The organism is Stutzerimonas degradans (assembly GCF_024448505.1).
In the GTDB taxonomy this organism is placed as follows: Bacteria; Pseudomonadota; Gammaproteobacteria; order Pseudomonadales; family Pseudomonadaceae; genus Stutzerimonas; species Stutzerimonas degradans.
The window spans coordinates 114,364-170,264 of sequence record NZ_JAMOHV010000006.1; the positions used below are offsets into that span (position 1 = coordinate 114,364).

The window sequence follows — 55,901 nt, forward strand, 5'->3', positions numbered from 1 at the left end:
GCGGGCTGCTGGTCGCTGGCCTATCTGGCGCTGGCGGTGCTGCTGTGGCAATGCCGTGATGTCCCTGTCGACCGTCCGCGGGCAACGGCTGATCAGTAATCGTCGAGGAACTCTCACGCAGCGCGCTTGACGTACAAGCAGTCGACGGCGAATCCGCCGTCATCCATTCGCGGAGACATCGCATGGCCAACCTGCGCACGCTGCTGTTGAATCAGGACACCCAGGGCGGCGAGCTTTTCGAGTCGCCGCGCGAACGCCTGCTCTTCTACCGCGCCGAAATCCATTTCGAATCCTCGCTGCTGGCCGAGCGCACCAGCGCCTATCTGGCCTCGCAATCGTTTCTGATGATCGCCTTCGCCTCGGCGATGGCCAACAGCAACCCGGACTGGGGCAACCTGTTCCGCCTGGTGGTGCCGGCGGTGCTGGCGCTGCTCGGGCTGCTGACGTCGCTGCATGCGATGCCTGGTATCCGCTCGAACTTCGAAGTCATCGAGCGCTGGCACCAGAAACAGGCCGAGCTGCTGCAGCTGGAGGGACGCGTCGGCATCCTGCCGAACAACGAATCGGCGCTGTTCGGCGAAGGCACCAGCCCCGCGGGCGGCAAACGCTACAAGCGGACGTTGCTCTTCTCGCTGCGCACGCCGATCATTTTCTCGCTGGTCTGGGGCCTGTTCGGCGTACTCTGCCTGACGCTAAGTCTGCTGGACTGAAGGCGGTCGCCGGCGGCTGGCCCGTCAAGCGGCGGAGAGCCGCACAATCGAGGAGAAACCGCATGCCCGAGTCCGACCGCCCGCGCTACCGCATCAGCGCGGATCGCCAGGCCGCTCACCGGCGGGTACGCTACATCGAGACCAATCAACCGGACGACGGCAGCTGCACGCTGTGCCAGCTGGACACCGCCAACCCGTCGCCAGCCGAAGAGAACCGCGCAATGTCCAACGAGATCGAGCAAGACGACGAGGCCTTCGCCGAGGCCACACTGATTCAGGCCATCGAGAACCAGCTGGAGGCCGGCGAGCCGGCCGCCGCCCAGGCAACCCTGAACAAGCTGACGCTGGTCGGCTACGAACGCGAGGAAAGCGTGCAGATGATGGCGCTGGCCCTGGCCCATGAAATCCGCCGCATGCTCGCCGAGGATCGTCCCTTCGACGGCGCTGCCTACGAAGCCCTGTTGCGCAACCTGCCGGAACTGCCAGAGCAGGCGTAGCGGGCACCGGCCGGCAATCGCGCCGAACCCGAACCTGGATCAAGGCAGGCTCGCGACCAGCAACTACACTCAGCGAGCAAGGGCCGAATGGCCCACCATTCGAGGAGCGAGCATGTCGTACACCCCTGAGTTGGTCGCCGAACTGGAAGTCCTTCGACAGTTCAATCTGGAAAATCTGCAGGAAGGCCTCAAGGTCCATCACGAGGCCAGCCCGTCCACCATCGCCGCGTTCGCCCGGCTGCATGCCAAGGGCCTGATCACTCAGGTCGACGGCGGTTATCTCACCAGCCTGGGGCGCGACGCCGCCGAACAGGCGCAAACCCTGCTGACCATACTCTGCGAGACCGCCAGCGCCTGAGCCGCGCCACCAGCAGCGATCCGGGCGGCACCGCCGGCGCTGACGCCCGCTTGAGGTCTGGCCATGTGCCAGCCTCAAGCCACGCAGCGAGCGGCCGATGAACAGAAGTCGTCCCACCTGCACACCGCAATGACCCGCACCCCACCCATCCAGCCGATTCTCGAAGAAGGCATCGACCGCAAGGTGCTTGCTACCCTGCGCGCGCGGTTTCTGACGCTGAGCGCGGCACGTCTGGAGCGTGCGATGCAGGGGATGTCGACGCGCCAGCAGCAGGCGCTCAAGCTGCTGCCCCTGCTGTTTCACGTCAACCATCCGCTGCTGCCCGGCTATGTCGCGGCGAGCACGCCGGCGGGACTGTCGAGCTTCGAGCCGGATGCCGAATTGCTCGCCGAAGCACAGCGCCTGACCCGCTCGTTCACTTACAAACCATTGCGCGGCCGCCCGGACCAGCCGATCTGGGGGCTGTACCTGATGGGCAGCCTCGGTACCGTGGCGCAGGAGGAGCACAGCGACCTCGACGTATGGGTCTGCCACGACCCGGCTCTCGACGCCCGCCAGCTCGACGAACTGCGCCGCAAATGCGACCTGCTGACGGCCTGGGCCGCCAGCCTGGGTAGCGAAGCGCATTTTTTCCTGGTCGACCCGCAGCGTTTCGTTCAGGGCCAGCGCGAAACGCAGCTCACCTCCGACGACTGCGGCACCACTCAGCACTACCTGTTGCTTGATGAGTTCTATCGCACGGCGATCTGGCTCGGCGGTCGCACGCCGGTCTGGTGGCTGGTGCCGGCCTACGAGGAACACCGTTACCACAGCTATGTGGAAACGCTGCTGGAGCGGCGTTTCGTCCGCGCCGAGGACGTGCTCGATCTCGGCCATCTGCAGCAGATACCGCCCGGCGAGTTCGTCGGCGCCGGGCTCTGGCAGCTGTACAAGGCCATCGAGGCACCCTACAAGTCGTTGTTCAAACTGCTGCTGGTGGAGGTCTACGCCAGCCAGCATCCGCAGGTGCACTGCCTGGCGCTGGCGTTCAAGCAGGCGGTGTACGCCGGCCAGCTGAAGATCGAGGAGCTCGACCCCTACATCTGCGCCTATCGCGCCATCGAGCAGTACCTGCGCGACCGCGACGCGCCCGAACGCCTCGAACTGGCCCGGCGCTGCCTGTACCTGAAGGTCAACCGTCCGCTCAGCCGCCCGCCGCGCAACCGCAACAAGAGCTGGCAACGCGTGCTGCTCGAGCAGCTGGTACGCGACTGGCAGTGGGACGAGCGCCTGCTCGCCCGGCTCGACGACCGCAGCCGGTGGAAGGTGCGCCAGGTCATGCAGGAACGCCAGGCGCTGGCCAACGAGCTGGCGCTCGGCTACCGCTTCCTTAGCGATTTCACCCGTCTGCAGCAGGTCGCCAGCTCGGTCAGCCGCCGCGACCTGAGCGTGCTCGGCCGTCGCCTGTTCGCCACCATCGAGCGCAAGGTCGGCAAGGTCGAGGTGCTCAATATCGGTATCTCGCCGAACATGGCCGAAGACAGCCTGACGCTGGTGCACGGCGAGGACGCCGCCGGTGATCTGTGCTGGTCGCTGTTCACCGGCAGCCTGAACGCCCAGGAATGGGCGAACTTCGCGCCGCTCAAGCGCACGCGCGAACTGATCCCGTTGCTCGCCTGGTGCCACCGCAACGGCGTGATCGATGCCGGCACTCGCGTCTCGCTGTTCGCCGGCGACAGTGGCCTGAGCGAGCCGGAGCTGTTCAATCTGCTCAGCGAGCTGCGCCAGACATTGCCGCTGCCCCTACCGCCGGTCGATGCACAGACGCTGCTCGCCACCGCGCAGCCGCGCACGGTGCTGCTGCTGGTCAACGTCGGCCTCGATCCGCTCGATCAGCGCTCCCTGTTGCAGATGCCCGAGGATGGCGCGCACAGCGACCCGCTGGGCTATGCCGCAGCGCGGGAGAATCTGGTGCTGAGCATCGATCAGGTGCAGCTGAGCAGCTGGAACGAGCTGATCGTCAGCCGCTACGAAGGCCCGCATGCGCTGCCCGACTGCCTGCGCGATCACCTGCAGAACCTGCCGGCCGATGCCGTCGACGGACTGCCACAGCTGCAGGTGCGCTGCTTCTCGCGCAATCGCGGGCAGGCCATCGCCCGGCGTGTCGAAGAGCTGCTGCTGGAGGCCCGCCTGCAGCTCGCCAGCGTGCACAGTCGCTACCTGCTGCAGGTGCGCCAGCAGTTCCATCTGCTCGAACGCCGGCCCGACAGCGTCCGCGCCACCAGCCTGAACGACCGCACCGCGCTGCTCGCCCACCTGGGCGAGGCGCATCACGTCTATCGCCCGCTGCGGCTCGATCGGCATGCGCTCAAGGGCGACGACCTGCGCCTGATCCTCCCGCTGGCGCGCCCCGACTGCCTGCAGCTGTTCTACCGCGTGCGCGGCGAGACGGCCGAGCTGAGCATTCTCGACGAGTGCAACGCACTGTGGTGCCAGCGCCTGCCGTGTCGCGACGAACAGCAATTGCTGATGCCGCTGCTGCGCTTTCTGAGGTCGGTGGAATATCGGCGCAACGCACGCGTGTCGCTGCACGGGGATGACGGCGAGGCGGCTTTCGACATTCAGCTCTACCGTCTGCACGGCGACCCGGGCGAACCCTCGGCCAGCGTGGAGCGGCGCCCGTTACCGCAGGGCGGGACGAGCGATGCCTGCTACGAAGTGCAGGCCATTGTCGAACCGGGCGAAACGCGCTCGCAGGTGACGCTGTACTGCAACCACCGGGAGTTTTCCGAACTGGAGTACGGCGCCCGGCTGTGTATCGCAGTCGCCGAACACATTCTGTCGCAGCGCCGCGATGGCGAGCGCTACCCCTGCTACATCACCGATCTGGATCTCTCGGGTATGCATGGCAGCGGTCGCAGCCAGACGGTGCAGCTGCTGCGCTACAAGGCGCGGCTCGAAGCCGCGCTGAACGCCGCGCTGGCGCAGCTCTGAGCGCGCCGCGCGGCCGCCGGCATCACAGGCCGGTGTCGCCCGCCGCTTCCGGCTGATATTCCACTTCCAGCAGCGTGAGCTTGATGACCTTGCCGCCCGGGGTCGGCCAGTCGATGTGCTGGCCGACGCTCATGCCCAGCAGCGCGGTGCCTACCGGTGCCAGCACCGACACGGTGCCCGGCTTGCCGGCATCCTGCGGATAGACCAGGGTCAGGTGGTAGTCCTTGCCGCTGCCTTCCTCGCGGCAATGTACGCGCGAATTCATGGTCACGACGCCAGCGGGCATCTCGCTGCGCGAGACGACCTTCGCCCGCGACAACTCCTGCTCCAGCGCCTCGGCAGCCGGGCCGTACTCGTCCAGGCTGTCGAGCAGCCGTTCGAGCCGCTGCAGATCGAGTTGGGTAAGGATGATCGACGGTGCACTGGTCATGGGTTCTGGCTCGCTCCTGTGAAATCCAAACGCAAAAAAAGCAAAACCCCGCCCGAAGGCGGGGTTTTGTGACCTGCGGCGACCGTATCACAGCCGCTCGAATTAGCAAAGAGAGCCGCGCGGGGCCCGCTCAGAGGTCCTCGAAGGCCAGCGCTTCGCCGCCCTGCTCCTGGGTGACGCGCGCCAGCAGTTCACCCAGGCGCTCCTCGCTGTTGTCGCAGATCCACAGCTCGGCGTCCTCGTCGTAATCGAAGTGGAAACCGCCGGAGCGTGCCGCGACCCATAGCTGGCGCAGCGCCGGCTGGCGGCTGAGGATCAGCTGGCTGCCGTTGGCGAACCGCACGGTCAGCACGCCGCCGGAATTCTCCAGATCGACATCCAGGGCGCTGTCGTCGAACACGTCCTCCACCTCTTCCTGGGCGGCGTCGACAAGATCGTGGTAGCGGGCTTCGCTCAGGCTCATGCGGGGGTCCTCAAGGTGACGCGCGACCGGCGGTCGCATCGAGGACGCGAGCTTAGCAGGCCCGTCGCAACCCAGGCGAGCCGGCGCCGCCGCCGCGGCTGCTCGATAGGCAATCCGCCGGGTGCTGGGTATACTCCGGCCATTCGATTTTTCAAGGATTGTCCCCCATGAAGCGTCTGCTGCTTCCCCTTGTCGCGCTCGCCGTTCTCGCCTCCGTTCTCGGCGGCTGCGGCCAGAAAGGCCCGTTGTATCTGCCGGACGACGAGGCCACCGCCAAAGAACGTTCCAAAGACCGTTTCGAACTCTAAAGGAGGCTGATCATGGAGGCCTTCTCGTACCGCGACGGTCAACTCTTCGCGGAGGGCGTGGCGCTGTCCGCGCTCGCGCAGCGCTTCGGCACACCGACCTACGTCTATTCCCGCGCGCACATCGAAGCCCAGTACCGGGCCTATGCCGATGCGCTGGATGGCATGCCGCATCTGGTCTGCTTCGCCGTCAAAGCCAATTCGAACCTGGGCGTACTGAACGTACTGGCGCGCCTGGGCGCGGGCTTCGACATCGTTTCGCGCGGTGAACTGGAGCGCGTGCTGGCCGCTGGCGGCCAGCCGGACCGTATCGTCTTCTCCGGCGTCGGCAAGACTCGCGACGACATGCGCCGCGCGCTGGAAGTCGGCGTGCACTGCTTCAACGTCGAATCCACCGACGAGCTGGAGCGCCTGCAGCAGGTCGCCGCCGAGCTGGACGTCAAGGCGCCGGTGTCGCTGCGGGTCAACCCGGACGTCGACGCCGGCACCCATCCGTACATTTCCACCGGGCTGAAAGAGAACAAGTTCGGCATTGCCATTGCCGATGCCGAAGCGGTCTATGCCCGCGCCGCCGAGCTGCCGAATCTGCAAGTGGTCGGTGTCGATTGCCATATCGGTTCGCAGCTGACCAGCCTGCCGCCGTTCCTCGACGCGCTGGACCGCCTGCTGGGGCTTATCGACCGCCTGGCCGCGCGCGGCATCCACATCCGTCACCTGGACCTGGGCGGCGGCCTCGGCGTGCGCTACCGCGACGAGCAGCCACCGTTGGCCGGCGACTACATCCAGGCCGTGCGCCAGCGCATCGAAGGCCGCGGACTGGCACTGGTATTCGAACCGGGTCGCTCGATCGTCGCCAACGCCGGCGTACTGCTGACCCGCGTGGAATATCTCAAGCACACCGCGCACAAGGATTTCGCCATCGTCGACGCGGCGATGAACGACCTGATCCGCCCGGCGCTGTACCAGGCCTGGATGAACGTCGTCGCGGTGCAGCCGCGCGAAGGCGAAGGCCGCCGCTACGACATCGTCGGGCCGATCTGCGAGACCGGTGACTTCCTCGCCAAGGACCGCACCCTGGAGCTGGCCGAGGGCGACCTGCTGGCTGTCTGCTCGGCCGGCGCCTACGGTTTCGTCATGAGTTCCAACTACAACACCCGCGGCCGCGCCGCCGAGGTGCTGGTGGATGGCGACGAGGCCTTCGAAGTACGCCGTCGCGAAAGCGTGCAGGAACTCTACGCCGGCGAAAGCCTGCTGCCCCGTTGAGGCCAACCCGATGCTTTTGCGCTTTACCAAGATGCACGGGCTGGGCAACGACTTCATGGTCATCGACCTGATCAGCCAGCACGCGCACATCCAGCCCAAGCACGCCAAGCAGTGGGGCGACCGCCACACCGGCATCGGCTTCGATCAGCTGCTGATCGTCGAGCCGCCGCAGAATCCGGACGTCGACTTCCGCTACCGCATCTTCAATGCCGACGGTTCGGAAGTGGAACAATGCGGTAACGGCGCGCGCTGCTTCGCCCGCTTCGTGGTCGACAAGCGCCTGACCGTCAAACGCAAGATCAAGGTCGAAACCAAGGGCGGCATCATCGAACTGGACATCCGCCCCGACGGGCAGATTCGCGTCGACATGGGGCCGCCCCGCCTGAAGCCGGCGGACATCCCCTTCCAGGCCGACGCCGAGGCACTGAGCTATCCATTGGATGTTGCCGGCCGCCGCGTCGAGCTCGCCGCCGTGTCGATGGGCAATCCCCATGCAGTGCTGCGCGTCGACAGCGTCGACACTGCGCCGGTGCACGAACTGGGACCGCAGATCGAACACCACCCGCGCTTCCCGCAGCGGGTCAACGTCGGCTTCCTGCAGGTGGTCGACCGTGGCCATGCGCGCCTGCGCGTGTGGGAACGCGGAGCCGGCGAGACTCAGGCCTGCGGCACCGGCGCCTGTGCCGCGGCAGTCGCGGCGATCCGCCAGGGCTGGATGGATTCGCCGGTGCAGATCGACCTCCCCGGCGGCCGTCTGTCCATTGAATGGGCAGGTCCGGGCCAGCCGGTTATGATGACCGGCCCCACCGTTCGCGTTTTCGAAGGACAGGTTCGCCTATGACCGAGCAGACCCCGGCCACCGCGCCGCTGCCCGACGCCGAAGCCGTCGCCGCCTACCTGCGTGCTCATCCGGAATTCTTTGTCGATCACGACGAGTTGCTCACCGAACTGCGCCTGCCACACCAGCCCGGCGCGGCCGTGTCGCTGGTCGAGCGCCAGGTCAAGCTGCTGCGCGAGCGCAACATCGAGATGCGCCACCGGCTGTCGCAACTGATGGATGTCGCCCGCGACAACGACCGGCTGTTCGACAAGACCCGCCGACTGGTGCTCGACCTGCTCGACGCCAGCAGCCTGGAAGAGGTGGTCAGTGCGGTCGAGGACAGCCTGCGCCATGAATTCCAGGTGCCCTACGTCAGCCTGATCCTGTTCAGCGATGCCGTGCTGCCGGTGGGGCGCAGCGTCAGCCCGGCCGAAGCCCAGCAGAGCATCGGCGGCCTGCTCGCCGGCGGCAAGACCATCTGCGGTGCGCTGCGCGCCCACGAACTGGCCTTCCTGTTCGGCGAGGAGCACAGCGCCAGTGTCGGCTCGGCGGCGGTAGTCATGCTCGATCAGCAACTCGGCGCGCTGGCGATCGGCAGTCCCGATCCGCAGCACTACAAGAGTTCGCTCGGCACGCTGTTCCTCGGTTACATCGCCGAGGTGCTGGCGCGAGTGTTGCCGCGCTTCGCCGTGCCGCTGCGTTCGGTGCGCTGAGCCTCCGGCATTTCGCGGCAGGCTGTCCGGTCGGCGCAGTGTCCGCCATCGTTGGGAGGCCCCGTGCAAACCGATCTCGATCGCTATTTGCAGCACCTGCACAGCGAGCGACAGATGTCGCCGCATACCCTGGACGGCTACCGCCGCGATCTGGCCAGAGTGCTCGCCTTCTGCGAGCGCCAGTCGGTGCAGCAGTGGGCGGCGCTGCGCGGCCAGCAGGTGCGCCAGCTGATTGCCGAACTGCATCGCCAGGGACTGTCCAGCCGCAGCCTGGCGCGTCTGCTGTCGTCGCTGCGCGGATTGTATCGCTACCTCAATCAGGAAGGGCTCTGCGCGCATGATCCGGCCAGCGGCGTCAGCGCGCCCAAGGGCGAGAAGCGCCTGCCGCGGTTGCTCGACACCGACCGCGCGATGCAGCTGCTCGACGGCGCCGTCGAGGATGACTTCCTCGCCCGTCGCGACCAGGCCATGCTCGAGCTGTTCTATTCCTCCGGGCTGCGCTTGTCCGAGCTGGTCGGTCTGAATCTCGACCAGCTCGACCTGGCCGCCGGGCTGGTGCGAGTCATCGGCAAAGGCAACAAGGAGCGCGAGCTGCCGGTCGGACGTCAGGCGCGCGAGGCGCTGCGCGCCTGGCTGCCGCTGCGCGCGCTGGCCAATCCGGCCGACGGCGCGGTGTTCATCGGCCAGCAGGGCCGCCGCCTCGGCCAGCGCGCGGTGCACAAGCGGGTGCAGGCCGCCGGCGCCCGCGAGCTGGGCCAGCACCTGCATCCGCACATGCTCCGCCACAGCTTCGCCAGCCATCTGCTGGAGTCGTCACAGGACCTGCGCTCGGTGCAGGAACTGCTCGGCCACGCCGATATCGGCACCACGCAGATCTACACCCACCTGGACTTCCAGCACTTGGCCAAGGTCTACGATCAGGCGCATCCACGGGCCAGACGCAAGCAGGACAGTGAATCTTGAACCTTCGCCTGATCACCTTCGACCTCGACGACACCCTCTGGCAGGCCAAGCCAATCATCCAGGGCGCGGAGCGGGCGCTGCGCGACTGGCTGACGGCCAACGCGCCGCTGCTCGGCGATTTTCCCATCGAGGCGCTGGGCGCGATCCGCCGCATGCTGATCGAGCGCGAACCCGCGCTGCGCCACCGCATCAGCGAGCTGCGCCGGCGGATTCTGTTCCATGCGCTGACGGACGCGGGCTATGACCAGACGCAGGCGCAGCAGCTCACCGACGCGGGCTTCCGGGTGTTTCTCGACGCCCGCCATGCGATCGAACTGGCGCCGGAGGTACTGCCAACGCTGGAATGGCTGGCCAATCACTACATCCTCGGCGTGCTCACCAACGGCAATGCCGACGTGCGACGGCTGGGGCTGGCCGACTACTTCCAGTTCGCCCTGTGCGCCGAGGACCTGGGCATCGGCAAGCCCGACCCGCGGCCGTTCCGCGAGGCGTTACGGCTGGCCGGTGTGAGCGCGGCGCAAGCCGTGCACATCGGCGACCACCACGAGGACGACATCTTCGGTGCCCAGCAGGCCGGTTTCCGTGCCATCTGGTACAACCCGCAGCGCCTGCCGTGGCAACAGGCACGCCGCCCCGAGGCCGAAATCCACAGCCTCACGGAGCTGCCCGGCGTGCTGCGGCACTGGTCGCAGTGACGCGCTGGGGCCGCTGAAACGAAAGAGCCCGCACGATGGCGGGCTCTTCGCTTGGCGCGCGGACTCAGATGGGCCGGCTGCCGTACTTGCTGTCGGGCTTCTTGGGCGGATCGGCCACCACGTTCGGCTCGACTTCCTGCACCTTGCCGCCACGCGCGAGGAATTCTTCCATCGCCCGGGCCAGCGCATCGCGCTCCTTCTGCTTGGCTTCCAGGCTGGGCAGCTCATCCGGCTCGGCGGCCTTGGCCTTGGCCTTCTTCGGCGTCGGCGTGGCGCGCTCGCTGTCGGTGCCCTCGTCGTCCAGAGCCTCGTCGCCGTCGTCGGCCGCGCTCAGCTCTTCCTCCCCGTCTTCCTCGTCAGTCACGTCCAGATCGTCTTGTTCGAGTTCTTCGTCGCTCATGTTCAACCTCATGGCTCGCCAAAGCGGTAGTTATAGCCCAGCGATGCACAACCTCTGGCATCGCCAAAAAAAATTCAACTCTGCATGCCATGCAGGGTCGCCAGCAGTTGCCTGGCGCCGCCCTGCTCGCGGTGCTCGCCGAGATAGATACCCTGCCAGGTGCCGAGCGCCAGGCGCCCGGCGGTAACCGGAACGCTCAACTGGCAGCCCAGCAGGCTGGCCTTGAAGTGCGCCGGCAGATCGTCCGGCCCCTCGTAATCGTGTTCGTAGCCCTGCTCGCCCTGCGGTGCCAGGCGATCGAAGAAACGCTCGAAATCGCGTCGGACCGCGCCATCGGCGTTCTCGTTGACGGTCAGCGACGCCGAGGTATGCCGCAGCCACAGGTGTAACAGACCGACCTCGCAGCGCCGCAGTTCCGGCAACGCGGCCTGCAGCTCGTCGGTGATCAGATGAAATCCGCGCGGACGCGGGCGCAGCGTGATCAGGGTCTGTTGCCACATGCTGGAAACCCGGCTCGGAGGCGAATCGGGCGCATTCTAGCGCGGTCGCGGAAAAAGCAAAGGGCGCCAAAAGGCGCCCTTGCCAACCGCTGCGTGATGGTTGCGCGATCGCCGCGCGGGATGTCGCTAGAGGTTGTAGCCGCGTTCGTTGTGCAGGCTGAGGTCCAGGCCCACGGTTTCCTCTTCGTCGTTCACCCGCAGGCCCATCACCGCGTCGATCACCTTGAGGATCACGAAGGTGACGATGGCGGTGTAGACCACGGTGAACAGCACGCCCTTGAACTGGATCCACACCTGCAGCGCGATGTTCTCCACCTCGCCGAAGCCACCGAGCGCCGGCGCCGCAAACACGCCGGTGAGCAGCGCGCCGACGATACCGCCGACGCCGTGCACGCCGAAGGCGTCCAGCGAGTCGTCGTAGCCGAGCTTGCGCTTGAGGCTGGTGGCGCAGAAGAAGCAGATCACGCCCGAGGCCAGACCGATGATCAATGCGCCCATCGGACCAACGGTGCCCGCCGCCGGGGTGATGGCGACCAGACCGGCCACCACGCCCGAGGCGATGCCCAGTGCGCTCGGTTTACCGTGGGTGATCCACTCGGCGAACATCCAGCTCAACGCCGCCGCGGCCGTGGCGATCTGCGTCACCAGCATGGCCATGCCGGCGGTACCGTTGGCAGCGGCCGCCGAGCCGGCATTGAAGCCGAACCAGCCGATCCACAGCATGGCCGCACCCATCAGCGTCAGACCGAGGTTATGCGGGGCCATCGGCGTGACTGGGAAGCCCTTGCGCTTGCCCAGCACCAGGCAGGCCACCAGACCGGCGATACCGGCGTTGATGTGCACCACGGTGCCGCCGGCGAAGTCCAGCACGCCCCAGTCCCACATCAGGCCGCCGTCGCCGCCCCAGACCATGTGCGCGATCGGCGCGTAGACCAGGGTGAACCAGACGGTCATGAAGATCAGCATCGCCGAGAACTTCATGCGCTCGGCAAAGGCACCGACGATCAGCGCCGGGGTGATGATGGCGAAGGTCATCTGGAAGGTGATGAACACGCTTTCGGGGAAGGCGCCGACCAGGCTGTCGACCGTCAGGCCGCTGAGGAAGGCGCGCTCCAGGCCGCCGACGAAGGAGCTGAAGTTGATCACTCCCGCCTCCATGCCGGTGGTGTCGAAGGCCAGGCTATAGCCGTAGACCATCCACAGGACGCTCATCAGGCCGGTGATGGCGAAGCACTGCATCATCACCGAGAGGATGTTCTTCGAGCGGACCATGCCGCCGTAGAACAGTGCCAGGCCAGGGATCGTCATGAACAGCACCAGCGCGGTGGCGGTGAGCATCCATGCCGTATCGCCTGAATCCAGCGTCGCGTCCTGTGCCAGCGCGAGGCCGGGGCTTAGCAGGGACAATAGGGCTCCTAGCCCTGCGAATTTGCGCAGAGTCATGGTGTTACTCCTGGGGCGTGGGGGTTCGTTGGGGTGCGTTAGATCGCGTCGGTATCGGTTTCGCCGGTACGGATGCGAATGGCCTGTTCCAGGTTTACGACGAAGATCTTGCCGTCGCCGATCTTGCCGGTGTTGGCCGCCTTGGTAATGGCCTCGATCACACGATCGAGCTGATCGTCGGCGATGGCCACGTCGATCTTCACCTTCGGCAGGAAGTCGACGACGTATTCGGCACCGCGATACAGCTCGGTGTGCCCCTTCTGACGACCGAAGCCCTTGACCTCGGTGACGGTGATGCCCTGGACGCCGATTTCGGACAGCGACTCGCGCACGTCGTCCAGCTTGAACGGCTTGATGATGGCAGTGACTAGTTTCATGAAACTTCTCCCGTTTAGGTGGACTTGCCCCAGAAGTACGAACCCGCAGCAAGTCTAAGCTGGTGTCCGGCTCTTGTAACGCCCGGACTGCTTGCCAGGCGCAGGTCCGACTGCGTGCCCGTCCGTTGTGCGATCCAACCGGGCGCCGCACTGGTGCATGCGTCGAGAGGGTCAAAGCAGAATCGATGCCAGTTTGCCGAAACGCCCGCCCGACAAGGCGCCAGGCGCTCCGGGCAGGCGCCGACGAGGAAAAGCCAGCGCAGCGATGCACCACAATGGCGCACGCGAGCCTGTATACCTGCGCAAATCCTGTGCAACCACGGGCACGGTCTGCACAAAAACGCGCGTGCTACACTGCCGGCCGTTCAAATGCAGGTACCTGTCATGCTGCCACCCAAAGCCTTCCTCGATGCCCTCGGTTCCCAGGCGTCGCGCCTGTTCAACGGCGACACCCCGCTGCCGCGCCCCGAGTTCGAAGCCCAGCTCAAAGCCGTGGTGCAGGGCGCGCTGAACAAGCTCGACGTGGTCAGCCGCGACGAATTCGACAGCCAGATGGTGGTGCTCGCCCGCACCCGCGCGCGCCTGGAGGCGCTGGAAGCCAAGGTCGCCGAACTGGAAGAAAAGCTCACACCGCCCGCGTCCTGATCGACCGGGCCGCGACACGATCAAGGAGTGATCGAATGTCCCTGGCCATCGTCCACAGCCGCGCACAGAGCGGCGTTGAAGCGCCACCGGTGACCGTCGAGGCGCATCTGGCCAACGGCCTGCCCTCGCTGGCGCTGGTCGGCCTACCGGAAACCGCGGTGAAGGAAAGCAAGGATCGCGTGCGCAGCGCCATCCTCACCTCCGGTTTCGACTTCCCCGCCCGCCGCATCACCCTCAACCTCGCCCCCGCCGACCTGCCCAAGGACGGCGGCCGCTTCGACCTAGCCATCGCCCTGGGCATTCTCGCGGCGAGCGGTCAGCTACCGGCCGAGCGCCTGGACGGACTCGAATGCCTGGGCGAGCTGGCGCTTTCCGGGGCGCTGCGGCCGGTACAGGGCGTGTTGCCCGCCGCGCTTGCCGCTCGCGCCGCCGGCCGCGCGCTGCTGGTGCCGCGCGCCAATGCCGAAGAAGCCAGCCTGGCGTCCGGCCTGACCGTGTATGCCGCCGACCACCTGCTGGAAGTCGCCGCGCATTTCAGCGGCACCACGCCACTGACGTCCTATGTCGCCGAAGGCCTGCTGCGCCAGGTGCTGCCCTACCCCGACCTGGCCGACGTGCAAGGCCAACTCGCCGCCAAGCGCGGCCTGCTGGTCGCCGCGGCGGGGGCGCACAACCTGCTGTTCTCCGGTCCGCCCGGCACCGGCAAGACGCTGCTGGCCAGCCGCCTGCCCGGTCTGCTGCCGCCACTGGACGAGCAGGAAGCGCTGGAAGTCGCGGCGATCCAGTCGGTGGCCAGCCACGGTCCGCTGGCGCACTGGCCGCAACGGCCGTTCCGCCAGCCGCACCACAGCGCGTCCGGTCCGGCGCTGGTCGGTGGCGGCAGCCGGCCGCAGCCGGGCGAGATCACCCTGGCGCACCAGGGCGTGCTGTTTCTCGACGAGCTACCGGAGTTTGATCGCAAGGTGCTGGAGGTGCTGCGCGAGCCGCTGGAATCGGGCCAGATCGTGATCGCCCGGGCACGCGACAAGGTGCGCTTCCCGGCGCGCTTCCAGCTGGTGGCGGCGATGAACCCCTGCCCCTGCGGCTATCTCGGCGATCCCGGCGGGCGCTGCCGCTGCACCCCGGAGCAGATCCAGCGCTACCGCGGCAAACTCTCCGGCCCGCTGCTCGACCGTATCGACCTGCACCTGACAGTCGCGCGCGAAACCACCTCGCTGAACGCACCCGCGCAGCATGGCCAGAGCAGCGCGGAAGTGGCCGCACAGGTGGCGGACGCGCGTCAGTTGCAGTTGCGCCGTCAGGGCTGCGCCAATGCCTTTCTCGATCTAGCCGGCCTGCGCCAGCACTGCCGGCTGGACGGCGCCGACCAGCAATGGCTGGAACACGCCTGCGAACGCCTCGGCCTGTCGCTACGCGCTGCGCACCGCCTGCTCAAGGTGTCGCGCACGCTGGCCGACCTGGACGCGGCGGCAGATATATCCCGCCAGCACCTCGCCGAAGCGCTGCAGTACCGCCCCGCCGCCCAGGCCTGACTGCCGCGGGGCGCCGGCAAGCGCGCCGAGCACACCGGGGCCGTTTCGTTGTCTATGTTAGATTGGTGCGCTTTCGCCACAGGCGGCCACTCCCCAGACCCACGAAGGAGCGCAGCATGGAGGCAAGAAAGTCTTCCGCTACAACCATCAATCCGCCGGTCTTCTACAGCTCGGCATTCATCATCCTGGCGCTGGTGATCTACAGCGTCGCCCTGCCGCAACACGCGCAGTCGCTGTTCAGCACAACCCAGGCGTGGATCGTCGCCCACCTCAGCTGGCTGTACATCCTCGCCGTCGCGCTGATCCTGCTGATGGTGGTGCTGCTGGCGCTCAGCCGCTACGGCGACATCAAGCTCGGCCCCGACCACAGCGAGCCTGACTATTCGCGTACCACCTGGTTCGCCATGCTGTTTTCCGCCGGCATGGGCATCGGCCTGATGTTCTTCGGCGTTGCCGAGCCGGTGATGCACTTCCTCTCGCCACCGATCGGCGAAGGCGGCAGCGTGCTCGCCGCGCGCGAGGCGATGAAGATCACCTTCTTCCACTGGGGCCTGCATGCCTGGTCGATCTACGCCATCGTGGCGATGATCCTGGCCTACTTCGCCTATCGCCACGGTCTGCCGCTGGCGCTGCGCTCGGCGCTGTATCCGCTGATCGGCGAGCGTATCCACGGGCCCATCGGGCATGCGGTGGATACCTTCGCGATCATCAGCACCGTGCTTGGCGTGGCCACCTCGCTGGGACTGGGCGTCACCCAGATCAACACCGGCCTGAACCACCTCTACGGCCTGCCGATCTCGCTGCCGGTGCAGATCGGCCTGATCCTGGCGACGAGCGCCTTGGCCACGCTCTCGGTGGTCAGCGGGCTGGACAAGGGCGTACGCCGGCTGTCCGAGCTGAACCTGTCGCTGGCGGTGCTGCTGATGGTGCTGGTGATGATCGTCGGGCCGACGGTGTTCATCCTGCAGACGTTCGTGCAGAACACCGGCAGCTACCTGGCGGACATCGTCAACAAGACCTTCAACCTGTATGCCTACGAGCCGAACGACTGGATCGGTGGCTGGACGCTGTTCTACTGGGGCTGGTGGCTGGCCTGGTCACCCTTCGTCGGCCTGTTCATCGCGCGCATCTCGCGCGGCCGGACGATCCGCGAGTTCGTGGCCGGCGTGCTGCTGGTGCCGACCGCCTTCACCCTGCTGTGGATGACAGTGTTCGGCGACACGGCGATCCACATGATCCTCTGGGAAAACGTCAGCAGCCTCGGCGAAGCCATCGAGCGCGACAGCTCGCTGGCGCTGTTCGCCTTCCTCGAGCACTTTCCCTTCTCCGCGCTGCTGTCGCTGCTGGCGATCGTCATGGTGGTGGTGTTCTTCGTCACCTCGGCGGATTCCGGCGCCATGGTGGTCGACATGCTGGCCTCCGGTGGCAATGACAACACCCCGGCGCGCCAGCGCATCTTCTGGACCATGCTGATGGCCGGCGTGGCCATTGCGCTGCTGCTGGCCGACGGCCTCACCGCGCTGCAGACGGCCACCATCGCCAGCGCCCTACCCTTCACCCTCGCGCTGCTCTGCTCGATGTGGGGTCTGCTCAAGGCGCTGCGTATCGATGCGACCAAGCAGGGCCTGCGTTACCAGGCGATCACCACCTCGCCCGCCACGCCACGCGCCTACAGCGACTGGCAGCGCCGCCTGCGCAATCTGACGATGTTCCCGCGGCGCCGCCATGTGGTGCGCTTCATTGCCGAAGTGGTGCGTCCGGCCTGTGAGGCGGTTGCCGAGGAAATTCGTAAGCAGGGCTACGGCGCCACGGTCAGCGAGGGCGAGGACCAGCGCATCCGCATCGAAATCGTCCACGAGGGCGAGCCCGACTTCCTCTACGAGGTGCGGCCACGCGCCTACGTGATGCCCAGCTTCGTGCCGCGTAGCGAGGACGACGAGCCCGGCGAGCGCAAGTACTTCCGCGCCGAGGTGCACCTCAAGGAAGGCGGCCAGGACTACGACGTGATGGGCTGGAGCCGCGAGGGCGTGATCGGCGACATCCTCGACCAGTACGAGAAACACATGCACTTCCTGCACATGGTGCGCTGATGCATGGCGCCGGGGTGGCTCAGTGCGCCAGCCCGGCGCGGCGCTCGCCGCGCATGAAGACCGCCAGTTCGGCCAGCGGCAACGGCCGGCTGACCAGATAACCCTGGATCTGGTGCGCACCGAAGCGCTTGAGCTGCTCCAGCTGCGCGGCGGTTTCCACCCCCTCGGCGACGATTTCCAGCTGCAGGTCGCGGGCGAGGTTGACCATCGCATGCACCAGCCGGCGGTTGCCCTCCATGCCGGCGACAAAGCTCTTGTCGATCTTCAACAGCGCGATCGGCAGGCTGGACAGGTGCACGAACGACGAGAAGCCGGTGCCGAAATCGTCCAGGGAAAACCGCACGCCGAGCTTGCGCAAGGTTTCCATGGTGCGCCGGACCTGCTCGCTGCGGCGCATCACCGCCGTTTCGGTCAGCTCGAATTCCAGCCAGTGCGGATCGATGCCGCACTCCTCGATCAGCCGACTGAGCGTGGCCAGCAGCTGGCTGTCCTGGAACTGGCGAAACGACAGGTTGATCGCCATGTGCAGCGCATCGCCACCCTGCGCACGCAACGCCTGCAGGTCATGCAGGGCACGGGCGATGACCCAGTAGCCGAGCGGCACGATCAGCCCGCTCTCCTCGGCCAGCGGAATGAACGCTTCGGGCGTCAGCAGGCCGCGCTCCGGGTGTGCCCAGCGCACCAGCGCCTCCAGCCCGAGAATCCGCCCGCTGCTCAGGCACAGGCGCGGCTGGTAGTGCAGCTCCAGCTCGCCACGACGCAGGGCCTGGCGCAGCTCGCTCTCCAGCTCGGCGAGGCTGCGCGCGCCGCGGCTGGCGTGCTCGTCGTACAGTTGCCAGGTGCAGCCCTGGCGCGACTTGGCCTGGCGCATGGCGCTCTGCGCATGCCACATCAGCGGGTCGGCGCCGATGCCCGGACGCGCCGGCGCCAGGCCCAGGCTGCAGCCGAGCATCAGGCTCTCGCCGTCGACCCAGTAGGGTTCGGCGAGCGCTTGGACCAGACGATCGGCCATCTCGGCGGCGCGCCGCGGCCGTTCGCGCACGTCCAGCAGCAGGGCGAACTCGTCGCCGCCCAGTCGCCCCAGGGCATCGCCTTCCTCCAGCTGCGCCTGCAGGCGCGCGACGATCTGCAGCATCAGCCGATCCCCGGCCTGGTGGCCGAGCGAATCGTTGACGTGGCGAAAGTCGTCCAGATCCAGATAGCCGAGCACCAGCCCGCGCCCCTGGTGCTCGGCCAGCGCCGCCATCAGCAGGGCCTGGAAGCCCTGGCGATTGACCACGCCGGTGTACGGGTCGTACTCGCTCAGGCGTTGCAGCGAGCCCTGCAGCCGGCAGCGCTCGCGCGCATAGCGCAGGCAGCGGCGCAGCACGTCAGCACTGAACTGGTCGCGCACCAGCCAGTCGAGCACGCCTTCCGGTGCTTCGGCCGGCTCGGCGTCGAGCAGCAGGATCACCGGCCAGGGGCATTCGTGCGCGGGCGGCCGACAGGCTGGCGTCGTCAGCAGCAGCCCGCGGGCGCTATCGCCCAGCGTGGCCCGCGCCGTCGCCCAGTCCGGGGCAACCAGCAGCGCCGGCGCATCCGCCAGCTGCTCCAGGCAGCCACGCAGCTGTGTCGCCCACTCGGGGCGCTCGGCCAGCAGCAACAATGACAGGGGTGCGATGGGCGCGGACAAGCAGCCTCCCGGGGCGTGGTGAGATGGACGCAGGAAACGTCCGCTGTCGAAGCAGCCTGCGCGAGCGGGCTGGCTCGACAAGATAAAGGAATAATCCCATTTACCAAGGCCCGCCAGCTGATCGGTCGCCGATCGGTCGTCAGCGAACCGCTTCCCGGCGCCGGCCTGTTAAACTCGCGCCCCGCCTTCCACAACCCGAACGTCCATGTCCCGACTCAATCCCCGGCAGCAGGAAGCCGTGAACTACGTCGGCGGCCCCATGCTGGTGCTCGCCGGCGCCGGCTCCGGCAAGACCAGCGTGATCACCCGCAAGATCGCCTACCTGATCCAGCAATGCGGTATCCGCGCGCAGTACATCGTCGCCGTGACCTTCACCAACAAGGCCGCCCGCGAGATGAAGGAGCGCGTCAGCAGCCTGCTGCGCGGCGGCGAAGGCAAGGGCCTGACGGTATCGACCTTCCACAACCTGGGCCTGAACATCATCCGCAAGGAATATGTCCATCTGGGGTACAAGCCGGGCTTTTCGATCTTCGACGAGGGCGACATCAAGGCGCTGCTGAGCGACATCATGCAGAAGGAATACGCCGGCGATGACGGCGTGGACGAGATCAAGAACTACATCGGCAGCTGGAAGAACGACCTGGTCACCCCCGAGGAAGCGCTGGCCAGTGCGCGCAATCCCAAGGAGCAGACCGCCGCCGTCGTCTACACCCACTATCAGCGCACGCTCAAGGCGTACAACGCGGTGGACTTCGACGACCTGATCATGCAGCCGGTGAAGCTGTTCCAGGACCATCCCGAGGTGCTGGAGAAGTGGCGCAACAAGGTGCGCTACATGCTGGTCGACGAATACCAGGACACCAACGCCAGCCAGTATCTGCTGGTGAAACTGCTGGTGCAGGAGCGCGCGCACTTCACCGTGGTCGGCGACGACGACCAGTCGATCTACGCCTGGCGCGGCGCGCGCCCGGAAAACCTGATGCAGCTGAAAGAGGACTTTCCCTCGCTGAAGGTGGTGATGCTCGAGCAGAACTACCGTTCCACCAGCCGCATCCTCAAGTGCGCCAACGTACTGATTTCCAACAACCCCCATGCCTTCGAGAAGCAGCTGTGGTCGGAAATGGGCCACGGCGATCCGATCCGCGTGATCCGCTGCCGTAACGAGGAAGCCGAAGCCGAGCGGGTCGCGATGGAAATCCTCACGCTGCATCTGCGAACCCAGCGGCCCTACAGCGACTTCGCCATCCTCTACCGCGGCAACTACCAGGCCAAGCTGATCGAGCTGAAGCTGCAGCACCATCAGATTCCCTACCGGCTGTCCGGCGGCACCAGCTTCTTCAGCCGCCAGGAAGTGAAGGACCTGATGAGCTACTTCCGCCTGCTGGTCAACCCGGACGACGACAACGCCTTCCTGCGGGTGATCAACGTGCCGCGCCGCGAGATCGGTTCGACTACCCTGGAAAAGCTCGGCAACTACGCCACCGCGCGCAAGATCTCCATGTACGCCGCCTGCGACGAGATCGGCCTCGGCGAGCTGATGGACAGCCGCTTCACCGACCGCCTGTCCCGCTTCAAGCGTTACATGGACAACCTGCGCCAGCAGTGCGCGCAGAACGACCCCATCGCCGCCCTGCGCAGCATGGTCATGGACATCGACTACGAAACCTGGGTACGCAGCCAGACCTCCAGCGACAAGGCTGCGGACTTCCGCATGGGCAACGTCTGGTTCCTCATCGACGCGCTTAAGAACACCCTGGAACGCGACGAGGAAGGCGAGATGACCATCGAGGAGGCCATCGCCAAGCTGGTGCTGCGCGATATGCTCGAACGCCAGCAGGAAGAGGAAGAAGGCGCCGAGGGCGTGCAGATGATGACCCTGCACGCGAGCAAGGGCCTGGAGTTCCCCTACGTGTTCATCATGGGCATGGAGGAGGAAATCCTCCCGCACCGTTCCAGCATCGAAGCCGACACCATCGAGGAAGAACGCCGTCTGGCCTATGTCGGCATCACCCGCGCGCGGCAGAACCTGGCGATGACCTTCGCCGCCAAGCGCAAGCAGTACGGCGAAGTCATCGAATGCATGCCCAGCCGCTTCCTCGACGAACTGCCGCCCGAAGACCTGGAATGGGAAGGCCAGGAAGACGCGCCGGTGGAAGTGAAGGCCGCGCGTGGCAACGACGCACTGGCAGCGATGCGGGCGATGCTCAAGCGCTGACGACAGGCGGCGCGAGGTCGGCGCAGCCGCGCGTCGACGGAGCAACGAAGCCCTCGCGCGGGCACAACGCGGCGCCGCCATCTGGTCCATTTCGCTGATCGTTCATCGATTTGACTGTATCCGGTCATGCGGACGCGGCATGCTGGGCCTGTCGCATCTGCGCGGAGACCCCCCGATGTACCACGGCGAACGCTTCAACGCCTGGACGCACCTGGTCGGTGCCGTACTCGCCAGCCTGGGCGCCATCTGGCTGCAAGTGCTGGCCACGCTCGGCGGATCGCTCGCCGAGATAGTCAGCGTGGCGATCTACGGCCTCAGCCTGGTGCTGCTCTACAGCATCTCCACCCTCTACCACAGCCTGCGCGGGCGGGCGAAGGTGATCATGCGCAAGCTCGATCACCTGTCGATCTACCTGCTGATTGCCGGCAGCTATACGCCGTTCTGCCTGGTCACGCTGGCCGGTCCCTGGGGCTGGACGCTGTTCGGCGTGGTCTGGAGCCTGGCGTTGATCGGCATGCTGCAGGAGATCAAGCCACGCTCGGAAGCGCGGATTCTCTCGCTGGTGATCTACGCGGTGATGGGCTGGATCGTCCTGGTGGCGGTCAAGCCGCTGCTCGCCGCGCTTGGCAGCGCGGGCTTCGCCTGGCTGCTGGCGGGCGGCATCTGCTACACGGTGGGCATCGTGTTCTTCGTCTTCGACGAACGCTTCCGCCACTGGCACGGCATCTGGCACCTGTTCGTGATGGGCGGCAGCCTGCTTCACTTCATCGCGGTGCTGTTCTACGTGCTGTGAACGGCGCCGGCGGCCGCGATTGCCGCGCGGCGCCGGCGCTCATGCCTGGTTCCAGACCGTCTCGTACAGCTCGACGATCTCCGCCTGCGTCGGCACGCGCGGGTTGTTGCCCGGCGAACCGGAAGCCAGCGCCTGCTGCGCCATCGTCTCGCGCGATTCGAAGAAGCGCTCGCGGGCGATGCCGTACTGGCCGGGGCTCGGCACCTGCAGTTCGCGGTTCAATGCCTGCAACTCGGCGAGCAGCCGCTGGTTGGCGGTCTCGACGCTGTCGGTCTGTGCCGCTACGCCCATTGCGCGGGCGCAGTCGGCGTAGCGCTCGGGCGCGGCAGGAATCGAGAAGGCGGTGACCGCCGGCAGCAGCATGGCGTTGGACAGCCCGTGCGGCACGTGGAAGAACGCACCGATTGGCCGGCTCATGCCGTGCACCAGCGCCACCGAGGCATTGGAGAAGGCGATACCGGCCAGTGTCGCACCAAGCATCATCGCCTCGCGCGCGGCACGGTTGCCCGAATCGTGGAAGGCAGTGCGCAGGTTGGGCGCCAGCAGGCGCATGGCCTGCAGCGCCTGGGCATCGCTGTAGCCGCTGGCCTTGCGACTGACATACGCCTCGATGGCATGGGTCAGCGCGTCCAGGCCGGTATCGGCGGTGACCCGCGGCGGCAGCGAAAGGGTCAGTTCGTAGTCGATCAGCGCGGCGACCGGCATGAAACCGAGGCCGGCGCAGAGCATTTTCTCGTCGCTGGTCTCATCAGTGATGATGGTGAAGCGCGTCGCTTCCGAGCCGGTGCCGGCGGTGGTGGGAATGGCGATCAGCGGGAGGCCGGGCTCGCACACATCACGCGGGAAACGATAGTCGCGCATCTCGCCGCCGTAGCGGCCGAGGATGCCGATGGCCTTGGCCGAGTCGATCGGGCTGCCGCCGCCGAGGGCGACGATGGAATCGAAGTCACCGTCGCGGACCATCTGCACGCCGGCACGGATCGACGCCGCGGTAGGCTCCGGCAGCGTGTCGGCGAAGCGCTGACTGGCGATTCCCGCCGCCTGCAGCTGCTCTTCGAGGCGATCGACATAGCCCAGCTCGACCATCATGCGGTCGGTGACGATCAGCGGACGACTGCAGCCCAGGCTGCGCAACACGGCGGCGAGCTGTTGGCTGGCGCCGGCGCCGATTTCCATCAGGCGCGGCAGGACGATGCGATGACTCATGGGCTCTCTCCGGCAGTTAATGGCGCTGGGGTCCAGCGAGTATAGACAGCACCACCCAGCCGCCCGCCGCGATGCCGCGACCGGACGGCGGGCACACCCGCTCAGGCAACCGGTTGCGGGTTCCAGTGCAGCAGCACGTCGAGCATGCGGTTAGAGAAGCCCCACTCGTTGTCGTACCAGGCCAATACCTTGACCAGCTCGCCCTGCACGCGGGTGTGGCTGAGGTCGGCCACGCAGGACGCCGGATAGCCGTTGAAGTCGCAGGACACCAGCGCCTCCTCGGTGCATTCCATGACACCCGCCGGCAGCCGCTGCGCACCCTCGCGCAGGATGCGGTTGATGGCCTCGACGCCCTGCGGCGCACGCTCGGCGACGAAGGTCAGGTCCACCAGCGAGACGTTCGGCGTCGGCACCCGCACCGACAGCCCGTCCAGCCGCCCGGCCAGTTCCGGCAGCACCAGGCCGATGGCCTTGGCCGCGCCGGTGGTCGACGGAATCATCGACAGCGCCGCGGCGCGAGCGCGGTAGAGGTCCTTGTGGGCCTTGTCCAGCAGGTTCTGGTCGTTGGTGTAGGAGTGCACGGTGTTCAGCAGTCCCTGGCGAATACCCACGGCCTCGTGCAGCACCTTGGCCAGCGGCGCCAGGCAGTTGGTGGTGCAGGACGCGTTGGAGATCACCTGCTGGTCGCCCAGCAGCTGGTGGTTGACGCCATAGACCACGGTCAGGTCGGCGCCATCCAGCGGATGCGAGGCGAACACTCGGCGCGCACCGGCCTGCAGGTGCTGCTCGACAAGCGCGCGCTGCTTGAACTTGCCGGTGCATTCGAGCACCACGTCGACGCCCAGCTCGCCCCACGGCAGCCGGCTCGCCTCGCGCTCGGCGAGCAGGCGGATGCTCTGGCCGCCGACGACCATCGCCTCGCCCTGCAGCTCCACCGGCTGCGGAAAGCGACCGAACGTCGAGTCGAAGCGCGTCAGATGCACCAGCGTGCCGTGCTCGCTGAGATCGTTGATGGCGACGATCTGCACCTGCTCCTGCAGGCCACGCTCGAACAAGGCCCGCACGACCGCGCGACCGATTCGTCCATACCCGTTGATAGCAATACGCAACATGCGTGATTCCCCGCTGGTTGAAATGGCCTTCCAGCTTAGGCGGCTTATCCTTACAGGTGTTCAGTCATTTAGGCGCATGTCGGATTTTTGCACTGCCCGCCAGGATTGCGCGAAAATGCGCGGCTTTCCAGGCTGCGCCGCCCCGCTCGGGAACCCGGCCAGGCCTGCCCGAAGCCCTTTCGAGGTAGCACGTACGTGGAACTACTGAAACAGAAAATCCGCAGCGAAGGCATCGTTCTGTCCGAGCGCGTGCTCAAGGTCGACGCCTTTCTCAATCACCAGATCGATCCGCGACTGATGCAGCAGATCGGCCAGGAATTCGCCCGCCGCTTTCGCGATGCCGGCGTCACCAAGATCGTCACCCTCGAGGCGTCCGGCATCGCGCCGGCGGTGATGACCGGGCTGGAACTCGGCGTGCCGGTGATCTTCGCGCGCAAGCACCAGTCGCTGACGATGACCGACAACCTGCTGACCGCCTCGGTGTACTCCTTCACCAAGCAGGTGGAAAGCACCATCGCGATTGCCGCTAACCACCTGTCGGCGACCGACCGGGTGCTGGTGATCGACGATTTCCTGGCCAACGGCAAGGCCGCCAAGGGCCTGCTGTCGATCATCGTGCAGGCTGGCGCGACCGTCGTCGGCCTGGGGATCGTCATCGAGAAGTCGTTCCAGAGCGGCCGACGCGAGCTGGAGGAAACCGGCCTGCGCATCGAATCGCTGGCGCGTATCGCCTCGCTGGAGAATGGCCAGGTGCAGTTTCTCGAGTGACGTGCAGATACGACAAAGCCGCCTACGGGCGGCTTTGTCGGTGCAACGCTCAGCGTCTGTCGATCAGAGACCGGACATGTGCTTGATGGCGCCCTTGAGCTCGTCGTCCGAGCAGTCGCCACAGGTGCCTTTCGGCGGCATGGCATTGAGGCCATTGATGGCGCTCTTGAGCAGACCATCAACCCCGCCCTTGGCGTCGGCACGTGCGCTCCAGGCCGCGGAATCACCGCTCTTCGGCGCGTTGAGCAGGCCGGAGCCGTGGCAAGCGGTGCAGAACTTGCCGTAGATTTCTTCGCCGCTGCGTGCCGCACTACCGGCCGCCGCCGCAGCGCCGCCACCGGCCGCCGCACACTCTTGGCCTTGTACGCATACTTCGCCCACCGGCTTCAGACGCTCGGCGATAGCTTCGTCGGTCGCAGCCTGAGCGCTCATTGCCCACAGGGCCACTACGGCAGTCTGTGCTACCAGGATCTTCTTAATCAGGTTCACCTTTCACCCTCATTGTGGCTAGACACGCCCGCGGCCACGGTTCGCGAGCGGGCGGTAGTATAACGGCAAGCCCCACAAGCCGAAACAATTGCCATCGCTCGCGACTCTTTGTCGCATTGCGCGGCGCCGCTCAGAAGTTCGCCGGCGTGGTTGCGCTGATCAGCCGGGCCGGCGCGTCGAACGGATTGCGAAAACGGTGGGGTTTGCTGCTCTCGAAGTAGTAGCTGTCGCCAGTTTCGAGCACATAGGTCTGACCGTTGACCGTCAGCTCCAGCCGCCCCTCGACCAGCATGCCAGTCTCCTCGCCCTGGTGGGCGAGCATGTCCAGGCCGGTGTCCGCGCCGGGTGGATAGGTCTCGTCGAGAAAGGCGATGGCCCGGCTCGGATGCGCCTTGCCCACCAGTTTCATGCTCACCGCACCGTCGGAGATGTCGATCAGCTCGCTCGCCTTGTAGACCACCTGGGTGTCGCTGTCCTGCTCGAAATCCGGCGAGAAGAACTCCACCAGCGACATGGGAATGCCGCCGAGAACCTTTTTCAGCGAACTGATCGAGGGGCTGACGCTGTTCTTCTCGATCATGGAAATGGTGCTGTTGGTGACGCCCGCACGCTTGGCGAGTTCACGCTGAGACAGCCCCTTGAGCTTGCGGATGGTTTGCAGCCGAACGCCGACGTCCAATACGAGCTCTCCTATCAAGAGCGAAACGACAGGCTGTCATGATGGCAACGGCGTTCGGAATTTACAACACGCTGGCGCGCTATCCGGTGCACCTGCTGTCAGAGGTTCGGCCCGGACAGGTCCGGTAACGCGGCCACCACGGTGATTTCCACCCGCACCTGCGGCGAATACATCAGTGCCTGTACGGTGGTACGCGCCGGTGCGGAACCTTTGGGCAACCATTCGTCCCAGACTTCGTTCATGCCGTCGTAGTCGTCCATGTCGCGCAGATGGATCAGCGCCGAAAGCAGGCGCGAACGGTCGCTGCCGGCCTCGGCCAGCATGCGATCAATGCTGAGCAGGGTGTCGCGGGTCTGCTGGCGGATATCCCCCGACAGATCATCGGCCAGTTGGCCGGACAGGTAGACCGTACCGCGGTGGATTACCGCCTCGCTGTAGCGGGCGGTGGTGTGCAGGCGCTGGATGGGCATGAAATTCTCCTCGAACGAGTGGCGCCGGCCTGCAGTGGGCCGGCGCCGGGCAGTGTCAGGATAGCGGGCTCAGCTCGCGTTTTTGCACTTCGAGGTTCGCGCGGGAGCGGCCGCGCGCCCAGCTGAAGACGATGGCGAGGATCAGCGCAAAGCCGACGTAGCCGAGCAGCGGGTACACGGTGCCGACCAGCTTGCTGAAACCGCCCAGGCTCAGCGCCAGCCCAATGCACACCGAAATCGCACTGAAGCCCTTGAAGCGTACCGACTCGGGTTTGGCGAAGCGCGCGCTGAAGGCGAAGAACATGCCGACGGCGGTGCTATAGACCATGCAGATCAGCGCCACCGACATGACCACCGACAGTAGCGGCGAAATCCGCGACGCCAGCGCCAGGGTCGGCATCTCGATGCCCTGCAGCTGGTTGATATTGGCGAACAGGCCGACGTTCAGCAGCAGGATCAGCACGCCCAGGCCGAGCCCGCCGAGCACACCGCCCAGCCCCGCAGCCTTGGATTGCTTGGTCATTCCGCCGATCACCGCGAGCATCGGGAATCCTACGGCGATGTTGAACGAGGCATAGAGCAGCGCGCCGACGAACCAGTTGGAGCTGACCGTCTCGTTGTTCTCGCGGGCGACCGCATCGAGGGTCTCGACCGAGGCGTTGTAGTTGAAGATCGAGTAGGTGGTGATGATCAGCACCATCGCCAGCAGGAACGGCATCACCGCGCTGATCAGATCGATGATGCGCTTGACGTTCAGGCACAGCGTGGCGATCACCAGCACGGTCATCAGCACGCCGCCGAACAGCGGATGCATGCCGTACTGTTGGGCGAAGATCGATCCGCAGCCGGCCAGCATGACCACGCCCACGCCATAGAGGAAGAATGACAGCACCACGTCGACGGCCAGACCGACGCGCGCGCCGAACAGGCTGTAGAGGACTTCCTTGTGCGAGTTGGCCTGCATCTTCGAGCTCATGCGGGCGATCTGCATGCCGAGGAAGGCGAACAGCAGGCCACTGACCAGCGTACCGGCGACGCCGACCAGCCCGTAGCCGGTGAAGAATTGGAGGACTTCCTGGCCGGAGGCGAAGCCACCACCGATGACCACGGACATATAAGCCAGCGCAATCTGGATCGATTGTTTGTTCATTACATTCATCTCGTTCTTAGATTTGTAGGTACGAGGAACGACTGCAGATGTCAGCTCATTCCGGTGAAACGCTGTTCCAGGCGGGGAACAGATGAGCGGCTCCGGCTCGCTGATAGATCCATGTCACTCGACCGGGTGTCAGCGTGGCGGACACCCGGTCGACGGTTATTGCAGGGGGTTGAGGGGTCAGTGGGCGGAAGCCGGCCGACCGTGGCCGGATACCTCGCTGCGGCTGCTATAGCGGGAAATATCCAGGCCCTGCGCGCTGATCTGCGGACGCTTCTTCGCGATCAGATCGGCAAGCAGGCTACCGGAGCCACAGGCCATGGTCCAACCGAGGGTCCCGTGGCCGGTGTTGAGGAACAGGTTGCGATAGCGCGTCGCGCCGACGATCGGCGTACCGTCCGGGGTCGCCGGGCGCAGGCCGGTCCAGAACTCGGCACGGCTCAGGTCGCCGCCCTGCGGATAGAGGTCGGCGGTGATCATCTCCAGCGTCTCGCGACGACGCGGGTTGAGCGACAGATCGAAGCCAGCGATCTCGGCCATGCCGCCGACGCGGATACGGTCGTCGAAGCGGGTGATGGCGACCTTGTAGGTCTCGTCGAGGATGGTCGAGGTCGGCGCCATCGCTGCATCGGTGATCGGCACAGTCAGCGAATAGCCCTTGAGCGGGTAGATCGGCGCGCGGATGCCGAGCGGCTTGAGCAGCTGCGGCGAGTAGCTGCCCAGCGCCAGCACATACTGGTCGGCGCGCTCCAGCTGACCGTCGATCCAGACCCCGGCGATGCGCTCGCCATCGCTCTCCAGACGCTCGATGTTCTGCCCGAAGCGGAACTCCACGCCCAGCTCACGCGCCATCTCGGCCAAGCGCGAGGTGAACAGGTAGCAGTCGCCGGTCTGATCATTGGGCAGGCGCAGGGCGCCGGCGAGCTTGTCGGAGACCTTGGCCAGCGCCGGTTCGACGCGCGCGATGCCGGCACGGTCGAGCACTTCGTAGGGGACGCCGGCCTGTTCGAGCACGGCGATGTCCTTGGCGGCGGCGTCCACTTGCGCCTGGGTGCGGAACAGCTGGGTGGTACCGAGCTGGCGTCCCTCATAGGCGATGCCGGTCTCGGCACGCAGCTCGTCGAGGCAATCGCGGCTGTATTCGGCCAGCCGCACCATGCGTTCCTTGTTCACCGCGTAGCGCGCAGCGGTGCAGTTGCGCAGCATCTGCGCCATCCACAGGTACTGGTCGAGGCTGCCGGTGAGCTTGATGGCCAGCGGCGCGTGGCGCTGCAGCAGCCACTTCATGGCTTTGAGCGGAATGCCCGGAGCGGCCCACGGCGAGGCGTAGCCGGGCGAGACCTGACCGGCGTTGGCGAAGCTGGTTTCCAGAGCGACGCCGTCCTGGCGATCGACCACTACCACCTCGAACCCGGCTCGGGCCAGGTAGTACGCGCTGGCGGTGCCGACCACACCGCTGCCCAGGATCAGAACTCGCATGACTGTCGCCCTCCATCCGGCACGCCCGGATGTTTCCGTTGTTGTTGGGCGGAGTGTAGGACGGCTGACTCAGTGGTATTCACTGTTTATCATGCGATTCTTGACGAAAATTCTCGCCAATTTGGCTTTTACCGGAGGGGCATCCCCCATGAATAATCCCAACAAGGCCCGTCGGGAACTGGATCGGATCGACCGTTCCATCCTGCGTATCCTGCAGCAGGAGGGACGCATTTCGTTCACCGAACTGGGCGAGCGGGTCAACCTCTCGACCACCCCGTGCACCGAACGGGTGCGCCGTCTGGAACGAGACGGCGTGATCCTCGGTTACCATGCGCGGCTCAATCCGCAGCTGCTGCGCGCCAACCTGCTGGTGTTCGTCGAGATCAGCCTGGACTACAAGTCCGGCGACACCTTCGAGGAATTCCGCCGCGCCGTGCTGCGGCTGCCGCACGTGCTGGAGTGCCACCTGGTGTCGGGCGACTTCGACTATCTGGTCAAGGCGCGCATTTCGGAGATGGCCTCCTACCGCAAGCTGCTCGGCGACATCCTGCTGAAACTACCGCACGTGCGCGAATCCAAGAGTTACATCGTCATGGAAGAAGTGAAGGAATCGCTCGAGCTGCCAGTGCCGGACTAGAGCGCCGCGTACCCGTTCCGTTCCAGCGAGCCCGCCGCGGCCGCTGGCCGAACGGCGCCGGGCGTGCTTTGCTCGCTGCAGTGCCGAACCGTGACCTCCCCCTGAACCCCGCAGAGAATCCATTCCGAACCGATGACTCAGAACACCACTCGCCAAGACGCTCACGCCCCCTCCTACTACGCCGCCAGCGCCAACCGTGCGCTGCGCTTCGCCGCGCTCGCCGGTGAGGCCCGCGCCGACGTCTGCATCGTCGGCGGCGGCTTTACCGGGCTGAATACCGCCATCGAACTCGCCGAGCGAGGGCTGTCGGTCATCCTCCTCGAAGCCCGGCGTATCGGCTGGGGTGCCAGCGGTCGCAACGGCGGCCAGCTGATCCGCGGTGTCGGCCACGATGTCGAGCAGTTCCGGCCGGTCCTCGGCGAAGAGGGCGTCGACGAACTCAAGCGCATGGGTTTCGAAGCCGTCGACATCGTCCGCCAGCGCATCGAGCTGCACGCCATTGATTGCGACCTGACCTGGGGCTATTGCGACCTGGCGACCAAACCACGCCACCTGGAAGGCTTCGAGCAGGACTATGCCGACCTGCTGCGTCTGGGCTATGCGCATCCGCTGCAGCGCATCTCGCGCGCCAACCTGCCGACGGTGATCGGCTCGCAGCGCTACATCGGCGGGCTGGTCGACATGGGCTCCGGACACCTGCATCCGCTCAACCTGGCGCTCGGCGAGGCGGCCGTGGCGCAGACCCTGGGCGTGCGCCTGCACGAAGACTCCGCCGTCGAACGCATCGAGTACGGCACGCAGGTCGCGGTCCACACCGCCCACGGCGTGGTGCGCGCCAACCAGCTGGTGCTGGCCTGCAATGCCTACCTCGACGGTCTGCAGCCCAAGCTGGCGGGCAAGGTGTTGCCGGCCGGCAGCTACATCATCGCCACCGAACGTTTGCCGGCGGCGCTGTGCCAGGAACTGCTGCCGCAGAACATGGCGGTCTGCGATCAGCGCGTGGCGCTCGACTATTTCCGCCTCTCGGCCGACGGGCGACTGCTGTTCGGCGGTGCCTGCCATTATTCCGGGCGCGATCCCAAAGACATCTCCGCCTACATGCAGCCGAAGATGCTCGCGGTGTTTCCGCAACTGGTTGGCATCGGCATCGAGTACCAGTGGGGCGGCATGATCGGCATCGGCGCCAACCGCCTGCCACAGATCGGCCGGCTGCCGGAGCAGCCGAACGTCTACTACGCCCAGGCCTACTCCGGCCACGGTCTGAACGCCACCCATCTGGCCGGTCGGCTGCTCGCCGAAGCCATCGCCGGGCGCGAGAGCCACGGCTTCGATCTGTTCGCCCGCGTGCCGCACCCGACCTTCCCCGGCGGCCCGGCCTTGCGCTCGCCGCTGCTGGCGCTGGGCATGCTCTGGTATCGGTTGAAGGATCGCTTCTGACGGCGCAACGTCTAAGCTGCACGTGACCGGACCGGAAGGGAACACCGTGCGAGCGCTCCTGCTGCTGATCCTACTGCTGTCGCTTGCCGGCTGTGCCAGCCAGCCTGCACCGGCGCCCTCCCACGCCATCGCGCCGGCGGACTCCTCGCTCGGCCGGCAGGTGCAGGGGCTGGCAGCCGCGCAGCCGGAAGGTCATTCCGGCCTGCGCCTGCTGCCTGAGAGCAGCGAGGCATTCGCCGCCCGCGCCGAGCTGTTCCGTGCCGCGCGGCGCAGCCTGGATATCCAGTACTACATCGTGCATGACGGCCTCTCCACGCGCCTGCTGGTCGACGAGCTGCTGCGCGCCGCCGACCGTGGCGTACGCGTCCGGCTGCTGCTCGACGACACCACCAGCGACGGCCAGGACTACCGCATCGCCACGCTGGCAGCGCATTCGAACGTGCAGATCCGCGTGTTCAACCCGCTGCGCGCCGGCCGCAGCAACCCGGTCACGCGCACGCTCGGGCGACTGCTGCATCTGCCGCAGCAGCACCGGCGCATGCACAACAAGCTGCTGCTGGTCGACAGCAGCCTGGCGATCGTCGGCGGACGCAATCTGGGCGACGAATATTTCGATGCCGATCGCAGCCTGAACTTTACCGACATCGACCTGCTCGCCGCCGGTCCGGTGGCGCGGCAGCTCGCCGACAGCTTCGACCAGTACTGGAATCACCAGCTGAGCGTGCCGATCCAGCACTTCTTCTGGCGACCGCCGGCACAGCGCAAGCTGAGCGAGGCACGCGAACAGCTCCAGCAATATCTGCAACAGGCGCGCCGCGACGATGGCCCGCTGTACCGCCGACTGATCCGCTACCAGCGCGAGCCGCAGCTGCAGCGCTGGCTGGACGAGCTGATCTGGGCGCCCGCCGCAGCGCTCTGGGACGATCCCGACAAACTCCTGGCCGATGGCCCGCCCACGCGACTGCTGACCACCCAGCTGGCGCCGGCACTGACCGCGGTGCAGGATGAGCTGATGCTGGTGTCGGCGTACTTTGTGCCCACCGACAGCGGCGTCGACTACCTGGCCGAACGTCGCCGCGACGGCGTGACCATCCGCATCCTCACCAATTCGCTGGAAGCCACCGACGTGCCGGCCGTGCATGGCGGTTATGCGCCGTACCGCCAGCGCATGCTGGAACAGGGCGTGCAGCTGTTCGAACTGCGCCGCCAGCCCGACCAGAAGTCCTCCTACAGCTTCTTCGGCGAGTCGGAATCCAGCCTGCACAGCAAGGCGGCGGTGTTCGACCGCAAACGGGTGTTCATCGGCTCGCTCAACTTCGACCCGCGCTCGGTACTGTGGAACAGCGAAGTCGGCATCCTCGCGCAAAGCCCGACGCTGGCCCGTGAGGTGCACCGACTGACGCTCGAGGGCATGGCACCGGCAACCAGCTACGAGGTGAAGCTGGCCCGGCGCGGCGATACCCGCCAGCTGGTATGGATCGCCGAGGAGCAGGGCCGGCGCATCGTTCTCGAGCGCGAGCCAGGCGGATTCTGGCGCCGCCTGAACGCCTGGCTGGCCGATGTCGTTGGCCTGGAACGGATGCTCTGAGCACCACCCCTGTCGCTGGCCGTCCGGCAGCTCAGCGGCGAATCACACTTTGGGGTGATACCACTTGGCCACTGGTCCGCTAGGCTCTGGAAGCCAACTGCAACAAGCAGGCATCCGCTTCGATAAAAACAACAAAGGAGCACAACAATGCGCCATCGCACATGGATATGGCTGCTCGCCCTGATCGTCGCCTGGCTGCCCGGCCAGTCCCACAGCCAGACACTGTCCGCGCTGGAAAAACTGCAGATCCACGCCAGTCGCGCCACCAGCAGCCTGTTGCTGTATCGCGGCGAAGGCTTCCAGAAAGCCCACCTGGCGCGGATGGAAGCCGACATCCTGGCGCTCAACGAGGCCCTGCAGGGTGTTGCGAATCCCACCAGCGCGCTGCGCGACAGCCACCGCCAGTTACAGGCCAGGCTGCGCGAAGGTGCCGGTTTCGGTCGCGGCGAAGACGACATGCCCTGGGGCTGGCCGCTGGAAATGAGCAAGGCACTGCGCGAGTTCCTCACTGCCGTACGCGGCCAGCAGGGCGTCGAGGCCCACGCCGAGCTGCCGGCGAAAGTCGAATACCTCGCCGTGCAATACCTCAGCCGCGCCTACATCGGCAGTTTCGAGACGGCCCGCGAGCAGCCCGACACCTACCTCGGCCAGGACGAACGGCAGCTGGTGCCGGCCATCGACGCGCAACTGGCGCAGCTCGGCGAGCGCGGCGACCCGGCGCTAGCCCGGGTCAAGACGCGCTGGAGCTTTCTCAAGGTGGCGCTGCAGGACATGAACAGCGGCAGCAACAACTTCACCACCGCCTCGGGCCGGCCGTTCGCGCCAATCATGGTCGACCGCCACACCCGCAGCCTGAGCGATCAGTGGATGGCGCTGGCGCCCTGAGCCGCCGTCAGGCCTGCGCCTCCGGCCGATAGCCCAGGCGCAGCCCGCCCCAGTGACGCCCCTTGACCATGATCGGCACCGAGAGGTCGTGCATCAGTTCGCCGGTGTCGCGGCTGTAGGTCTGCAGCAGCACGCTGCGCTGGTGGCTGCCGCAGCGTCCGCCGGTACGGTCGTTGAACAGCCGCTTGCTGCGACTGCGGCTGCGGTCGATCTCGGGATTGCCCACCGGCGGATGATTGAAGGCGTTGTTGTGGGTCGGCACGTAGCCTTCCGGCGTGGTGGCGATGGCGTAGACGATCGCGTCGTGGCGCGCCAGCAGCGGCTCCTGGATCGCCGGTAGTACGCCATCGGCGTACTTATCGAAGCGGGTGTGGTACTTCAACGGATTGGTACCCGGCTGCGCCTGGTAGTTGCGGTCGAACAGGTCGTTGATGGCAATGCGCCCGGCGTCGATATCCGCCTCGAAGCGCGCCGCGATGTCCGCGGCCCCCTGGCGCGCGAGGTCGTAGATCGACTGGTGATAGTCGTCGAGCTGCACCTCGGCGAGGCGCTCGCTCGCGCTCTCGGCCTGCGCCACCAGGCGTTCGGCGGCCTGCTCCAGCTGACGGGTCTGCTGCTCGCTGTCCAGCGCATCGGCACGCAGCTGGTCGAGCGCGACGAACAACGCGGTCAGCCGTTCATGGTTGCTGGCCGTGCCGGAGGTGATCTCGGCGACCTGAGCTTCCACGCCGCCGGCCAGTTCAGTGATGCCGGTCAGCTGCTGGCCGGTACCGGCGATCTGCGCGGCGGCTTCGTCCAGTTCGCTGGCCTGCTGCTGGATATGGCTGACCACGGCGCCGCTCTGCTCGCGGATATCGGCGACCATGCGCCCGACTTCCTCGGTTGCGCTGGAGGTCCGCGCGGCGAGGTTGCGCACCTCGTCGGCCACCACGGCGAAGCCGCGCCCCGCCTCGCCGGCCCGGGCCGCTTCGATGGCGGCATTGAGCGCGAGCAGATTGGTCTGGCTGGCGATGGACTGGATCACGTCGGTGATCTGGCGGATTTCCTCGGTACGCGCCGACAGGCCGTCGATCAGCTCGCGGCTCGACTGGGTCTGCGCACTGAGCTGCTGCATGCGGGCGATAGCCTGCAGCAGTTCGGTCTGCCCGGCATCGCTGCTGCGCCGCACCGCCTGCGCTGCTTCCAGGGTATGGCGGGCGCGCTCGGCGCTGTCCTGGCCAGTGGCGGCCATCGCCTCGGCGCCATTGGCAATCTCGCTGACCGCCTGCAGCTGCGACTGCAGCCGGCCGGCCAGCTGCTCGGCGCTGAAGGCCACCTGGGCGGCCGACAACGCGTTGTGGCAGGTGTGCCGGGAGAGATTCTTGCTCAGCTCGGTGAAGGCCTGCGGTTCGGCCCCAGCCACACTGCTCGTCTCGCCGCCCGCACGCCAGACACCGAACCAGGGCGCCAGAGCCGCGCCCAGGATGAGCGCGGCCAGCAGCGGAAACGGCAGGGTGATTGCGTAGTGGAGCAGCAGCACGGCGCAGATGGCCAAGCCGTGCAGCAGGCAGGCGCGCGCGTTAAGGCGAGGGGTAGATCGCATGGACGGCCTCTGTTTGTTCTTGTCGATCGGCCAAGCGTTTTACCCATATTTCGCGACGAAAGTCAGTAGTGCCTTAGTAGCAAAGTGCCAACAGTCCGTTACGCCCGCGCATGCCACGAGGCGCGGCGCACGGGCCAACTGCCTATGGCGCTGCGGCCATGCCGTACCGCAGCCCTCGAACCGCCGATCGGAAAAATCGAGGGCGGCGCCCAGTGGTTCTGATGATGCAACGGTATTTCGCCTTGCAGAACAACGTTCTGCGCAATTGACCGCGCGTTCGGAGACTGACAGCCTGCCTTCTATATACGCCTCCTGTTCGCACGCCTGTTTCGCCCGCTCTCCGTGCACGCTTCGCCGGGCGAGTTTTTACCGATTATCGAGACGCACCGAACCATGACCGCGCTGCTGCCGCTGGCACTGTTCTGCGAACTGCTCGCACTGGCGACTCGGACGCGCCCGCTGAGTGTTGCCAGCGGGGTGCTGCTGAGTCTGTTCTTCGTCTGGCACTGGCGTTCGCTGATGCCTTACCCGCGCCGACTCGCCCTGGTCACGCTGGGTCTGCTCGGCTACTGGCTGCTGAGCGGCGCAGCCAGCTGGGAGCAGGGCCAGCGTCTGCTTGCGGCGGCCGCGTACTACGGTGCCTTCGTCGGCGCGCTGGGTTTGATGCATTGCCAGGCCGAGCGCCTGCGCCCGCTTGGCGAGCTGCATCGGCGGCTGCTGGCCGGATCGCCCGCGCTGCTGTATCCGAGCTATCTGCTGAGCACCCTGACGATCAGCTCGATCCTCAGCTTCGGCATGCTCACGCTGGTCTGCGGCTCGCTCGAGCGCCACCTGCAACACGGCGGCTACAGCGAGACGCAGCGCCGCGAAGGAAGACGTGGAGTAATGGTTACCGCGCTGCGCGGCTTCGCTCTGGTACCGCTGCTGGCACCGACCAGCGTCGCGGTGGCCATTCTCACGCGTGAACTGCCGGGACTGAGCTGGCAGGCGCTGCTGCCGTTCGGCCTGCTCGCCGCCCTGCTCCTGCTGCTGATCGGCTGGCCGCTGGAGAACCGTCGGCTGCGGCAGCTGCGTCGCACCGAGTCCGGCGAAACACCGGCACCACCGCAATCACTGCGGAGCCTGCTGCTCGGCAGCCTGCTGGGTATCGCGCTGATCGCCCTGCTGGCGGCTTTTACCCCGCTGTCCGCCACTCAGGCGGCGATGCTGCTGGTACCGCTGGCGGTGGTCGGCGTGCTGCGCGCACAGGGGGAAGGGTTCGGTGCGATTCATACCCAGGTGCGCGACACCCTGGCCGGCATGCGCAACGAGACCTTTATCTTTGCCTGTTCGGCCGTGCTCGGCGGGCTCGTCGCCGCACTGGTTCCGGTCGACGTGCTGGTCGTGTACGTCGGCACCTCGCCGCTGGCACTGTTCGGCCTCGGCAGTGCCGGCATGCTTGCGGTCATCGCACTGGCCCTGCTTGGCGTCGCACCGATCATTTCACTGAACCTGTGTGCCGCGCTGCTGGCGCAACTGGCCGCACAGGGCGTGGCCATCATGCAGCCGGCGGTAGCGCTGCTCGCCGGCTTCTCGCTGGCGATGTTGCTGTCGCCCTACGGCCCCTCGGCGCTGATGCTGGCGCGACATGCCGGGCTGTCGCCGTGGCACATCGCCTTCGGCTGGAACGGCCGCTTCGTGCTGCTGGCGCTCGGGCCGCTGCTGCTGGTGCCGCTGCTGGCGTAACGACGCTCACATCCAGCCCGCTTCGGCCATCGACAGCGGCTCGCCCTCGCCGACGATGAAGTGGTCGAGCACGCGCACGTCGATCAGTGCCAACGCTTCCTTTAAACGCTGGGTCAGCTGGCGATCGGCCTGACTCGGCTCAGCAACGCCGGAGGGATGATTGTGGGTAAGGATCACCGCCGCCGCATTCTGCGCCAGCGCGCGCTTGACCACCTGCCGCGGGTAAACGCTGGCGCCGTCGATGGTGCCGTGGAACAGCACTTCGAACGCCAGCACCCGGTGCTTGGCATCGAGAAACAGGCAGCCGAACAGCTCGTGCGGCTCGTGGCGCAGGCGCGCCTTGAGGTAATCGCGCACCGCTTGCGGCGACTCCAGCGCCGAATCCCGGCGCAGCCGCTCGGCCAGATGCCGGCGCGCCATCTCCAGCACGGCCTGCAACTGCGCGTACTTGGCGGGGCCCAGCCCCAGATGCGTGGTGAATTGATCGAGGTCGGCTTCGAGCAGCGCGCGCAGGCCGCCGAACTCGCCGAGCAGGTGGCGCGCCAGGTCTACCGCGCTTCGGCCGGCAACGCCGGTACGCAGGAAAATCGCCAGCAATTCGGCATCGGAAAGCGCCGCCGCACCCTGTTCCAGAAGCTTTTCCCGCGGCCGCTCCGCCGTCGGCCAGTCACGTATGCTCATGTCTCCTCCCTGTCGAGCAGGCCCGCTTCTCCGTCGCGGACGCTGTGCTATCTTAGCCCGTCATTTTTCCGGGGTGCCCGCGCGGCTCCGACGCAATTCTCACTCCGGCAATCCTCTACAAGAAACAAGGCAGGCCTATGCAGCGGCTGTATCGTAAACGCATCGTCCTGGGCGTCGGCGGCGGCATCGCCGCTTACAAAAGTGCCGAACTGGTGCGTCGTCTGCGCGACCACGGCGCTGAAGTACGAGTGGTGATGACCCAGGGCGGCCGCGAGTTCATCACGCCGCTGACCCTGCAGGCGCTCTCCGGTCACCCGGTCCATCTGGATCTGCTCGACCCCGCAGCCGAAGCGGCGATGGGCCATATCGAACTGGCGCGCTGGGCCGACCTGGTGCTGATCGCACCAGCGACTGCCGACCTCATGGCGCGCCTCGCCCAGGGCATCGCCAACGATCTGCTGACCACCCTGGTGCTGGCGACCAACGCCCCGGTCGCCCTGGCACCGGCGATGAATCAGGCGATGTGGGCCGACCCGGCGACCCAGGCCAACCGCCAACTGCTCGAACAGCGCGGCATTCGCCTGTTCGGCCCTGGCTCCGGCAGCCAGGCCTGCGGCGATGTCGGCATGGGCCGCATGCTCGAGGCCGAAGAGCTGGCCCAGGCTGCCGCCGATTGTTTCGAGAACGGCCGCCTGAGCGGTCTGCGCCTGCTGATCACCGCCGGACCGACCCAGGAAAACATCGACCCGGTGCGTTACATCACCAATCACAGCTCGGGCAAAATGGGCTTCGCCCTCGCCGAGGCGGCCGCCGAAGCCGGCGCGCAGGTCACGCTGGTCACCGGCCCGGTGTTCCTCCCGACGCCTGATCGCGTGCAGCGCATCGACGTGGTCAGCGCGCGCGACATGCTCGCTGCCTGCGAAGCGGCGATGCCCTGCGACCTGCTGATCGCCGCTGCCGCAGTGGCCGACTACCGCCCCGAGGTGGTAGCGCCGCACAAGCTGAAGAAAGACCCCACTACCGGCGACGGCCTGTTGCTGCAGATGGTGCGCAATCCGGACATCCTCGCCACCCTGGCGGCTCGCCCGGATCGCCCGTTCTGCGTCGGCTTCGCCGCCGAAACCGAGAACCTGCTCGACTACGCCATGCGCAAGCTGCGTGACAAGAATCTCGACCTCATCGTCGCCAACGACGTGGCCAACCCGAGCATCGGCTTCAACAGCGAAGAAAACGCGGTCAGCGTGATCGATCGCCAGCAGCACGTAACCCGCTTCGGCCAGGCCAGCAAGGGGCACATCGCCCGCGCGCTGGTGGCCTTCATCGCCGATCGCTACAGGCAGGCCTGACATGCACCAGCTACAAGCCAAGATTCTCGACCCCCGCCTGGGCCGGGACTTCCCGCTGCCCGACTACGCCACCTCCGGCTCGGCCGGCCTCGACCTGCGCGCGATGCTGCAGAGCGATACGGTGCTGCAGCCGGGCCAGACGCTGCTGATCCCGACCGGGCTGTCGATCCACATCGCCGACCCGGGACTCGCGGCGCTGGTTCTGCCGCGCTCGGGCCTGGGCCATAAGCACGGCATCGTGCTCGGCAATCTGGTCGGCCTGATCGACTCGGACTACCAGGGCGAGCTGATGGTCTCCTGCTGGAACCGTGGCCTGAGCGACTTCACCATCGCCGTCGGCGAGCGCATCGCGCAGCTGGTGCTGGTACCGGTGGTGCAGGCGCGCTTCGAGCTGGTCGAGCAGTTCGACAGCAGCGACCGCGGTGCCGGCGGCTTCGGACACTCCGGCAGCCATTGATCCAACGCCCCCCTTTCAGGATGAATCGAGGAGCCTCATGGCACTCTTCAAGCGTACCGCCAAGGAACCGGACCTGTTGACCCCGGCAAACGCCGACAACAAACGCCCCACCCGCGCTGCTCCCAATCTGCTGCTGAACGGGCTGCTCCCCGGCCTGCTCGGCCTGGGTGCCGCGGCCGCACTGCTGTGGTTCGGCCTCCAGGACGCCCAGCGTCAGCAACAGGCCGAGCTTGCCGTAGCCTGGGGGCAGAGCCAGGCCAGCGCGCTGCAACAGGCCGTGCGCCAGCTACAGGCCGATACCCAGGCCATCGCCGCCGACCCGCGACTGCTCGAGGCGCTGCGCAGCGAGCAAGCCGAACAGATCGCCGCTCTCGAGCAGACGTTGCGCCAGCAACCGGGTGTCGTCGATGCACATCTCAGCGCACGCGGCCGCGGCCGCCCGACGCCCGAACGTGCGGGGCCGATTAATTTTGCCGCACTGGACTTGCTGCAGCGCGCCGAGAGCGGGGACGCCCCGCCCGTCGAGGCCTTTCAGGTCGGCAAGCGCTGGCTGCTCTACAGCGCGGCGCCGTTGCGCGCCTCCGCCGAGCAGGCCGTCCAGGGCACACTGCTGCGCGTCATCGAGCTCGACCGCCTGCTCGCCACGTTGCCCCGCCTGCCGGCCGATGCCGGCCAGCTGCGTCTGACGCAGCAGTTCGACAACTCGCCCGAGAAGGTGCTGCTCCAGCAGGGTAGCGGCAACGGACCGCTGCTGCCGCTGGCCAGCGGCAATCCGCACTGGAAGCTCAGTTTCCAGCCCGCCACGACCGCGACCGGCGCCTCGCCGCTGATACTGCTGGGGGCTGCGCTGCTGGCGCTCTTAGGTCTGTTGCTCGGTCTGCAGTTCCTCGCCAGCGCCCAGCAGCGGCGCCTGCGTGACGACGTGCTGCAGATCAACCGCCTCGTGCAGGAACTCTCCAGCGGCCGGGCCATCCAACAACCGTCCCTGAGCCTGCCGGCGCTCGAAGCGCTGGCACGGAACATGGCCCGCCTGCCGCTTCGCCCCGTCGGACCGGCAGTCACGCAAGCCGCGGCGGCGCCTGCCGTCCGACCGACCAAGGAGTATGTCGATCCGCGCGTGCCGGATACCGACATTCTCGACATCGATATTCTCGACGAGGACCTGGACCTGTTCGGCCTCGACACCAAGGAGCGAGAAACCGCAATGAGCAGCGCCAAAGCCCCCAAACTGCCCGCCAGCATCTTTCGCGCCTACGACATCCGCGGCATTGTCGGCGACAGCCTGACCAACGAGACCGCCTACTGGATCGGCCGCGCCGTAGGCTCGCAGAGCCTCGCCCAGGGCGAGCCGAATGTCTCGGTCGGCCGCGACGGTCGTCTATCCGGCCCGGAGCTGGTCCAGCATCTGATCCAGGGCCTGGTCGACAGCGGCTGCACGGTCAGCGACATCGGCATGGTGCCGACGCCGGTGCTCTACTACGCGGCCAACATCCTCGCCGGCAAATCCGGCGTGATGCTCACCGGCAGCCACAATCCGCCGGATTACAACGGCTTCAAGATCGTTATCGCCGGCGACACCCTGGCCAACGAGCAGATCCAGGCGCTGCGCCAGCGCATTGAAACCGGCGACCTGAGTGAAGGCGTCGGCCGCGTCGAACCGGTCGACGTGCTGGAGCGCTACTTCGAGCAGATTCGCACCGACATCGCCATGGCCAAGCCGATGAAGGTGGTGGTCGACTGCGGCAATGGCGTCGCCGGGGTCATCGCCCCGCAACTGATCGAGGCGCTGGGCTGCAAGGTGATCCCGCTGTACTGCGAGGTCGACGGCAACTTCCCCAACCACCACCCGGACCCGGGCAAGCCAGAGAATCTGGTCGACCTGATCGCCAAGGTCAAAGCCGAGAAGGCGGACCTTGGCCTGGCGTTCGATGGCGACGGCGACCGCGTCGGCGTGGTGACCAATGCCGGCACCATGATCTATCCCGACCGTCTGCTGATGCTCTTCGCCAAGGACGTCGTGGCGCGCAACCCCGGCGCCGACATCATCTTCGACGTCAAGTGCACGCGCCGCCTGACACCGCTGATCAGCGGCTACGGTGGTCGCCCGGTGATGTGGAAAACCGGCCACTCGCTGATCAAGAAGAAGATGAAGGAATCCGGTGCACTGCTGGCCGGCGAGATGAGCGGCCACATCTTCTTCAAGGAGCGCTGGTTCGGCTTCGACGACGGTATCTACAGCGCCGCGCGCCTGCTGGAAATCCTCAGCCAGGACAAGCGCGATGCCGAGCAGGTGTTCGCCGCCTTCCCGAGCGACGTTTCCACGCCGGAAATCAACATCACGGTGACAGAAGAAAGCAAATTCACCATCATTGACGCCCTGCAACGGGATGCCCAGTGGGGCGAGGCCAACCTGATCACGCTCGACGGCGTACGGGTCGACTATCCCAAGGGCTGGGGCCTGATCCGCGCCTCCAACACCACACCGGTGCTGGTGCTGCGTTTCGAGGCCGACAGCGCGCAAGAGCTCGGCCGCATCCAGGACGTCTTCCGCGCGCAGCTGCACAACGTTGCACCCGACCTCAAACTGCCGTTCTGATTCTGCGGAGCCCTGCATGACCCTCAGCCGTGAAGCTGCCACCCAATTCGCCCAGGTCCTCTCCGAGGCGTTGCCGTACATTCGCCGCTTCGTCGGCAAGACGCTGGTGATCAAGTACGGCGGCAACGCGATGGAAAGCGAGGAGCTGAAGACCGGCTTCGCCCGCGACATCGTGCTGATGAAGGCGGTGGGCATCAACCCGGTGGTGGTGCACGGCGGTGGCCCGCAGATCGGCGACCTGCTCAAGCGGCTGAACATCGAGAGCCACTTCATCGACGGCATGCGGGTGACTGACAGCCAGACCATGGACGTGGTGGAGATGGTCCTCGGCGGCCAGGTCAACAAGAGCATCGTCAGCCTGATCAACCAGCATGGCGGCAGCGCCATCGGCCTGACCGGCAAGGACGCGGGGCTGATCCGCGCGAAGAAGCTCAAAGCCACCCGGCAGACGCCGGAGATGACCAAGCCGGAAATCATCGACATCGGCCATGTCGGCGAGGTCACCGGGGTCAACAGCGAACTGCTGGAAATGCTGGTCAAGGGCAACTTCATCCCGGTGATCGCGCCGATCGGCGTGGGCGACAATGGCGAGTCGTACAACATCAACGCCGACCTGGTCGCCGGCAAGGTGGCCGAGGCGCTGAAGGCCGAGAAGCTGATGCTGCTTACCAATATCGCCGGCCTGATGGACAAGCAAGGCAACGTGCTCACTGGCCTTTCGACCGCCCAGGTCGATGCGCTGATCGCCGACGGCACCATCTACGGCGGCATGCTGCCGAAGATCCGCTGCGCCCTCGAAGCGGTTCAGGGCGGCGTGACCAGCGCGCACATCATCGATGGGCGCGTGCCCAACGCGGTGCTACTGGAAATCTTCACCGACGTTGGTGTCGGTACGCTGATCACCAACAACCAGCGCTGAACACCGCGGTCGGACCAAAAAAAGGGGAGCCATCAGCTCCCCTTTTTCGTGCCCGCGCCGTCAGTGGTCGACGCGGAAGGACTCGAACATGGCCGGGATCCCCGGGAACATGCCGACACCCAGCATCACCGCGCAAAGCAGGATGAACACGATTGTCGGGATTACCCAGCGGTGCATATGGCTGAGGCTCTGGCCACGCTCCTTGTCGCCGATCAGCCCGAGATTGTCGAGCAGCACGGTCAGCGACCAGCCGAACACCGGGTTGACCAGTGCCGAGGAGAACACCACGATCGCCGCCGACTGCGAAGTCTTGCCCTCGCGGGTCATCTGCATGCCAGCCTCGAGCAGCGGCAGGTACACCCCGACCAGCAGAGCCACGGAAAGCACCGGTGGCCAGATCGCCAGATCCATCGGGTAGCCGAGGATCGCCGCCAGCACGCAGAGCAGGCCGGTCAGTACCGCACCCGCCGGAATCGGCCGCTTGGCGATCGCCGCCGGCACCATGTAGGTGCCCCAGGACGAGGCCAGGTTACCGCCACCCAAGGCCGTACCCACGGCCTGACGCGCGGCGGCGACGCACATGGTGTCGTCGATGTCCATCAGCACCTTGTCCGTGCGCGGAGGGTAGTTCAGCTGCTGGAACACACGGTGGCCGAGGAAGTCCGGCGACCACATCGCCACGGCCAACACCGCGAATGGCGCGACGGCGACGAAGTGATGCAGTTCTGGCAGGCCGAGCTGCCAGCCGCTGTTTTCACCCCACCAATACGCCGGGTTGAGGTTGGGAATGCCCGGCTCGGTGGAGAACTCGAATGGCGCGCCAAGAGCAAAGGCGATCACCGCCGCCAGCACCGAGCCCAGCGGAATTGCCAGCCAGCGCATGCGAATGTGCTCGAGGTAGGCGTACATGACGATGGTCGACAGCACCACCACGAAGGCGATGTAGCCCATGTCGAAGCCGTTAGCCCAGGCGAACAGTTTCTGGATCTGCGATGACACCCCGATGAAGCCCAGATACAGCAGCAAGCCGCCGCACACCCCGTCGCTGGTCAGCCGCGCCAGCAGACTGCCGCCACGTGCGACGCCGAGGGCGAAGCCGAGCAAGCCGACCATCAGGCCGAGCGCCATGGGATGGCCGCCCGAGGCCACGATCAGCGGGATCAGGGGGATCAGCGGACCATGGGTGCCCGCCAGGTTGGCGGTGGGATTGAGGAAACCGGAGAACAGCACGACGAAGAGGATCGCCGCGATCAGCATCTCGAAGCGCACGTTCTCGATGACGAACTCGTTGGACAGCCCCAACGGTCCGGCGAACGCCGCCACCACCGCAGCGACCATCACGATCTTACCGATGGTGGCGGCCATGGCCGGCACCCAATCCTCGACCTCGAAGCGGTAATCGCGGAATGGAAGGTTCGGACGCCAGCGTCGCGGCGCCATGATCTGCAGCTCATGTTCCAGATAGTCGCTGCGCGAGGCAAACGCGGACCGCGGTCTGTGACGCTCCCGATAACTGCTTAGGTCGCTATCTTTCATGCGATCATCTCACCGTCGAAAATTCGCGGCGAAAGGTACAGGCCCAGAGGCGATTACTCATCCATACCTTAAAAGCATTGATCCAGAGCGGCTTGTTTGTTAGCGCCCCGGGAATAGCTGCACGTGATCAAGATTGCGGCTGTGCCGAAAGTGGACAGACGGCTCAGCGATCGCCGAGCAGTTCGGCGACACGCTTGCGGTCACGCGCGAAGCTCGCGTCCGCCTCGACCTTGGCGCGCTGGTAACGCGCCTGGTCACGCTGCAGCCCCGACTGCTCCTTTTCGAGATTGGCGATCTGCGTCAGCAGATTCTGCGGAACTTCACGACCGGCGCGCTCGTGCTGGGCGGCTTGGGCCCGCAGCATTTCCTGCTGCGTGCGCAGCGATTGCAGATTGCTCTGAGTAATGCCGATGACGCTGTCGAGTTCCGCCAGCTTGCGCTTGCGCGCACGCTCCACATCGTCCGGGCTGGCATATAGACGCAGCAGCTGCACATCGGCCGCCGCGCGAGCCTTCTCCTGCCGCTGGCGCTGCATTTCCTCGGCCGTGGGCGCCGGCGGCACCACCCGGACGACCCGCCCCTGCTCGTTCAGCACCTCATAACCGCGGCCGATGTGCTGCGGCGGCACGCCATGCCGGTCAAGCACCACCACACCGCGCTCGTCGGTATAGCGATAAAGCTCGGCGGCGTCCGCCAGCGTCGCAGTCAGCAGTCCCAGCGCAACGAGCAAGCGAATTACCGGCTGGAGCATGGCGAGATACCTATCCCTGATCAGATTCCGTACTGCGCGCGATAGGCCTGCACCGCGGGCAGATGCTGTTTGAGCTGATTATCTTCTTCCAGATACTCGAGCACCTGCGACAACGACACAATACTGATCACTGGCATTGCGTAATCGCGCTCGACTTCCTGAATCGCCGACAGCTCACCCTGACCACGCTCCTGACGGTTGAGCGCGATCAACACGCCCGCCGCCTGGGCCTGCTGCCCCTGGATGATCTGCATGACCTCGCGGATCGCCGTGCCGGCGGTGATCACGTCATCGACGATCAGCACACGCCCCGCCAGCGGCGCACCAACCAGGGTGCCGCCTTCGCCGTGGTCCTTGGCTTCCTTGCGGTTGAAGCACCACGGCAGATCGCGCTCGTGCTGCTCGGCCAGCGCGATCGCCGTCGCGGCGGCAAGCGGAATGCCCTTGTAGGCCGGGCCGAAGATCACATCGAAATCGATGCCGCTTTCCATCACCGCCGCCGCATAGAAACGGCCCAGCTGAGCCAGCGCGCTGCCGCTGTTGAACAATCCGGCATTGAAGAAGTACGGACTGGTGCGGCCGGATTTTAAGGTGAATTCACCGAAGCGCAGAACACCGCGCTCGATGGCAAAACGAATGAACTCGCGCTGGTACGCCTGCATGAAGAAAATTCCCGAAAGCCACGGATTTAGCCAATTACAGAGAGCTTGGGTTATCATACACGGACGTGTTTTTAGGGGCCATTTATGCGGATCATCAGCGTCAACGTGAATGGCATTCAAGCGGCAGCACAGCGGGGTTTGCTCAGCTGGCTGCAAGCGCAGAATGCCGATGTCATCTGCCTGCAGGATACCCGCGCCTCTGTATTGGAACTCGATGATCCGGCGTACCAGCTGGACGGCTATTTCCTCTATGCCTGCGACGCCGAAATCCCCGAACAGGGCGGTGTGGCGCTGTATTCGCGACTGCAGCCCAAGGCAGTGATCATGGGGCTCGGCTTCGAGACGGCGGATCGCTACGGACGCTACCTGCAGGCGGACTTCGACAAGGTCAGCATCGCCAGCCTGCTACTGCCGACCGGGCAGGATGGCGACGCCAACCTGAATCAGAAATTCAAGTTCATGGACGATTTCGCCCACTACCTGGACAAGCAGCGTCGCAAGCGTCGCGAGTACCTGTATTGCGGTTCGCTGTACGTCGCGCATCAGAAGCTCGACGTGAAGAACTGGCGCGACTGCCAGCAGAGCCCGGGCTTCCTCGCTCCCGAACGTGCCTGGCTGGACGAGATCTTCGGCAACATGGGGTACGTCGATGCGCTGCGCGAGGTCAATCGCGAGGGCGACCTGTTCAGCTGGTGGCCGGATACCGAGCAGGCAGAGATGCTCAACCTGGGTTGGCGCTTCGACTACCAGATTCTCACCTCGGGGCTGCGTCGCTTCGTGCGTGGTGCCCGTCTGCCGCGCCAGCCGCGCTTCTCGCAGCACGCGCCGCTGATCGTCGACTATGACTGGACGCTGAGCGTCTAGAGTCCACTGCAGGAGAACCTGGCGCCGGATGCGCCAGGTTCGATCGGCACCTGCGGTTCGCGATTACTTGATCAATCGCCAGCAGAACGGATAGCGGTAGGGCTTGCCTTCGTTGGCCCGGATACCGGCGATGATCACCAGCACCAGCGCCACCACGCTGACCAGGGCCATCAGCGGAAAGCCGATGAGAATCCAGGCGAGCAGTGCACAGATCATCATCACGATGCTGAAGGTGATCTGGAAGTTCAGCGCTTCCTTGCCCTGTTGATCGACGAACGGATCCAGATCCTTCTTCAGCTGCCAGACGATCAGCGGACCGATGACGTTGCCGATCATCGGCGCGAGGAACCAGAAGAACGCCGAGTAATGGCAGAACATCGCCCACTGGCGCGCTTCGCGGCTGGGCAACGGCATCAACTCCTGATCGCTCATGGCTGCACCACTCAGTCAGCCAGCGCCACGCGCTGCAGCTCGAACAGATCGCGCATGCCGCTCTGGGCCAGCTCGAGCATGGCGGTCAGCTCGTGCGGCTGGAACGGCGCGCCCTCGGCAGTGCCCTGCACCTCGATGAAACCACCGGCGTCGGTCATCACCACGTTGAGGTCGGTCTCAGCCGCCGAATCCTCGAGATAGTCGAGATCGAGCACCGGCTGCCCCTGATACATGCCGACGGAGACCGCGGCCACCATCTGCTTGACCGGATCGCCGCCCTTCAGCCCGCCACGCTGCTTCAGCACCTTCAGCGCGTCGACCAGCGCGACCATCGCGCCGGTGATCGAGGCCGTACGCGTGCCGCCATCGGCCTGGATTACATCGCAGTCGATGAACAGGGTGTTCTCGCCCAGCTTGCTCATGTCCAGCGCCGCACGCAGCGAACGACCAATCAACCGCTGGATCTCCAGGGTGCGCCCGCCCTGCTTGCCACGCGCGGCTTCGCGCTGATTGCGCTCGCCGGTGGCGCGCGGCAGCATGCCGTACTCGGCCGTCAGCCAGCCCTGCCCCTGCCCCTTGAGGAAACGCGGTACGCCCGACTCGATACTTGCAGTGCAGATGACCCGGGTGTCGCCGAACTCGACCAGCACCGAACCTTCGGCATGCTTGGTGTAATTGCGCGTGATACGGATCGAGCGCAGCTGATCGGCGGCACGGCCACTGGGACGCTTCATGTAGGTACATCCTGCTTCGGGGTAAGAGTGCCGGGCATTATAGAAGGCTTGTCCGCAAAAGGGGCCGATTGCCGCCGCAACCCCGCCGACGGTTTTTCCTTTACAATCCTCCGCCTTTCGCCATCCGCATCGAGAGGTCTCCCGATGGTCCACAGCATGACGGCCTTCGCCCGCAGCGAGCTGGCCGGCCCCCACGGCACCCTCAGCTGGGAAATCCGCTCGGTCAATCATCGCTACCTGGAACCGCACCTGCGCTTGCCGGAGACCTTTCGCGACCTCGAGGGCGCGGTGCGCGAAGCCCTGCGCAAAGGACTGTCGCGCGGCAAGGTCGAATGCACCCTGCGCTTCGCCGAGGATGCCGGCCGCGGCGAGCTGCAGCTCGACCGCGAACGCGCCAGTCAGCTGATCGCCGCGGCCGAAAGCGTAGCCGCGCTGATCAGGCAGCCGGCGCCGATCGACCCGCTGCAGGTGCTCGGCTGGCCCGGCGTACTGGTTGGCGATGCAATCGACCCACAGGCGCTGAACCAGAGTGCCCTGCAACTGTTCCACGACGCCCTGGCGCAGCTCAGGGAAGGCCGCCAGCGCGAAGGCGAGGAACTGGCCAGGCTGCTCGACGATCGCCTGGACGGCATGCTCGTCGAAGTCGCCACGCTGCGCGAGCAGGTGCCGCAAATGCTTGCCGCCCAGCGACAGAAGGTGCTCGACCGCTGCGCGGAGATGCAGGTCGAGCTCGATCCGCAGCGCCTGGAACAGGAAATGGTCCTGCTGGCGCAGAAGAGCGACGTCGCCGAAGAACTCGACCGCCTCGCCACCCATGTCGGTGAAGTGCGCCGAGTACTCAAGACCGGCGGCGCGGCCGGGCGGCGCCTGGACTTCCTGATGCAGGAACTCAACCGCGAAGCCAACACCCTCGGCTCCAAGGCGTTCGATCCGCGCAGCACCCAGGCGGCGGTCAACCTCAAGGTGCTGATCGAGCAAATGCGCGAGCAAGTGCAGAACATCGAATAGCCGGCGGGCACGCACAACCGCCGGGCTATTGTCACAGTCAGATATTCATCGAGTTCCAGGAAACCGTCATGTCCGCCACAACCGGCACGCTCTATATCGTTTCCGCGCCTTCCGGGGCCGGCAAGACCAGTCTGGTCAAGGCACTGATCGATGCCCAGCCGCAGGTCCGGGTGTCGGTATCGCATACCACCCGCGCCATGCGCCCGGGCGAGGTCGACGGGGTCAACTACCACTTCGTCAGCCGCGAGGACTTTCTCGAACGTCTCGAACGCGACGAATTCCTCGAGCATGCCGAAGTGTTCGGCAACCTCTACGGCACCTCGCAACGCTGGCTGGAACAGACCCTCGCCGAAGGCTACGACCTGATTCTGGAGATCGACTGGCAAGGCGCCCAGCAGGTGCGCCGGCTGATGCCGCAGGCCAAATCGATCTTCATTCTGCCGCCGACGCAGGAGGCCCTGCGCCAGCGCCTGAACAACCGCGGCCAGGACAGCGACGAGATCATCGAACGGCGCATGCGCGAAGCGGTCAGCGAGATGAGCCACTACGTCGAATACGACTATCTGGTGATCAACGACGATTTCGCCCACGCGCTGATCGATCTGCAGGCGATCTTCCGCGCCAATCAGCTCCGGCAGCCGGCTCAGCAGCAGCGCCATGCGCGTTTGCTGAGCGATCTGCTGGCCTAGAAACGCAGAACCCCGGCGGCGTGTCGAAGCCGGGGTTCATTTCGTCACCGCCGGATCACACCTGGCGGTAGATCACCGACCCTTCGTCCTTGAAGCGCTCGGCCTGCTCGGCGAAGCCTGCCTCGATGGCCTTCTGCTCGTCGGTCAGGCCGTTCTCGGCAGCGTACTCGCGCACCTCCTGGGTGATCTTCATCGAGCAGAACTTCGGCCCGCACATCGAGCAGAAGTGCGCGACCTTGGCCGAATCCTTGGGCAGCGTCTCGTCGTGGAAACTGCGCGCGGTGTCCGGGTCCAGGCCGAGGTTGAACTGGTCTTCCCAGCGGAACTCGAAGCGCGCCTTGCTCAAGGCGTTGTCGCGGATCTGCGCGCCCGGATGACCCTTGGCGAGGTCCGCGGCGTGCGCGGCGATCTTGTAGGTGATGATGCCGGTCTTCACGTCATCCTTGTTCGGCAGACCCAGGTGTTCCTTCGGGGTGACGTAGCAGAGCATCGCGCAGCCGAACCAGCCGATCATCGCCGCGCCGATGCCACTGGTGATGTGGTCGTAGCCCGGGGCGATATCGGTGGTCAGCGGCCCGAGGGTGTAGAACGGCGCCTCGTCGCAGCACTCTAGCTGCTTGTCCATGTTCTCCTTGATCATGTGCATCGGTACGTGGCCCGGACCTTCGATCATGCACTGCACGTCGTGCTTCCAGGCGATCTTGGTCAGCTCGCCGAGCGTTTCCAGCTCACCGAACTGCGCGGCGTCGTTGGCGTCGGCAATCGAGCCCGGACGCAGGCCATCGCCCAGCGAGAAGCTGACGTCGTAGGCCTTCATGATTTCGCAGATATCGTCGAAGTGGGTGTAGAGGAAGTTTTCCTTGTGATGCGCCAGGCACCACTTGGCCATGATCGAGCCACCGCGACTGACGATGCCGGTAACGCGCTTGGCGGTCAGTGGCACGTAGCGCAGCAGCACGCCGGCGTGGATGGTGAAGTAGTCCACGCCCTGTTCGGCCTGTTCGATCAGGGTGTCGCGGAACAGCTCCCAGGTCAGGTCCTCGGCGATGCCGCCAACCTTTTCCAGTGCCTGGTAGATCGGCACCGTGCCGATCGGCACCGGCGAGTTGCGGATGATCCACTCACGGGTCTCGTGGATGTGCTTGCCGGTGGACAGGTCCATGACCGTGTCCGAGCCCCAGCGGATGCCCCAGGTCAGCTTGGCGACTTCTTCCTCGATGGAAGAACCGAGCGCCGAGTTGCCGATGTTGCCGTTGATCTTCACCAGGAAGTTGCGGCCGATGATCATCGGCTCCAGCTCGGTGTGGTTGATGTTGGCCGGGATGATCGCGCGGCCGCGGGCGACTTCGCTGCGGACGAATTCCGCGGTGATTTCCTTCGGAATGCTGGCGCCGAAGCTCTGGCCGGCGTGCTGTTCCTTGAGCAGGCCCGCCTCGCGCGCTTCGGCCAGCTTCATGTTCTCGCGGATGGCGACGTATTCCATCTCGGGCGTGATGATGCCCTGCTTGGCGTAGTGCATCTGGGTGACGTTGTGCCCGGCCTTGGCGCGGCGCGGGTTGCGCACGTGAGCGAAGCGCATGGCAGTCAGTTCGGCGTCGTCCAGGCGACGCTGGCCGAATTCGGAGGACAGCCCCGGCAGCCTCTCGGTGTCGCCGCGCTCCTCGATCCAGGCGCTGCGCACGTCGGCCAGGCCCTTGCGCACGTCGATGGTCACGTTCGGATCGGTGTAGGGGCCGGAGGTGTCGTAGACGGTGACCGGCGCGTTGATCTCGCCACCGAAGGCGGTCGGAGTGACGTCCAGGCTGATCTCGCGCATCGGCACACGGATATCCGGGCGCGAACCCTGCACGTAGACCTTCTGCGAACGCGGGAACGGCTGGATGGATTGCTGATCGACCTGGGCGCTTTCGCTCAGATTCTTGTTGCTTTGCACGCTCATGGGCTTCTCCACGGGAAATGTCGGAGCGAACCTGAGCAACACGGCGGGTCAGGGGCATCGGGGTGCGCCGGAACTGGCGCCGAGAGCCTCGCCGGCAACTGGCGAGTACATCTTGTTCCCTACGCAGGCCTTAACCTGATCAGGTTCAACGGGATCCGGAACTTTCCGATCTCAGCCTTCGCATCAAGGCACCCCGACAAGAACGCCGTCGAGTCTAATCAAGAGCCGCGGGAAAAACCACGCCGGTGCGGCCGCAAGCCGACCGTTCGGTCATTTTTCCCCGCCGCACGCCGTGCAATCGCTGCGCCTTGACCCTCCCTGGCCCGCCGCTTAGCCTTGCCCATCACTTCAATTCAGGATGAGCCGAGATGCTGCACAGACTTCCCCTGGCCATCGCCGTGGCAGCCATCTTCGCCGGGACGGCCTTGGCCGAAACCCCGCTCGCCAGCCGTACCGATCTGGTCAGCGTCTACCAGCATGCGGTCGACAACAACGCCGACCTCGCGGCCGCCCGTGCGCAGTTCCGCGCGCGCCAAGAGGTGGTGCCGCAGGCACGTGCCGGGTTGCTGCCCAATCTCAGCGCCGGCGCCGAACTGAGCGACACTGAAACGGATGTCGACACTCATCTGGGCTCGCGCTCGCTGTCGCGCAGCGGCACCGCCTACCAGGCAACGCTGAGCCAGCCGCTGTTCCGCGCCGATCGCTGGTTCCAACTCAAAGCCGCCGAGGCCATCAGCGAGCAGGCGGCGCTGGAGTACTCCATCGCCGAACAGGACCTGATCCTGCAGAGCGCGCAAGCCTACTTCGCCGTGCTGCGCGCGCAGGACAACCTCGCCGCATTGAAGGCCGAGGAAGCGGCGTTCAAGCGGCAGCTGGACCAGGCCAACGAACGCTTCGAGGTCGGCCTGTCCGATCGTACCGACGTACTCGAGGCCCAGGCCGGTTTCGATACCGCACGCGCCAATCGCCTCATTGCCCAGCGTCAAGTCGACGATGCGTTCCAGGCCCTGTTCACCCTGACCAACCGCGAGTACCTCGCGCTCGAAGGCATCCGCCACAGTCTGCCGGTGCTGGCGCCGACACCGAACGACGCCGGCGCCTGGGTCGACACCGCCAGCCGGCAAAACCTCAATCTGCTGGCCGTGAACTATGCCGTGACCGCCGCCGAAGAAACCCTGCGCCAGCGCCGCGCCGGCCACGCGCCGACGCTCGATGCGGTGGCGTCATACCGCAAGGGCGACAACGACGCGCTGGGTTTCTCCAACAGCGGCATGAGCGATGCGCTGCCGAACTATCCGCGCTACACCGGCGATGCCGAGCAGCGCAGCATCGGCCTGCAACTGAACATCCCACTGTACAGCGGCGGCCTGACGCGTTCGCAGAGCCGCGAAGCCTTCCACCTGCTCAGCCAGAGCGAACAGCAGCGCGAGAGCCTGCGGCGCCAGGTTGTCGAAGCCACGCGCAACCTGCATCGTGCGGTGAACACCGACATCGAGCAGGTGCAGGCGCGCCGGCAGTCGATCATCTCCAACCAGAGCGCACTGGAAGCCACGGAGATCGGCTATCAGGTGGGCACGCGCAACATCGTCGACGTGCTCGACACCCAGCGCCGGCTGTACGCCGCCGTGCGCGATTACAACAACGCCCGCTACGACTACATTCTCGACAATCTGCGTCTGAAACAGGCCGCCGGTACGCTGAACCCGGACGACCTGCAGCAGCTGGCCGCCTACCTCAAGCCCGACTACGACCCGGACAGCGACTTCCTGCCGACGGACCTGCCACAGACCATCGGCCAGCCCGTACGCATCGACTGAAACAACGGCGACCGCGAGCGGCGGACAGCGCGCCGGACGCGAATTACCTCGGCGGAGGCTCCGCGCGGTCGGCGAGCAGGCGCGCCAAGGCGGCCAGCAAGCGCTGCAGCGCACCCTGATTGGCTTTGAGCACCGTCAGCCCAGCCGCGCGCATGCGCTCGGCGCTGACCGGCTCGCGCCACAACCGGTCGACACCATCGGCCAGTTCGGCGGCATCGGCCACTTCCAGCAGCGCGCCGGCCGCGCGCAACTGAGCCGATATCTCGAGGAAATTGAACAGGTGCGGGCCACTGAGCACGGGTTTGCCCAGCGCCGCCGGTTCCAGCAGGTTGTGTCCACCGTTGGGCACCAGGCTCCCGCCGACGAAGGCAATGTCCGCCAGCGCATAGAGAAACAGCAGCTCGCCCATGGTGTCGCCGAGCAGCACCTGGGTGTGCGCAGTGACGTCCTCGCCCTGCGAGCGCCGGACCGTGGCGAAACCCTGCTGACGGCACAGCTCGGCCATCGCCGCAAAGCGCTCCGGATGGCGCGGCACCAGGATCAGCAGTGCCTGTGGATGCCGCTCCAGCAAGCGCCAATGCGCGGCCAGGACGATCTCGTCTTCACCGGCATGGGTGCTCGCCGCGATCCACACCGGCCGCTGCACCGCATCCCACTGCGTGCGCAGCTCGCTCGCGCGCGCCAATAGCGCCGGATCGATGGTCAGATCGAACTTGATCGAGCCGGTGATCTCGACACACTCGCTGCGCGCGCCCAGCGCGAGAAAGCGCTCCGCCTCGGCAGCCGTCTGCACGGCGATCAGACTCAGCTCGCCCAGCATCGGTGCCGTCAAGCGGGCGAAACGGGCATAACCGCGCGCCGAGCGTTCGGACAGCCGCGCATTGGCCAATGCCACCGGAATGCCGCGCCGCGCGCATTGATGGATATGGTTGGGCCACAGCTCGGTTTCCATCACCACCGCCAGCCGTGGCCGGGCACGCTCGAGAAAGCGTGCTGCCGCCCAGGGCAGGTCATAGGGCAGATAGCAGTGCTGCACGCGGTCACCGAACAAGGCGCGGATTCGCTCGGAGCCGGTTGGTGTCATGCAGGTGACGGTGATCGGCAGGTCGGGATGGCGCGCCATCAGCTCGCGGATCAGTGGCGCCGCAGCAATGCTCTCGCCCACCGACACCGCATGCAGCCAGATGCCGCCGGGTTCGAGCGGCGGCAGACCGATGGCGAAGCGCTCGCCGATGCGCCGCGCATAGGCCGGCGCCCGCCACGCGCGCCAGAGCAGGCGCAGGATCACCAGCGGCAGGCCGAGGTGGAACAGCAGGGTATAGAGGGTGCGATTCATGGGGGCGCAGTTTACTCGAAAGCAGCGCTGCCGCCGCGCCCCGGTTGCTCACCAGCGAAGGCCGGCGCCGCCCCGCGAACAGCCGCAAGCATGGCCCCTCAATCGCTCGGATGGCGCGGTACTGGACCGTCTGGACGACCGGCCTTGAGGCTGCCTCGCCTTTTCGTCTAGCCTGCCCATCCACCCGTTCTTTCCGGTGCCTCATGTGCCTGATCGTTTTCGCCTGGCGCCCCGGGCACGCGCTGCCGCTGCTGCTGGCCGCAAACCGTGACGAGTTCCACGCCCGCCCTAGCCTGCCGCTGGCCGCCTGGGAGGATGCTCCTTCCATCATCGGCGGGCGCGATCTGCTGGCAGGCGGCACCTGGTTGGGCGTGCGTCCCGATGGCCGCTTCGCCGCGCTGACCAACATCCGCATCGGCGGTCAGCCAGCCGGCCGACGCAGCCGCGGCGAGCTGGTGGAGCGTTACCTGCGCGGCGAGCTGGCGCCGGCCGATTATCTTGCCGGGCTGAGCGCAGGCATCGAGGACTATGCCGGCTTCAACCTGCTGGTTGGTACCGCGCGAGAGCTCTGGCATTTCAATTCCCAGTCCGCGACGCCGCGACGACTCGAGGCTGGCGTCTATGGCCTGTGCAACGCCGATCTGGATACGCCCTGGCCGAAGTTGCGCCGAGCGCGCACCGCATTGGCCACCCGGCTGGAGCTGGCCGACACCGAGTCGCTGCTGCAACTGCTGGACGACCATGAGCGGGCGCCCGATGCGGAGCTGCCGAGCACCGGCGTGCCGCTGGAATGGGAGCGTCTGTTATCGAGCGTCTTCATCGCCAGCAGCGAATACGGCACGCGCGCCAGTACCGCGCTGCTGCGCTGGCAGAACGGTGCACTGGATATCCATGAACGGCGTTTCGGTCCGGACGGGTTGCTCGGCGATACGCACTATCGCCTGCCGGCGCGCGACTGAGCCAACCGCCGCGTCACACCGCGGCGGAAGGGTTGATCAGGCGATTCAGACCAAGATTGCGCAGCGTCAGCTGCACCGTGGCGTGGATCACCTGCGGGCTGTCGA

Annotated in this window: 55 protein-coding genes and 1 riboswitch (2 of these 56 only partly in view); of the genes, 31 read left to right on the forward strand and 24 right to left on the reverse strand. The window is 66.2% G+C overall.

The genetic code is table 11. From position 1 onward, the window contains the following. The 5 genes from NAV27_RS10320 to NAV27_RS10340 all read left to right on the forward strand — a co-directional run. A protein-coding gene (locus tag NAV27_RS10320; protein WP_102829027.1) for an NnrS family protein crosses the window boundary here: on the forward strand, positions 1–99 show its 3' end. 1,053 nt of this gene lie to the left of the window's left edge; only the last 99 of its 1,152 coding nucleotides appear in the window; its start codon lies off the left edge, out of view; it ends in the stop codon at positions 97–99. Positions 100–182: 83 nt separating this feature from the next. Beyond that, entirely contained in the window at positions 183–710 is a 528-nt protein-coding gene (locus NAV27_RS10325; protein ID WP_102829028.1) for a hypothetical protein, read from the forward strand. 62 nt (positions 711–772) lie between these two features. After that, positions 773–1,207 (forward strand): hypothetical protein, encoded by a 435-nt coding sequence (locus NAV27_RS10330; RefSeq protein ID WP_180981444.1) that lies wholly within the window; start codon positions 773–775, stop codon positions 1,205–1,207. 112 nt (positions 1,208–1,319) lie between these two features. Then, a complete protein-coding gene (locus tag NAV27_RS10335) occupies positions 1,320–1,565 on the forward strand; it encodes a TIGR02647 family protein (protein ID WP_043297890.1) in 246 nt (81 codons plus the stop codon). Between the two features lie 129 nt (positions 1,566–1,694). Next, positions 1,695–4,538: a class I adenylate cyclase gene (locus NAV27_RS10340; RefSeq protein ID WP_102829186.1), complete on the forward strand. Its 2,844-nt coding sequence runs from the start codon at positions 1,695–1,697 to the stop codon at positions 4,536–4,538. Between the two features lie 22 nt (positions 4,539–4,560). On the opposite strand, the gene rnk is transcribed toward NAV27_RS10340, so the two are convergent. Continuing rightward, positions 4,561–4,968, reverse strand: coding sequence for a nucleoside diphosphate kinase regulator (gene rnk / locus NAV27_RS10345; protein WP_008568359.1), 408 nt, complete (start codon positions 4,966–4,968; stop codon positions 4,561–4,563). Positions 4,969–5,098: 130 nt separating this feature from the next. After that, the gene (gene cyaY / locus NAV27_RS10350; protein WP_102829029.1) at positions 5,099–5,431 is read right to left on the reverse strand and encodes an iron donor protein CyaY; all 333 of its coding nucleotides are present in this window, start codon (positions 5,429–5,431) and stop codon (positions 5,099–5,101) included. 167 nt (positions 5,432–5,598) lie between these two features. Here cyaY and lptM point away from each other — a divergent pair, with 167 nt between their 5' ends. The 6 genes from lptM to NAV27_RS10380 all read left to right on the forward strand — a co-directional run bounded on the left by lptM (position 5,599) and on the right by NAV27_RS10380 (position 10,190). Further along, positions 5,599–5,739, forward strand: coding sequence for an LPS translocon maturation chaperone LptM (lptM, locus tag NAV27_RS10355; protein ID WP_037020009.1), 141 nt, complete (start codon positions 5,599–5,601; stop codon positions 5,737–5,739). Between the two features lie 12 nt (positions 5,740–5,751). Continuing rightward, complete coding sequence (gene lysA, locus NAV27_RS10360; protein ID WP_102829030.1) at positions 5,752–6,999, forward strand: diaminopimelate decarboxylase; 1,248 nt, start codon at positions 5,752–5,754, stop codon at positions 6,997–6,999. A 10-nt stretch (positions 7,000–7,009) separates the two neighbouring features. Further along, positions 7,010–7,840, forward strand: a complete 831-nt coding sequence (gene dapF, locus NAV27_RS10365) for a diaminopimelate epimerase (protein WP_102829031.1) — start codon at positions 7,010–7,012, stop codon at positions 7,838–7,840. Then, positions 7,837–8,532, forward strand: a complete 696-nt coding sequence (locus tag NAV27_RS10370; protein WP_008568365.1) for a DUF484 family protein — start codon at positions 7,837–7,839, stop codon at positions 8,530–8,532. Before dapF ends, NAV27_RS10370 begins: the two co-directional genes overlap by 4 nt. Before the next feature lie 63 nt (positions 8,533–8,595). Further along, complete coding sequence (gene xerC, locus NAV27_RS10375; RefSeq protein ID WP_102829032.1) at positions 8,596–9,495, forward strand: tyrosine recombinase XerC; 900 nt, start codon at positions 8,596–8,598, stop codon at positions 9,493–9,495. Next, a complete protein-coding gene (locus NAV27_RS10380; RefSeq protein ID WP_008568367.1) occupies positions 9,492–10,190 on the forward strand; it encodes an HAD family hydrolase in 699 nt (232 codons plus the stop codon). Before xerC ends, NAV27_RS10380 begins: the two co-directional genes overlap by 4 nt. Positions 10,191–10,254: 64 nt before the next feature. On the opposite strand, the gene sutA is transcribed toward NAV27_RS10380, so the two are convergent. The 4 genes from sutA to glnK form a co-directional block, all read right to left on the reverse strand. Beyond that, entirely contained in the window at positions 10,255–10,590 is a 336-nt protein-coding gene (gene sutA / locus NAV27_RS10385; protein WP_008568368.1) for a dormancy-specific transcriptional regulator SutA, read from the reverse strand. Between the two features lie 74 nt (positions 10,591–10,664). Then, the gene (locus NAV27_RS10390; protein ID WP_008568369.1) at positions 10,665–11,090 is read right to left on the reverse strand and encodes a secondary thiamine-phosphate synthase enzyme YjbQ; all 426 of its coding nucleotides are present in this window, start codon (positions 11,088–11,090) and stop codon (positions 10,665–10,667) included. A 126-nt stretch (positions 11,091–11,216) separates the two neighbouring features. Beyond that, positions 11,217–12,533: an ammonium transporter gene (locus NAV27_RS10395; protein WP_008568370.1), complete on the reverse strand. Its 1,317-nt coding sequence runs from the start codon at positions 12,531–12,533 to the stop codon at positions 11,217–11,219. 38 nt (positions 12,534–12,571) lie between these two features. Next, positions 12,572–12,910: a P-II family nitrogen regulator gene (glnK, locus tag NAV27_RS10400; RefSeq protein ID WP_003096476.1), complete on the reverse strand. Its 339-nt coding sequence runs from the start codon at positions 12,908–12,910 to the stop codon at positions 12,572–12,574. A gap of 384 nt (positions 12,911–13,294) precedes the next feature. Here glnK and NAV27_RS10405 point away from each other — a divergent pair, with 384 nt between their 5' ends. From NAV27_RS10405 to NAV27_RS10415, 3 genes are all read left to right on the forward strand, one after another. Then, complete coding sequence (locus NAV27_RS10405) at positions 13,295–13,555, forward strand: accessory factor UbiK family protein (protein WP_102829033.1); 261 nt, start codon at positions 13,295–13,297, stop codon at positions 13,553–13,555. Positions 13,556–13,590: 35 nt separating this feature from the next. Next, entirely contained in the window at positions 13,591–15,087 is a 1,497-nt protein-coding gene (locus NAV27_RS10410; RefSeq protein ID WP_008568388.1) for a YifB family Mg chelatase-like AAA ATPase, read from the forward strand. Positions 15,088–15,203: 116 nt separating this feature from the next. After that, complete coding sequence (locus tag NAV27_RS10415; protein WP_008568389.1) at positions 15,204–17,177, forward strand: BCCT family transporter; 1,974 nt, start codon at positions 15,204–15,206, stop codon at positions 17,175–17,177. 19 nt (positions 17,178–17,196) lie between these two features. Here NAV27_RS10415 and NAV27_RS10420 read toward each other — a convergent pair whose 3' ends face one another. After that, the gene (locus NAV27_RS10420) at positions 17,197–18,849 is read right to left on the reverse strand and encodes a putative bifunctional diguanylate cyclase/phosphodiesterase (RefSeq protein ID WP_232249077.1); all 1,653 of its coding nucleotides are present in this window, start codon (positions 18,847–18,849) and stop codon (positions 17,197–17,199) included. Between the two features lie 205 nt (positions 18,850–19,054). On the opposite strand from NAV27_RS10420, the gene rep reads away from it, so the two are divergent. Further along, on the forward strand, positions 19,055–21,064 hold the full coding sequence (gene rep, locus NAV27_RS10425) for a DNA helicase Rep (protein WP_102829034.1): 2,010 nt from the start codon (positions 19,055–19,057) through the stop codon (positions 21,062–21,064). Between the two features lie 175 nt (positions 21,065–21,239). Continuing rightward, on the forward strand, positions 21,240–21,857 hold the full coding sequence (trhA, locus tag NAV27_RS10430; RefSeq protein WP_102829035.1) for a PAQR family membrane homeostasis protein TrhA: 618 nt from the start codon (positions 21,240–21,242) through the stop codon (positions 21,855–21,857). 39 nt (positions 21,858–21,896) lie between these two features. Here trhA and NAV27_RS10435 read toward each other — a convergent pair whose 3' ends face one another. Further along, the gene (locus NAV27_RS10435) at positions 21,897–23,063 is read right to left on the reverse strand and encodes an iron-containing alcohol dehydrogenase (protein ID WP_102829036.1); all 1,167 of its coding nucleotides are present in this window, start codon (positions 23,061–23,063) and stop codon (positions 21,897–21,899) included. 101 nt (positions 23,064–23,164) lie between these two features. Then, on the reverse strand, positions 23,165–24,175 hold the full coding sequence (gap, locus tag NAV27_RS10440; RefSeq protein ID WP_102829037.1) for a type I glyceraldehyde-3-phosphate dehydrogenase: 1,011 nt from the start codon (positions 24,173–24,175) through the stop codon (positions 23,165–23,167). Positions 24,176–24,370: 195 nt separating this feature from the next. On the opposite strand from gap, the gene NAV27_RS10445 reads away from it, so the two are divergent. Continuing rightward, positions 24,371–24,943 (forward strand): xanthine phosphoribosyltransferase, encoded by a 573-nt coding sequence (locus NAV27_RS10445; protein WP_102829038.1) that lies wholly within the window; start codon positions 24,371–24,373, stop codon positions 24,941–24,943. 63 nt (positions 24,944–25,006) lie between these two features. On the opposite strand, the gene NAV27_RS10450 is transcribed toward NAV27_RS10445, so the two are convergent. The 5 genes from NAV27_RS10450 to dadA form a co-directional block, all read right to left on the reverse strand. Continuing rightward, a complete protein-coding gene (locus tag NAV27_RS10450; protein WP_102829039.1) occupies positions 25,007–25,432 on the reverse strand; it encodes a c-type cytochrome in 426 nt (141 codons plus the stop codon). 130 nt (positions 25,433–25,562) lie between these two features. After that, a complete protein-coding gene (locus tag NAV27_RS10455; RefSeq protein ID WP_008568399.1) occupies positions 25,563–26,111 on the reverse strand; it encodes a cupin domain-containing protein in 549 nt (182 codons plus the stop codon). A gap of 98 nt (positions 26,112–26,209) precedes the next feature. Continuing rightward, positions 26,210–26,581, reverse strand: coding sequence for a RidA family protein (locus NAV27_RS10460; RefSeq protein WP_077682722.1), 372 nt, complete (start codon positions 26,579–26,581; stop codon positions 26,210–26,212). Between the two features lie 55 nt (positions 26,582–26,636). Further along, positions 26,637–27,731 carry a YkvI family membrane protein gene (locus NAV27_RS10465; RefSeq protein WP_102829040.1) on the reverse strand — a complete coding sequence of 365 codons (1,095 nt, stop codon included), beginning with the start codon at positions 27,729–27,731 and terminating at the stop codon, positions 26,637–26,639. A 186-nt stretch (positions 27,732–27,917) separates the two neighbouring features. Beyond that, on the reverse strand, positions 27,918–29,216 hold the full coding sequence (gene dadA, locus NAV27_RS10470; protein WP_043297871.1) for a D-amino acid dehydrogenase: 1,299 nt from the start codon (positions 29,214–29,216) through the stop codon (positions 27,918–27,920). Positions 29,217–29,364: 148 nt separating this feature from the next. Here dadA and NAV27_RS10475 point away from each other — a divergent pair, with 148 nt between their 5' ends. The 4 genes from NAV27_RS10475 to NAV27_RS10490 all read left to right on the forward strand — a co-directional run bounded on the left by NAV27_RS10475 (position 29,365) and on the right by NAV27_RS10490 (position 33,763). Next, entirely contained in the window at positions 29,365–29,853 is a 489-nt protein-coding gene (locus NAV27_RS10475) for an Lrp/AsnC ligand binding domain-containing protein (protein WP_008568403.1), read from the forward strand. Positions 29,854–29,985: 132 nt separating this feature from the next. Then, positions 29,986–31,290 (forward strand): NAD(P)/FAD-dependent oxidoreductase, encoded by a 1,305-nt coding sequence (locus NAV27_RS10480; protein WP_102829041.1) that lies wholly within the window; start codon positions 29,986–29,988, stop codon positions 31,288–31,290. 46 nt (positions 31,291–31,336) lie between these two features. Continuing rightward, complete coding sequence (locus tag NAV27_RS10485; RefSeq protein ID WP_102829188.1) at positions 31,337–32,878, forward strand: phospholipase D family protein; 1,542 nt, start codon at positions 31,337–31,339, stop codon at positions 32,876–32,878. A 147-nt stretch (positions 32,879–33,025) separates the two neighbouring features. Next, the gene (locus tag NAV27_RS10490) at positions 33,026–33,763 is read left to right on the forward strand and encodes a hypothetical protein (protein WP_043297868.1); all 738 of its coding nucleotides are present in this window, start codon (positions 33,026–33,028) and stop codon (positions 33,761–33,763) included. 7 nt (positions 33,764–33,770) lie between these two features. Here the strand turns inward: NAV27_RS10490 and NAV27_RS10495 are convergent, their stop codons facing one another. Next, positions 33,771–35,345: a methyl-accepting chemotaxis protein gene (locus tag NAV27_RS10495; RefSeq protein WP_180981445.1), complete on the reverse strand. Its 1,575-nt coding sequence runs from the start codon at positions 35,343–35,345 to the stop codon at positions 33,771–33,773. 393 nt (positions 35,346–35,738) lie between these two features. On the opposite strand from NAV27_RS10495, the gene NAV27_RS10500 reads away from it, so the two are divergent. Next, positions 35,739–37,070 (forward strand): hypothetical protein, encoded by a 1,332-nt coding sequence (locus NAV27_RS10500; protein ID WP_102829042.1) that lies wholly within the window; start codon positions 35,739–35,741, stop codon positions 37,068–37,070. A gap of 6 nt (positions 37,071–37,076) precedes the next feature. On the opposite strand, the gene radC is transcribed toward NAV27_RS10500, so the two are convergent. Next, positions 37,077–37,751, reverse strand: coding sequence for a RadC family protein (radC, locus tag NAV27_RS10505; RefSeq protein WP_102829043.1), 675 nt, complete (start codon positions 37,749–37,751; stop codon positions 37,077–37,079). 137 nt (positions 37,752–37,888) lie between these two features. Between radC and coaBC the strand changes: the two genes are divergently transcribed. From coaBC to argB, 4 genes are read left to right on the forward strand one after another with little or no spacing between them, the layout of a single operon-like run. Further along, positions 37,889–39,097, forward strand: a complete 1,209-nt coding sequence (gene coaBC, locus NAV27_RS10510; RefSeq protein ID WP_102829044.1) for a bifunctional phosphopantothenoylcysteine decarboxylase/phosphopantothenate--cysteine ligase CoaBC — start codon at positions 37,889–37,891, stop codon at positions 39,095–39,097. 1 nt (position 39,098) lies between these two features. Continuing rightward, positions 39,099–39,554: a dUTP diphosphatase gene (dut, locus tag NAV27_RS10515; protein ID WP_102829045.1), complete on the forward strand. Its 456-nt coding sequence runs from the start codon at positions 39,099–39,101 to the stop codon at positions 39,552–39,554. A 37-nt stretch (positions 39,555–39,591) separates the two neighbouring features. Further along, positions 39,592–42,150 (forward strand): phosphomannomutase/phosphoglucomutase, encoded by a 2,559-nt coding sequence (locus tag NAV27_RS19235; RefSeq protein WP_102829046.1) that lies wholly within the window; start codon positions 39,592–39,594, stop codon positions 42,148–42,150. Between the two features lie 16 nt (positions 42,151–42,166). Then, positions 42,167–43,069, forward strand: a complete 903-nt coding sequence (gene argB, locus NAV27_RS10525; RefSeq protein WP_043297861.1) for an acetylglutamate kinase — start codon at positions 42,167–42,169, stop codon at positions 43,067–43,069. Positions 43,070–43,129: 60 nt separating this feature from the next. Here argB and NAV27_RS10530 read toward each other — a convergent pair whose 3' ends face one another. The 3 genes from NAV27_RS10530 to pyrE all read right to left on the reverse strand — a co-directional run bounded on the left by NAV27_RS10530 (position 43,130) and on the right by pyrE (position 46,018). Further along, positions 43,130–44,605: a DUF3360 family protein gene (locus tag NAV27_RS10530; RefSeq protein ID WP_102829047.1), complete on the reverse strand. Its 1,476-nt coding sequence runs from the start codon at positions 44,603–44,605 to the stop codon at positions 43,130–43,132. 163 nt (positions 44,606–44,768) lie between these two features. Further along, the gene (locus tag NAV27_RS10535; protein ID WP_102829048.1) at positions 44,769–45,356 is read right to left on the reverse strand and encodes a DUF4124 domain-containing protein; all 588 of its coding nucleotides are present in this window, start codon (positions 45,354–45,356) and stop codon (positions 44,769–44,771) included. 20 nt (positions 45,357–45,376) lie between these two features. Continuing rightward, positions 45,377–46,018, reverse strand: a complete 642-nt coding sequence (gene pyrE, locus NAV27_RS10540; protein WP_008568418.1) for an orotate phosphoribosyltransferase — start codon at positions 46,016–46,018, stop codon at positions 45,377–45,379. A gap of 84 nt (positions 46,019–46,102) precedes the next feature. On the opposite strand from pyrE, the gene crc reads away from it, so the two are divergent. Beyond that, a complete protein-coding gene (crc, locus tag NAV27_RS10545) occupies positions 46,103–46,882 on the forward strand; it encodes a catabolite repression control protein Crc (RefSeq protein WP_102829049.1) in 780 nt (259 codons plus the stop codon). Positions 46,883–46,945: 63 nt separating this feature from the next. On the opposite strand, the gene NAV27_RS10550 is transcribed toward crc, so the two are convergent. Both NAV27_RS10550 and rph read right to left on the reverse strand, forming a co-directional pair. Further along, on the reverse strand, positions 46,946–47,314 hold the full coding sequence (locus NAV27_RS10550) for a DUF4870 domain-containing protein (protein WP_043297858.1): 369 nt from the start codon (positions 47,312–47,314) through the stop codon (positions 46,946–46,948). Between the two features lie 11 nt (positions 47,315–47,325). Next, entirely contained in the window at positions 47,326–48,048 is a 723-nt protein-coding gene (gene rph, locus NAV27_RS10555; protein ID WP_054094410.1) for a ribonuclease PH, read from the reverse strand. Between the two features lie 144 nt (positions 48,049–48,192). Between rph and NAV27_RS10560 the strand changes: the two genes are divergently transcribed. Next, positions 48,193–49,056 carry a YicC/YloC family endoribonuclease gene (locus NAV27_RS10560; RefSeq protein WP_077682735.1) on the forward strand — a complete coding sequence of 288 codons (864 nt, stop codon included), beginning with the start codon at positions 48,193–48,195 and terminating at the stop codon, positions 49,054–49,056. Positions 49,057–49,124: 68 nt separating this feature from the next. Further along, complete coding sequence (gene gmk, locus NAV27_RS10565) at positions 49,125–49,745, forward strand: guanylate kinase (RefSeq protein WP_043297855.1); 621 nt, start codon at positions 49,125–49,127, stop codon at positions 49,743–49,745. Positions 49,746–49,800: 55 nt separating this feature from the next. On the opposite strand, the gene thiC is transcribed toward gmk, so the two are convergent. Beyond that, a complete protein-coding gene (thiC, locus tag NAV27_RS10570; RefSeq protein ID WP_102829050.1) occupies positions 49,801–51,684 on the reverse strand; it encodes a phosphomethylpyrimidine synthase ThiC in 1,884 nt (627 codons plus the stop codon). A gap of 99 nt (positions 51,685–51,783) precedes the next feature. Continuing rightward, a riboswitch (TPP riboswitch) is annotated at positions 51,784–51,890 on the reverse strand. A gap of 162 nt (positions 51,891–52,052) precedes the next feature. On the opposite strand from thiC, the gene NAV27_RS10575 reads away from it, so the two are divergent. Further along, a complete protein-coding gene (locus NAV27_RS10575; RefSeq protein WP_043297853.1) occupies positions 52,053–53,501 on the forward strand; it encodes a TolC family outer membrane protein in 1,449 nt (482 codons plus the stop codon). 43 nt (positions 53,502–53,544) lie between these two features. Here the strand turns inward: NAV27_RS10575 and waaA are convergent, their stop codons facing one another. Beyond that, complete coding sequence (gene waaA, locus NAV27_RS10580; protein ID WP_102829051.1) at positions 53,545–54,837, reverse strand: lipid IV(A) 3-deoxy-D-manno-octulosonic acid transferase; 1,293 nt, start codon at positions 54,835–54,837, stop codon at positions 53,545–53,547. Positions 54,838–55,040: 203 nt separating this feature from the next. On the opposite strand from waaA, the gene NAV27_RS10585 reads away from it, so the two are divergent. After that, positions 55,041–55,796, forward strand: coding sequence for an NRDE family protein (locus NAV27_RS10585; RefSeq protein ID WP_102829052.1), 756 nt, complete (start codon positions 55,041–55,043; stop codon positions 55,794–55,796). A gap of 13 nt (positions 55,797–55,809) precedes the next feature. Here the strand turns inward: NAV27_RS10585 and ptsP are convergent, their stop codons facing one another. Next, a protein-coding gene (gene ptsP / locus NAV27_RS10590; RefSeq protein WP_008568429.1) for a phosphoenolpyruvate--protein phosphotransferase crosses the window boundary here: on the reverse strand, positions 55,810–55,901 show its end. Its footprint extends 2,182 nt past the window's final position; 92 of the gene's 2,274 nt are visible here — the last part of the coding sequence; its start codon lies off the right edge, out of view; the stop codon is at positions 55,810–55,812.

Excerpts from the sequence above, each read along its gene's own strand:
- NAV27_RS10325 (WP_102829028.1), top strand. The coding sequence starts at position 183 with ATGGCCAACCTGCGCACGCTGCTGTTGAATCAGGACACCCAGGGCGGC.
- NAV27_RS10330 (WP_180981444.1), top strand. The coding sequence starts at position 773 with ATGCCCGAGTCCGACCGCCCGCGCTACCGCATCAGCGCGGATCGCCAG.
- NAV27_RS10335 (WP_043297890.1), top strand. The coding sequence starts at position 1,320 with ATGTCGTACACCCCTGAGTTGGTCGCCGAACTGGAAGTCCTTCGACAG.
- NAV27_RS10340 (WP_102829186.1), top strand. The coding sequence starts at position 1,695 with ATGACCCGCACCCCACCCATCCAGCCGATTCTCGAAGAAGGCATCGAC.
- rnk (WP_008568359.1), bottom strand. The coding sequence starts at position 4,968 with ATGACCAGTGCACCGTCGATCATCCTTACCCAACTCGATCTGCAGCGG.
- cyaY (WP_102829029.1), bottom strand. The coding sequence starts at position 5,431 with ATGAGCCTGAGCGAAGCCCGCTACCACGATCTTGTCGACGCCGCCCAG.
- lptM (WP_037020009.1), top strand. The coding sequence starts at position 5,599 with ATGAAGCGTCTGCTGCTTCCCCTTGTCGCGCTCGCCGTTCTCGCCTCC.
- lysA (WP_102829030.1), top strand. The coding sequence starts at position 5,752 with ATGGAGGCCTTCTCGTACCGCGACGGTCAACTCTTCGCGGAGGGCGTG.
- dapF (WP_102829031.1), top strand. The coding sequence starts at position 7,010 with ATGCTTTTGCGCTTTACCAAGATGCACGGGCTGGGCAACGACTTCATG.
- NAV27_RS10370 (WP_008568365.1), top strand. The coding sequence starts at position 7,837 with ATGACCGAGCAGACCCCGGCCACCGCGCCGCTGCCCGACGCCGAAGCC.
- sutA (WP_008568368.1), bottom strand. The coding sequence starts at position 10,590 with ATGAGCGACGAAGAACTCGAACAAGACGATCTGGACGTGACTGACGAG.
- NAV27_RS10390 (WP_008568369.1), bottom strand. The coding sequence starts at position 11,090 with ATGTGGCAACAGACCCTGATCACGCTGCGCCCGCGTCCGCGCGGATTT.
- NAV27_RS10395 (WP_008568370.1), bottom strand. The coding sequence starts at position 12,533 with ATGACTCTGCGCAAATTCGCAGGGCTAGGAGCCCTATTGTCCCTGCTA.
- glnK (WP_003096476.1), bottom strand. The coding sequence starts at position 12,910 with ATGAAACTAGTCACTGCCATCATCAAGCCGTTCAAGCTGGACGACGTG.
- NAV27_RS10405 (WP_102829033.1), top strand. The coding sequence starts at position 13,295 with ATGCTGCCACCCAAAGCCTTCCTCGATGCCCTCGGTTCCCAGGCGTCG.
- NAV27_RS10410 (WP_008568388.1), top strand. The coding sequence starts at position 13,591 with ATGTCCCTGGCCATCGTCCACAGCCGCGCACAGAGCGGCGTTGAAGCG.
- NAV27_RS10415 (WP_008568389.1), top strand. The coding sequence starts at position 15,204 with ATGGAGGCAAGAAAGTCTTCCGCTACAACCATCAATCCGCCGGTCTTC.
- rep (WP_102829034.1), top strand. The coding sequence starts at position 19,055 with ATGTCCCGACTCAATCCCCGGCAGCAGGAAGCCGTGAACTACGTCGGC.
- trhA (WP_102829035.1), top strand. The coding sequence starts at position 21,240 with ATGTACCACGGCGAACGCTTCAACGCCTGGACGCACCTGGTCGGTGCC.
- NAV27_RS10435 (WP_102829036.1), bottom strand. The coding sequence starts at position 23,063 with ATGAGTCATCGCATCGTCCTGCCGCGCCTGATGGAAATCGGCGCCGGC.
- gap (WP_102829037.1), bottom strand. The coding sequence starts at position 24,175 with ATGTTGCGTATTGCTATCAACGGGTATGGACGAATCGGTCGCGCGGTC.
- NAV27_RS10460 (WP_077682722.1), bottom strand. The coding sequence starts at position 26,581 with ATGCCCATCCAGCGCCTGCACACCACCGCCCGCTACAGCGAGGCGGTA.
- NAV27_RS10465 (WP_102829040.1), bottom strand. The coding sequence starts at position 27,731 with ATGAACAAACAATCGATCCAGATTGCGCTGGCTTATATGTCCGTGGTC.
- dadA (WP_043297871.1), bottom strand. The coding sequence starts at position 29,216 with ATGCGAGTTCTGATCCTGGGCAGCGGTGTGGTCGGCACCGCCAGCGCG.
- NAV27_RS10475 (WP_008568403.1), top strand. The coding sequence starts at position 29,365 with ATGAATAATCCCAACAAGGCCCGTCGGGAACTGGATCGGATCGACCGT.
- NAV27_RS10480 (WP_102829041.1), top strand. The coding sequence starts at position 29,986 with ATGACTCAGAACACCACTCGCCAAGACGCTCACGCCCCCTCCTACTAC.
- NAV27_RS10490 (WP_043297868.1), top strand. The coding sequence starts at position 33,026 with ATGCGCCATCGCACATGGATATGGCTGCTCGCCCTGATCGTCGCCTGG.
- NAV27_RS10495 (WP_180981445.1), bottom strand. The coding sequence starts at position 35,345 with ATGCGATCTACCCCTCGCCTTAACGCGCGCGCCTGCCTGCTGCACGGC.
- NAV27_RS10500 (WP_102829042.1), top strand. The coding sequence starts at position 35,739 with ATGACCGCGCTGCTGCCGCTGGCACTGTTCTGCGAACTGCTCGCACTG.
- radC (WP_102829043.1), bottom strand. The coding sequence starts at position 37,751 with ATGAGCATACGTGACTGGCCGACGGCGGAGCGGCCGCGGGAAAAGCTT.
- coaBC (WP_102829044.1), top strand. The coding sequence starts at position 37,889 with ATGCAGCGGCTGTATCGTAAACGCATCGTCCTGGGCGTCGGCGGCGGC.
- dut (WP_102829045.1), top strand. The coding sequence starts at position 39,099 with ATGCACCAGCTACAAGCCAAGATTCTCGACCCCCGCCTGGGCCGGGAC.
- NAV27_RS19235 (WP_102829046.1), top strand. The coding sequence starts at position 39,592 with ATGGCACTCTTCAAGCGTACCGCCAAGGAACCGGACCTGTTGACCCCG.
- argB (WP_043297861.1), top strand. The coding sequence starts at position 42,167 with ATGACCCTCAGCCGTGAAGCTGCCACCCAATTCGCCCAGGTCCTCTCC.
- NAV27_RS10530 (WP_102829047.1), bottom strand. The coding sequence starts at position 44,605 with ATGAAAGATAGCGACCTAAGCAGTTATCGGGAGCGTCACAGACCGCGG.
- NAV27_RS10535 (WP_102829048.1), bottom strand. The coding sequence starts at position 45,356 with ATGCTCCAGCCGGTAATTCGCTTGCTCGTTGCGCTGGGACTGCTGACT.
- pyrE (WP_008568418.1), bottom strand. The coding sequence starts at position 46,018 with ATGCAGGCGTACCAGCGCGAGTTCATTCGTTTTGCCATCGAGCGCGGT.
- crc (WP_102829049.1), top strand. The coding sequence starts at position 46,103 with ATGCGGATCATCAGCGTCAACGTGAATGGCATTCAAGCGGCAGCACAG.
- NAV27_RS10550 (WP_043297858.1), bottom strand. The coding sequence starts at position 47,314 with ATGAGCGATCAGGAGTTGATGCCGTTGCCCAGCCGCGAAGCGCGCCAG.
- rph (WP_054094410.1), bottom strand. The coding sequence starts at position 48,048 with ATGAAGCGTCCCAGTGGCCGTGCCGCCGATCAGCTGCGCTCGATCCGT.
- NAV27_RS10560 (WP_077682735.1), top strand. The coding sequence starts at position 48,193 with ATGGTCCACAGCATGACGGCCTTCGCCCGCAGCGAGCTGGCCGGCCCC.
- gmk (WP_043297855.1), top strand. The coding sequence starts at position 49,125 with ATGTCCGCCACAACCGGCACGCTCTATATCGTTTCCGCGCCTTCCGGG.
- thiC (WP_102829050.1), bottom strand. The coding sequence starts at position 51,684 with ATGAGCGTGCAAAGCAACAAGAATCTGAGCGAAAGCGCCCAGGTCGAT.
- NAV27_RS10575 (WP_043297853.1), top strand. The coding sequence starts at position 52,053 with ATGCTGCACAGACTTCCCCTGGCCATCGCCGTGGCAGCCATCTTCGCC.
- waaA (WP_102829051.1), bottom strand. The coding sequence starts at position 54,837 with ATGAATCGCACCCTCTATACCCTGCTGTTCCACCTCGGCCTGCCGCTG.
- NAV27_RS10585 (WP_102829052.1), top strand. The coding sequence starts at position 55,041 with ATGTGCCTGATCGTTTTCGCCTGGCGCCCCGGGCACGCGCTGCCGCTG.